Source organism: Methylobacterium ajmalii (assembly GCF_016613415.1).
Lineage (GTDB): Bacteria > Pseudomonadota > Alphaproteobacteria > Rhizobiales > Beijerinckiaceae > Methylobacterium > Methylobacterium ajmalii.
Genome location: NZ_JACWCT010000156.1, coordinates 1 through 54,183, shown reverse-complemented (window position 1 = coordinate 54,183; position 54,183 = coordinate 1). Strand labels below are relative to the sequence as shown.

Genomic DNA, 54,183 nt, shown 5'->3' with positions numbered 1-54,183 from the left:
AGTTGCGCCTCCTTCTCCTCCTGGACGCCGGAGAGCGTCGCGAAGCGCCCCTCCAGCGCCCGCACACCGGCGCAGCGCCGCTCCAGCCCGTGGGCGGCGACGGTCTCCTCGTACCAGGGCACCAGGGCGCGCGCGAAGGTGACGAGGCCGAAGCGCCGGCCGAGCGTGCAGGCGGTGAGCATCGCGGCCTCCGCCAGGCCGATCACCGGATGGTCGAACAGCTCGCGGGCACCCGACAGGCCCGGATCGCCGAAGGCCGCGATGATCGCGGCATCGACCGGGGCTGCCTCGGCCAGCATCTCGAGCGCGATGGCCCCGCCGATCTGCGCCTCCGCCCGGGTCGCGATGTAGGGCACGCCCCGGGGCGCGGTGGCGGTGAGGATCTCGGTGCCGGGCGCGGCGACGGCCGCGGCGGTGGCGCGCATCAGCTCGGTCACGTCACGGCTGGTATTGGGGTTGAGGAGCAGCAGGCGCATCGGGGGTCTTTCGTCGGGCGGCCGGGGATCGGGCGAAGGATCAGGCGGCGGCGGGCCGGGCGAGGCCGGCGAGCAGGGCCGTGCCGGTATGGCCGACATGCTCGGCGAGCAGGCGGCCGGCGCCCGCCGCGTCGCGGGCTTCGAGGGCGTCCAGGATCGCCCGGTGCTCGGCGACCGATTCGTCCCAGCGCGCCCGGCTGTCGAGGGCGCGGCGGCGGGCGATCTCGGCCCGCGCGTGCAGGGCCGCGTGGGCCTCCCGCAACGGCCCGTTGCGGGCGCACGCCACGATCAGGGCGTGGATCCGCTGGTTGAGGGCGAAGTACGGTGCGAGGTCGCCGGCGGCATGATGCACCTCCATCTCGGCCTGGAGCCGACGCAGCCCTGAGAGGTCCGCCGCGGTGGCGCGCAAAGCCGCCAGCTCCGCCGCCGCCCGCTCAATGGCGGCGATCGCCTCGAACAGCTCGCTCACCGCGTCCGGCCGCAGCTCCGCCACGAGCGGCGAGCGGTTGGGGCGCAGCTCCACCAAGCCCTCGACGGCCAGCAGCTTCAGCGCCTCGCGCAACGGCGTGCGCGAGATGCCGAGCGCCGCCGACAGCTCGGTCTCGACCAGCGCGCTCCCTGCCGGCAGGGTGCCGGCGACGATCAGGGCGCGCAGGCGCTCCACCGCCTGATCGTGCAGGCCGCGCCGCGGGCTCAGGGCCTCGGGCTCCAGCAGCACCGGCTTGCGGGGGCGCCCGCGGGGGCGCCGGACCGGATCCATGCGTGTCCTCTCCCTCATCCTCACGGTTCGCGACCATAGCCGCCCCGACCGGCAGCGGGCGCATCAATTCAAGGCAATTCTGCTGTCTGCCTCGTCATTTGGCACGAATTGCATGCAGAGCACCAAAAATGCGTTGCGCCGCCGTCCGGCCCGTCACACCCTGATCCCGCGGCACCCGGAACGCCGCGTTCGAGCGGCCGTCGGGCCCGAGCATCGACGCCGCCGCCCCACCGCGAGGTCTCTCCATGCGCCGTTCCCTCGGCCCCCTGCTGGCCGCCGCCCTGTGGTCCGTTACGCCCGGGTTCCTCGCCCCCGCCTCCGCCCAGGAGGCCCCGGTCAAGGTCGGCTACGCCAAGTGCGCCCATTGCCTGCCGGTCGCGCTGCTGCCGGGGCTCGCCAAGGGCGCGACGATCGAGGCCACCGGCTTCAATTCGGGCAACGACGTGCTCACCGCCCTGATCGCCAAGAGCCTCGACGTCGCGCAGGTGACCTACCTCCACTACGTCACCGCCCTCGACAAAGGCTTCGACATCGTGGCGGTGGCCGGCGAGGTGAATGGCGGCTCGGAATGCCTGTCGTCGAAGGCGCTGAACCTGACGGCCGACGACTGGGCCGGGTTCAAGGCCGCGGTGGAGAAGGCGAAGGCGGCGGGAACCCCGCTCAAGGTCGCGGCGTCCCGCGGCAACGCGCAGGACATCCACATGCGCGGCGCCTTCCTCAAGCAGGGCATCAACCCGAACAAGGACGTGCAGTTCGTCAACATCCCGAACCCGTCCGATCACCTCGCGGCGATGCAGCGGGGCGAGATCGACATGGTCTGCTCGGTCGAGCCCTTCGCCTCGCAGATCCGCATGGCGGGGGCCGCCGCACGTTTCGTGCTGCCCTACGACCAGGCGGCCGGCAACCTGACGAACCTGATCGTCACCCGCTCCGACGTGATCGCCAAGAACCGCGCCGGCGTGCAGGCGGTGGTCGATGCCGACGTGGTCCTGGTCGAGAAGCTGAAGGCCGACAAGGGCGTCTGGGTCGACGTCATCAACCAGAAGACCGGCCTGTCGAAGGAGGTCGCCGCCGCCGCGATCGAGAACGCCGAGCCCGATTACCGCATGCACCGCGCCAAGACCCTGGCGATCGCCGCGATGATGCGGGACCTGAAATACATCGGCCGCGACGTCTCGGCCGACGTGGAGAAGCACATGGACTTCTCGTTCCTCGAGGCCGCCACCAGGAAGACCCGCGATGGCCTCGGCTACTGAGACGGCGCCGCTCGCCCCCGCGACGCCGGCCCCCGCCCGCCGGCTGCCCCGGCGCCTCGTCGCCTTCGCCGAGCGGGCGGCGCTGCCACTCCTCCTCGTCGCCGGCTGGGAGGCGTTTGCCCGCTCCGGCGCCCTGCCGGCGGCGCTCCTGCCGGCCCCGAGCGCCGTGCTGCACGCGCTGGGCGACTGGCTCTTCGGGATCGACGAGAGCACCCAGACCTATTCCGGCCACTGGGTGGCGGACGCGCTGGCGAGCCTGACCCGGGTGGCGGCTGGCTACGCCATAGCGGCGGTCTCGGCGGTTCTGATCGGGGTCGCGATCGGCTGGTGGCGGCTCGTCGAGCGCACCGTCGAGCCGACCCTGCAGATGCTGCGGCCGATCCCGCCGGTCTCGTGGATCCCGCTCGCCATCATCTGGTTCGGCATCGCCGACAAGCCGGCGATCTTCCTGGTCTTTCTCGGCGCGTTCTTCCCCGTCCTGATGAACACCATCCACGGGGTGCGCGGGGTCGACCGCAACCTGATCCGGGCCGGCGCGATGATGGGGGCCTCCGAGCGCCAGCTCCTCACCGACATCGTGCTGCCCGCCGCCCTGCCGTCGATCTTCTCGGGTCTTCGCATCGCCATCGGCTCGGCCTGGATGCTGACGGTGACCGCCGAGATGGTCGCGGTGAAGAGCGGGCTCGGCTACGTGCTGTGGGATTCCTACTACTTCCTGCGCTACGACATCGTGCTTGCCGCGATGATCTCGATCGGGCTGCTCGGATACCTGTCCGATCTCGGCCTCAAGGCGCTGATGGCCTCGGTGCTGCACTGGCAGAAGGGCACGACGGTGCAGGGGCGGTGACCCGCCCCGCTCCTTTCCCGCGGAGAATCCCATGAGCGCGATCGACCTCGCCGACGTCCAGAAAGTCTTTCGCGACCGCGACGGGCGCGACCTCGTGGCGGTGGACCGCACCCGGGCCACGATCGAGGCGGGCGAGTTCGTCTGCCTGCTCGGCCCCTCGGGCTGCGGCAAGTCCACCCTGCTCAACATGATCGCGGGCTTCGAGGCGCCGAGCGCCGGCGAGGTTCGCGTCGCGGGCAGGCGGGTCGAGCGGCCGGGCGCCGACCGCGGCGTGGTCTTTCAGCAGCCGACGCTGATGCCCTGGCTCACGGTGATCGACAACGTCGCCTTCCATCTCAAGCTGAAGGGGATGGGCAAGGCCGAGCGGCACGAGCGGGCCAAGACCTACATCGATCTCGTCGGGCTCACCGGCTTCGAGCGGCACTACCCGGCGGAGCTCTCGGGCGGGATGAGTCAGCGGGTCGGCATCGCCCGGGCGCTCCTGATGAACCCGGCGGTGATCCTGATGGACGAGCCCTTCGCGGCCCTCGACGCCCAGACCAAGATCGAGATGCAGGAGGAGCTGGTCGCGATCTGGCAGCGGGTCGGCGCCACGGTGGTGTTCGTCACCCACTCGGTCGACGAGGCGCTGGTGCTGGCGAGCCGCATCGCCGTGATGAGCCGGCGCCCGGGCCGCATCCGCGAGTTCATCCCCTTCGATCTGCCCCGGCCGCGGGACGTGACGAGCCCGGACTTCAACGACATGAAGCGCCGGGTGCTCGGGATGATCCGCGAGGAATCGACCAGGAAGGCCGCCGCCTGATGATCCGCCTCGGCATGCTCACCCCGTCGTCGAACACCCGGCTCGAACCGGCGACCGCCGACCTCCTGCACGCCGCGCCCGGGATCACGGCGCACTTCTCGCGCTTTCGCGTCACCGAGATCACCCTGTCGGCGGCCGGGCTCGGGCAGTTCGACGAGGCGCCGATCCTGTCGGCCGCCGGGCTCCTCGCCGATGCCAAGGTCGACGCCATCGCCTGGAACGGCACCTCGGCGGCGTGGCTGGGCTTTGCCCGCGACGAGGCCCTGTGCGCCCGGATCACCGACGTCACCGGTATCCCGGCGGCGACCGCCGTGCTGGGCTTTCGCGATGCCTTCACCCGCGCGGGCATCCGCCGGGTCGGCCTCGTCACGCCCTATACCGGCGACGTGCAGGCCAGGATCCAGGCGAACTGGGGGGCGGCCGGGTTCGACTGCACGGCCGAGCGGCATTGCGGCCTGTCCGACAACTTCTCCTTCGCGGAGGTGCCGGTTTCCGAGGTCGCCGCCATGGCGCGGGCCGTGGCCGCCGAGGGCGCGCAAGCCGTGGCGATCGTCTGTACCAACATGGCGGGTGCGGCGATGGTCGAGGAGCTGGAGGCCGAGCTCGGCATCCCGGTCTTCGATTCGATCACCGTCACCCTGTGGGCGGCCTTGCGCGCGGCGGGTGCCGATCCCGGCCGGATTACCGGCCGGGGCGGGCTGTTCCGGCTCTGACGGCGTGTCTGGTCGCTCTATCTCACCCTGGACCTCATCCTGAGGTGTCGGTCGATTGACAATCGAATGACCTCGAAGGAGGTCTCCAGATATCGCTGCGATTCCTGGAGATCTTCTTCGAGACCCCTTTCAGTCGCACCTCAGGATGAGGTCATGGGTGGGATGGAAGTACATATCAGCATCACCCTTGATGCGTCGACGGGCTTTGATCTTCAGCGATCCGCCTTGTCGCCACTGACCGTGAGTTCGAGGTAACGTTGCGTCGTCGGCCGCACGAGGTCGGCCATCTTTTGCGCCATCGCCAGCTCCTCGCGCAGCGACATCTCGAAGGCCGGCAGCCGGGCACCCTGGCCGGCGGCCTCGGCCAGCGTGGTCGGCGCGTCGTAGGCCGCCGCCTCGTCGTTCTCGAAGGCGCGATCGGCGAAGGCATTCTTCAGGATCTCGTCCTGGCCCGGCGCGTGGGCCAAAGCCGCCATGTTGCCGATGAAACCGAGCCCGCCCTCCTTCAGGGCCGAGGGGCTCTACGACATCGCCGCCAGCGCCTCGTCGAGCCGGTCGCGCGTCTCGGCGATGTGGCGGCGCAAGGCCGCGCCCATGTCGGGATCGGCTGTCCGGCCCAACGTCGACCATCTGGGCCGGTTCGGGACAATACTCATACTGTAAAGGAGTATTTTGGGGTCGATGTCGCGCGGAACGCGGGCAGGCAGAGGGCGTTGACCGGCCCCATCGGCGACGGGCCATGCGCGCTCGATCGGCCGACGCTTGAGACGAGGGAGATCCGCATGACCGCTTCCCCGCCCCCCGTGCCGCCGGCCAACCGCTCCGACAAGGGACCGGGCAGCGCCGAGCGCGCCCCGACCGAGACCGGCGCCAAGGACACGGGCCAGACCCGTGATCCGGACAAGATCGGCCAGTCCGGCAACGCGAAGGTGAACACGACCCATCAGGGCCATCAGCAGGACCGCTGAACCGCGAAGGAGTCTCCGCACATGAGCACGTCGACCAAGACCGACGCCGCCGACCGCCATCACGGCGGCCCCGGCAGCAGCCATCAGCGGCCCGACCGGCCGGACCCCACCGCCCAGGCGGGTCCGGCCCCGGGAGAGGCCACCAGCGACAGCCGCTCGCACGTCTCGGGCGGCGGCGGCGAGCGCGACCGGCACCACGCCCACGACCCCGACGGCAAGGGCCGCTCGCCGCGTTCGCACTGAGCGTCGGTACGGCGCGCGGCCCGTGGTGTTTCCCGTGAAACCATCGGCCGCGCCGGGCGCTCCGCTCGGCGCGGCTCACACTGGAGCATTCCAGCGGACCCCGTCGCCGCGCCCCGATCCCGTCACGGCCTCAGCGTGATATCGCCCAGGTCGCGCGGCACGCGGACATCCCTGACGTACCGCGCGCCGCAGGGAGCCGCCACGATGTCCGATCTCGCCCTTTCCCGGTCCGCCACCGGCCTCACCCGTCGCGCCGCCCTGATCGGCGCGGCGCTCGCGACCTGCGCGGTGCGCGGCGCCGCCGCGATGGAGGACGCCGCCGCCCGCCTCGCCCAGCTCGAGCGGCGCGACGGCGGCCGGCTCGGCGTCGAGGTCCGCGACACCGCCACCGGCCGGCGCTTCGGACACCGGGCCGACGAGCGCTTCCCGATGTGCAGCACCTTCAAGGCGATCGCCGCCGCCGCGGTGCTGGCCCGGGCGGACAAGGGCCAGGACGACCTGAACCGGCGCATCTCCTACGGCCGCGACGACCTCCTCAGCTACGCTCCGGTGACGTCGAAGAACGTCGAGACCGGCATGACGCTGGCCGAGCTCTGCGCCGCCGCCGTGGTCTGGAGCGACAACACCGCCGCCAACCTGATGCTGGCCACGATGGGCGGTCCGGCCGGCATCACCGCCTTCGCGCGGGCGCACGGCGACGGCGTCACCCGCCTAGACCGTACCGAGCCGACGCTCAACACCGCGATCGCCGGCGACCCGCGCGACACCACCACCCCGGCGGCGATGGTCGGGCTGCTCGACAACGTCCTGCTCGGCCAGGCCCTCTCGGCGGAATCGCGCGGCAAGCTTGTCGGCTGGATGCACGAGAGCCCGACCGGCCTCAAGCGCGTCCGCGCCGGCCTGCCGGAGGGGTGGCGCACGGCCGACAAGACCGGCACCGGCGACAACGGCACCGCCAACGTGGTGGCCCTGATCCACCGCCCGGACGGTGCGCCGATCCTCGCGGCGGTGTATCTCACCGGATCACCCGCCGAGCCCGCCGCGCGCGACACCCTGCACGCCGAGGTCGGCCGGCTGATCGCCCGGAGCTTCCCGGGCGCCTGATCCGCCCGCGAAGACGCCTCCTGCGAAGACCCGGCCACCGATGTCGAAGACCACCCGCGCCACGCAAGTCCTCGCCCGCGCCGGCATCCCGCACACGGTCCACGCCTACGACTACGACCCGGAGGCGACCCGCATCGGCCTCCAGGCCGCGGAGGCGATGGGCGTGTCGCCCGGCGAGGTGTTCAAGACCCTGATGGCCGCCGTCGACGGCAAGCCGGTCTGCGTGCTGGTGCCCTCCGACCGGGAGGTCTCGCTCAAGAAGCTCGCCGCGGCCTTCGCGGGCAAGTCCGCCGCGATGATGCGCCCGCCCGAGGCCGAGCGGCTGACCGGCTACCATGTCGGCGGCATCAGCCCGCTCGGGCAGAAGCGGGCGGTGCCGACCCTGGTCGACGCCGCCGCCCTCGCGCTCCCCGGGATCTTCGTCAATGGCGGCCAGCGCGGGCTGCAGGTGCGAGTGAGGCCCGACGACCTCGTGCGCGTGCTGCAGGCGCGGACCGAGGCCGTGACCTGACGGAAACGCCCCGTTAACCACGATCCGCCAAGGCTGGTCCCGGATCGCAGGCGGGGACGTGGGATGGGTCACAGTGTGAGGCTCCTGGCGGGCGCGATCGTCCTCGGCCTCGCCGGGCCGGCGGCGGCGGCCGACATGCCCGAGCCGGGCTACTGGCCGGAGCCCCGCCGCGTGCCGGGCCCCGTTCCGGCCCCGCGCTACTTTCCCCGCGGCGACAGCGACGCCTCGCTCGGCACCCGGGGCGATCCCGGCTGCCAGGGCTTCGTGCCCACCAACGCGCCGGGCGATCCCACCTATGTCGGCTCGCCCTTCGGTATCGGCAAGCCGAGCTACTACGGCTTCCCGCCCCCGCGCGGCGTCGACGATCCGTACGGCCGGCGCCTCTCTCGGGGCTGCTGGTAGGTCGCCGGGTCGGGGATCGGCGCCGGGAGTGTCGCCGCCGACTACCTCGCCGGGACCGCGCACGTGGAACGTCGCGACCGGCCTGAACGGAACGACCCCGTCGATGCCGCGCGGCGTCAGGGGGGGCGTCTCCTCGCACAGGGCGGCGGCGTGCACGCCGATCGCGGGATCGCCCTATCCCATTCGTTCGGCGTCGTGCAGTCCGCGATCGGCCGATCGCCTCCCTCCAAGGCTCCCCTGGCGCGGGCTCGTCGCGCCGATTACCGTCGCGCCGGTCCGACCGACAGGAGCCTTCCACGATGACGCCCCCCCCCTCCCCTTCCGCCGTCCTGCGCCTCGGCGACGTCGCCGCCCTGCGGGCGCAGGTGCGGGCCTGGCGGAACGCCGGGGAGACCGTGGCTCTGGTGCCGACCATGGGGGCCCTGCACGAGGGGCACCTCGCCCTGGTGCGGCAGGCGCAGGCGCGCTGCCGGCGGGTCGTGGTCAGCATCTTCGTTAACCCGACGCAGTTCGGCCCCAACGAGGACTTTTCGCGCTATCCCCGCGTGCTCGAGGACGACATCGCGCTCCTCGCCGAGACCGGGGCGGATGCCGCCTACCTGCCCGACGTGGCGACGATGTACCCGCCGGGCTTCGCCACGACCGTGACGGTGGAAGGGCTGACAGACGTCCTGTGCGGCCCGGTGCGGCCGGGGCACTTCGCGGGCGTCGCCACCGTGGTGACGAAGCTGCTGCTCCAGGCCCTGCCCGACGTCGCGCTGTTCGGCGAGAAGGACTTTCAGCAGCTCCAGGTGATCCGGCGCGCGGCGCGCGACCTCGACGTCCCGGTGGCGATCGAGGGCGTGCCGACGGTGCGGGAGGCCGACGGCCTCGCCCTGTCGTCGCGCAACCGCTACCTCTCGGACGAGGAGCGGCGGGCCGCGCCGACGATCCACGCGGTGCTGCAGCGGGTGGCCGCGGCGGTGCGCGGCGGCGCGGCGACGGCGCCCGCCCTGGCGGAGGGCCGGGCCGCGCTCGAGGCGGCGGGATTCGGGCCCGTGCAGTACCTGTCGGTGAACGACGCCGAGAGCTTGGCGCCGCTGGATCGGGTCGCGGGCCCGGCCCGGGTGCTGGTGGCGGCCTATCTCGGCCGCACCCGCCTGATCGACAACGTCGCGGTCTGACGCGACCGCGACGGCGGGCGGGGTCCGGCCCCGCCCGGGACTTTAGTCCCGCACGGGACGTCAGTCCCGCAGCAGGTCGTTGATCGCGGTCTTCGCCCGGGTGCCGGCATCGACGCGCTTGACGATGACGGCGCAGTAGAGCGACGGGCCCGGGGTGCCGTCCGGCAGCGCCTTGCCGGGCTGGGTGCCCGACACCACCACCGAGTAGGGCGGCACCCGGCCGTAGGTCACCTCGCCGGTGGCCCGGTCGATGATCTTGGTCGAGGCGCCGATATAGACGCCCATCGACAGCACGCTGCCCTCGCCGACGATCACGCCCTCGGCCACCTCGGCGCGGGCGCCGATGAAGCAGTTGTCCTCGATGATGACCGGGTTGGCCTGGAGCGGCTCGAGCACGCCGGCGATGCCGGCGCCGCCGGAGATGTGGCAGTGCTTGCCGATCTGGGCGCAGGAGCCGACCGTGGCCCAGGTGTCGATCATCGAGCCCTCGCCGACATGGGCGCCGAGATTGACGAAGGACGGCATCAGCACCACGCCGGGGGCGATGTGGGCGCCCCGGCGCACCACCGCGCCCGGCACCGCCCGGAAGCCCGCGGCGCGGAAGCGCGCGGCGTCCCAGCCCTCGAACTTCGACGGCACCTTGTCCCACCAGCCGCCGCCGCCCGGACCGCCCTCGATCAGCGACATGTCGTTGAGGCGGAAGGAGAGCAGCACCGCCTTCTTGAGCCACTGGTTGACGTGCCAGTCGCCGCCCTCGGCCTTCTCGGCGACCCGGGCCTGACCGGAATCGAGCAGCGCCAGGGCGGCGTCGACCGCCTCGCGCACCGGCCCGCGCGTGTCCGCGCCGACAGCAGCGCGGTCCTCCCAGGCGGCTTCGATGGTCCGGGCGAGATCGGCGTGCGACATGGGAGGCGTCCAGGGCGGGAGGGAAGTCGTGTCGGCGTCCCCTCTATCAAAGCCTCGGGCCCGCTGTCACGCCGGGTCGGCGGCGCGGCTGCCGGCAAAGGTACGGGTCAGCGCGGCGAGCTCGTCGGCGAGCGCGTCGTGGATCACCGCGGCCGCGTCGGGAAACACCTCGAGCACCCGGCGCATGAGCGCCTGGGTGACGACCATCACCTCGACCGGCTCGTCCCCGGCCCGGGCCGTGCTCGGCCGCTCCAGGGGGAGGAACAGGGCGGTCTGCCCGATCAGCGCGGACGGCCCGGCCTCGACCGGCGCGCCGTGGGGCGAGCGCGGCTCCAGCACCACGATGCCGCTCGTCACCACGAACCCGCCATCGGCCGGCGCGCCGCGGGAGAACAGCACGGCGCCGGGCGCCAGCCGGCGGCGCTCGGCCGCGAACGAGATCAGCCGCAGGGCGTCCCGGTCCATCAATCCGAACAGCGGCGCCGCGGCCAGGATCGCGATGTCGTCGTCGAGCGCCAACGGCCCCGCTCTCCCCCTGCCGTGCAACCCCGGCGCGACCGTCCCGCCCCCGGGCGATCCGGCCAAGCTCTAGCCGATCCGGTGCCGCGGCACCATGCGCGCGGACCCCTCTTACGGTGTGCGGCCGCTCGCGCCGAGCCCGGCCGGGCCTCCCCGCGACGCGGGCGTCACGCGACCTGCGCGCTCGTCGCGTCGTCGGCGGGCGCCGCCATCACGCGGTTGCGGCCCCGGCGCTTGGCCTCGTAGAGCGCCGCATCGGCGGCCGCGAAGCACCGGCCGCCGCTCTCGCCCGGGCCGGCCTCGGCGACGCCGAGGCTCACCGTGACGCCGCCGCCCTCGTTGCCGGCATGCGGGATCAGCAGCCGGGCCACCGCCAGGCGGATGCGCTCGGCACGGGCGACCGCCTCGGCGCGCGAGACGCCCGGCAGCAGCACGGCGAACTCCTCGCCGCCGATCCGGCAGGCGATCTCCGCCGGCCCGCGGATCTGGCGCTGCAGCACCCTGGCGACGGCGCGCAGCACCTCGTCGCCGGCGAGATGGCCGTAGGTGTCGTTGTAGACCTTGAACCGGTCGGCATCGAGGAGGACGAGGCTGAACGTCGCCCGGCGCGGCGCCTGCCCCCGTCCCATGTCCTGCTCCTGCGCCCGCGCGAAGGCCTCGTCGAAGTGGCGCCGGTTCGGAAGGCCGGTCAGCCCGTCGGTATGGGCGAGGCGGGCGAGGTCGCGGTTGGCGTCGAGAGCGAGCGTCTCGGCCCGGCTGCGCCGTTCCAGCTCGCGCTGGAGCCGCAGGGTCAGCGCGATCATGCCGCCGCACAGGATCGCCACCAGCACGCCGATCGCGACGGCCTTTGGCCGCCACAGGGCCGTGATCACCTCGGTCGGCACCACCGCCGTGGCCACCAGCGGATGGCGGCCCACCCGGCAATAGGTGAACAGGGCCTCGACCCCGTCCGGGTGGCCGGTCGCGACGAACTGGCCCGCATTGCCCTCGAAGAAGCGCCGGAAATGCGCGAGGAACGACAGGTTCTGGCCGATCATGCTCTCGACGACCGGGCTGCGCACCAGGAGCTCGCCGCTCTCGCGGAAGAACGCGATGCGGCTCTGGTCGCCGATGCTGAGGCGCGCGAACAGGCCGTTGAAGTAGCCGATGTCGATCGTGCCCATCACCACGCCGGCGAAGGCCCCGTCCGCATAGGCCAGGCGCCGGCTGAGCGGGATCACCCAGCGGCCATCCGGCGCCATGCGGAACGGCTTGCCGATATAGAGCCCGACATCCTCCCGCTGCTTGTGGACCAGGAAGAAATCCGCCGAGGGGTAGGCCTGCGCCCGCGGCACGGCGCTCGCGGAATCGGCGAAGGCCTGCCCCTGCGGATTCAGCGCCAGGATCGCGCCCAGGCCGTTGGCCGTGGCGGCCCGGTCGAACAGCGCGAGCTGGCGCAGCTCCGGCGGACTCTCGTCGATCGCCGGGTTCTGCAGGCCGTCGACCACCGCCCGGATCGACAGGTCGTAGAACTCGATGTTGCGGTCGACCATGTGCTCGACCGCCTCGAGCAGGTTCTGCGACACCCGGCCGACCTGCTCCCAGGCGCTGCGACGCATCTGCATGACCGTCAGGCCGGAGGCGGCCCCGATCACCAGGGTGACGGCGACGATCGACCCGGCCAGCATGCGGGACGCGGCGGGACCCCGCCGACGGGCTCGAGGGTGCATCGGCGCTCCGTTGCGCAGTGCCTGCGATACGACCGGTGTATGACCCGAAGTCTAAGATTGGGTTGCGCCCGAGCCTTGCCCGGCCGCCGTTTCGGGCGGTGGCCGGCAGGCCCGGTTTACGGATACGATCGGGCGCGGGATCCGCAGGGAAGGAACGATCATGGGCGGCGAGGCAAGGCCGGAAACGGACGAGGCGGGCGGGGCGCGCAGCGGGGACCGCGTGATGATCCCCCTCTCCCTGCGGGAGGAGATCGCCCGCCGCTACGGCACGCCGGCGGTCGTCGTCGACCTCGACCGGGTCGAGCGCAACATCGCCCGGCTCCAGGCCGCCTGCGACGCGGCCGGCCTCGCCAACCGCCCGCACATCAAGACCCACAAGAGCCCGGTCCTCGCCCGGATGCAGATCGCCGCCGGCGCGCGCGGCATCACCTGCCAGAAGCTCGGCGAGGCCGAGGTGATGGCGGCGGCCGGCATCGACGACATCCTGGTGAGCTACAACCTCGTCGGCCCGCACGCGGTCGGGCGCCTCGGACGCCTCCTGCGCGAGAGCCCGGTCCGGCTCACGGTCGCGGCCGACAACCCGGTGACCGTGGCGGGGCTGGAGGAGGCGGCGCGTGCCGGCGGCCGCACCCTCGACGTGGTGGTGGAGTGCGACACCGGCCGCAAGCGCGCCGGCGTCGAGACCCCGGGCGAGGCGGTGGCGCTCGCCCGCGACATCGCGGCCCGGCCCGGCCTCGCCTTCGCGGGCCTGCTGCTCTATCCCCAGGCCGGCGCCGCCGCCGGGGCCCAGGCCTTCCTCGACGAGGCGAAGGCGGGCCTCGCCGCCCACGGGCTCGAGGCCCGCATCGTCTCGACCGGCGGCACGCCGAACCTGCCGGAACTGGGCGAGATCCGCGGCGCCACCGAGCACCGGGCCGGCACCGTGATCTTCAACGACCGGATGATGATGGAAGCGGGCGTCGCCGGCCTGGAGGAGTGCGCGCTCGCCGTGCTCGCCCGGGTGGTGAGCCGGGCCGGCCCCGAGCGCGGCATCCTGGATGCCGGCTCGAAGACGCTCACCAGCGACACCGGCGGCGGGCTCGACGGATTCGGGCTCCTGCCCGACCATCCGGGCGCCCGCATCCACGCCTTTGCCGAGGAGCACGGCTTCCTCGACCTCTCGGCCTGCACGGACCGCCCGCCGGTCGGGACGCTCGTCGAGGTGGTGCCCAACCACGTCTGCGTCGTCGTCAACATGGTCGACACGCTGGTGACGGTGCGCGGCGGCGCGATCGTCGGGACGCTGCCGGTGGCGGCGCGGGGGCTCATCGCGTCCTGAGCGCCCGCCGACGGCGGCCGCCGGGGCGGCGGCCTACGGCAGCAGCTTGTAGCCGCCGCCCTCCGTCACCAGGATCGAGGCGGTCGCCGGGTTCGGCTCGATCTTCTGGCGCAGGCGGTAGATGTGGGTCTCGAGGGTGTGGGTGGTGACCTGGGCGTTGTAGCCCCACACCTCGGCCAGCAGCGTGTCGCGCCCCACCACCTGCCGGCCGGCGCGGTAGAGGAAGCGCAGGATCGCGGTCTCCTTCTCGGTGAGCTTCAGCTTCGAGCCGCGCTCGCCGACCAGCAGCTTGGCACCCGGCCGGAAGGTGTAGGGGCCGATCTGGAACACCGCGTCCTCGCTCGCCTCATACTGGCGCAGCTGGGCCCGGATGCGGGCGAGCAGCACCGCGAGCTTGAACGGCTTCGTCACGTAGTCGTTGGCGCCGGCATCCAGCCCCTGCACGGTGTCGGCATCCGAGGCCTGGCCGGTCAGCATGATCACCGGGCCGCGAAAGCCGCCATGGCGCATCTGCCGCACCGCCTCGCGCCCGTCGAGGTCGGGCAGGCCGACATCCATCACCACGAGGTCGATCCGCTCGGCGGCGACCCGCTCCATCGCGCCCTGCGCGGTCTCGGCGGTCACCACGTCGAAGGCGTCCGAGAGGGCGAGCTGCTCGGTCAGGGTGTCGCGCAGGGTCGGATCGTCGTCGACGACGAGCAGGCGGTGGGCGTTCGACATCGAACCGGCACTCTCGAACAGGACGGACGGCCGCCGGCCGGGCCCGGCCCTGCCGCCGGCCGGGGGCTGCGGTCCCGAACGGAGCGCAGCCTGGCAGCGTGCGGGGCAGAGTAGCGGAGCGGCAAGCCGCGGCAAGGGCCGGGGTCCCGCCTGTCCACGGCCCCGGTGCTCAGCCCCGCGGCGGCAACGGGCCCTCGGGACGGGGCGGGACCGGGCGCAGGTTGCTCGGCGCGGCGAGCTCCGGGCGCGCGACCGCCACCGGGCAGGCCTGGAGCCAGAGATAGGCCCGCAGCGCCAGCCAGGCATCCTCCAGCGCGCCGTGCCGGGCGCCGGACCGGGCGAGCCCGATGCGGCGGCACACCGCGTCGAGGGCGGCCCGGCCCTTCTCGCCCCGGCGGCGATAGGCCTCCATGGTGCAGTAGACCCTGGGCGCGACCGGCGGCAGCCCTGCCAGCGCCATCTCGCGGTTGAGGAGGCCGAGGTCGAAGGCGGCATTGTGCGCGACGACGAGGTCTGCCCCCGCCAGGACCTGCGCCAGGGCCGGGAGATGCAGCGCCGCCGGATCCTGATGGCGCAGCAGCCAGTCGTCGTAGCCGTGCACCGCCAGCGCCGCTGGATGGCTCGGCCGCCCCGGATCGACGACCAGGTGATGGCAGACGATCTCGGGCCGGCCGGCGGCGAGGGAGGCGGTGGCGAGCGCGACGGCGCCGACGCTCACCATCCGGTCGCCCGCCGAGAGGCCGGTGGCCTCGACGTCGAGGGCGACGAGGCGCGGCGGCAGCCAGCCGAGCCAGTCCGGGACGGGGGATGGGGTCGGCTCCGGCATCGCGTCGAGGAGTTCACCCGGTGATCGTGGATCGGCCCCGCGCGCGACCGGCGCCGGGCGCTCCGTCGCGGCGCTGGAGCCGGCGCGGACGGAGCCTTAAAGAGGAGGACGATGAAGCGCACCACCCTTTCGCACCTGCGGGTCCGCCCGAACCCCCTCGACCGCCGCCGCGGCACCCTGATCGCCGGCCCGGTGCTGATCCCCTGCGCGCTGGGCAAAGGCGGCCAGCGTCAGGTGAAGCGCGAGGGCGACGGCGCCTCGCCCCGCGGCACGTTCCGGCTGCGCGGCGGCTTCTACCGGCCCGACCGGCTCGGGACCCGGCCGCCGACCGCCCTCCCCTTGCGGGCGATCCGCCCCGGCGACGGCTGGTGCGACGACCCGCGCGACCGGCGCTACAACCGGCCGCTCGCCCTGCCAGCCCCGGGCATCAGCGCCGAGGCGATGTGGCGCGACGACGGGCTCTACGACCTCGTGATCGACCTCGATTACAACCGCGGCCCGATCCGCCCCGGGCATGGCAGCGCCATCTTCCTGCACGTCGCCCGGCCGGGCTTCCGGCCGACCGAGGGCTGCGTCGCGCTGCGCCGCCCCGACCTGGTGCGGCTCCTGCGCCGCCTCGGCCCCGGCACACGCCTGACGATCTGAGAAAGATCTTCTCCAATCCTGCGCTGCATTGGACGGGGATCCTCCCCGTCGAACCATGCTGCAAGGCACAACGAAATCTTTAGATTTGGTAACGCTGCCACACTCGCGCACCGCGAGGACATGCGCTAGGGTTCGACTGCCACACAAAAACCGCACGGGACGCAGGGAGAGACGCATGCTCGACGCCTACACCGCGACCGAGATCGTTCGGGCCCGCCAGATCCATGCCGTCGAGGGGCCGCGCGGCACCCTCTGGAACGGCTCCGCCCGCTACCGCGACGGGCTGCCGAACTCCCCCGTGCTGCTGACGGACGAGGACCGCGTCCGTTTCCTGGAGCAGGCGCGGGAAGAGATCCGCTGCCTGCACGCCAATTGACTGCGGTGCGTCAGCCCTGCGTTTCGTCCTCGGCGGCGTCCTCAGCGGCGTCCTTGGGCTGACGCGCTCCGAAGATCGCGCTGCCGACCCGCACGTGGGTCGCCCCCATCTGGATCGCCGCCGGATAGTCGGCGCTCATCCCCATCGACAGGAGCGGCAGGGCGTGGCGGCGGGCGATCGCCGCCAGCAGGCCGAAATGCGCCGAGGGCGGATCCTCCGCCGGGGGAATGCACATCAGGCCAGACACCGTGAGGCCGTGCACGTCCCGGCACTCGGCCAGGAAAGCCTCGACCGCGCCGGGCGCCACGCCGCCCTTCTGCGGCTCCTCGCCGGTATTGACCTGCACCAGCAGGCGCGGATGCCGGCCGCTGCGCCGGATCTCCTTGCCCAGAGCCGCGGCGAGCGAGGTCCGGTCCAGGGTATGGATCACGTCGAACAGCTCGACCGCCTCGCGGGCCTTGTTCGATTGCAGCGGGCCGATCAGGTGCAGCTCGACGTCGGGACAGGACTCGCGCAGGGCCGGCCACTTGGCCTTCGCCTCCTGGACGTAGTTCTCGCCGAAGCAACGCTGCCCGGATTCCAGCGCCGGCCGGATCCCCTCCGGGGGAACCGTCTTCGACACCGCGATCAGGGCGACACCGGCGGGATCGCGCTCGCTGTCCTCGGCCGCCCGGGCGATCGCCGAGCGCACCTCGGCCAGGTTCGACGTGACGGTCTGCGGGTCGATCATGACCGGCGCCTCTCCATTGTTGACCCTCGGGACCAAACCGTGTCCTAGTCCGCCGGCGCCGCGCCGAGCAAGCTCAACCGTTTGCGGCCGTGACGTTTTCCCTTCATCCCTGCCGCCGGTGCTCACGGCGCCGGCGCCGACCGGTCGCAAAGACGCCGCCCATGGCCGAACGTTACAACGCGAAGGATTCCGAGCCCCACTGGCAGCAGGTGTGGGCCGAGCGCGAGATCTTCCGCACCCGCAACGACGATCCTCGTCCGAAATACTACGTCCTCGAGATGTTCCCGTATCCGTCGGGGCGCATCCACATGGGCCACGTCCGCAACTACGCCATGGGCGACGTGGTCGCGCGCTACAAGCGCGCCAAGGGCTTCAACGTCCTGCACCCGATGGGCTGGGACGCCTTCGGCCTGCCGGCCGAGAACGCCGCGATGCAGAACAAGGTCAACCCGCGGGACTGGACCTACGCCAACATCGCCACGATGCGGACGCAGCTCCAGTCGATGGGCCTGTCGCTGGATTGGAGCCGCGAGATCGCGACCTGCGATCCCGAATACTACAAGCACCAGCAGCGGATGTTCCTGGATTTCCTGAAGGCCGGGCTGGTCTCGCGCCGCACCGCCAAGGTGAACTGGGACCCGGTCGACCACACCGTGCTGGCCAACGAGCAGGTGATCGACGGGCGCGGCTGGCGCTCCGGCGCGCTGGTCGAGCAGCGCGAGCTGACCCAGTGGTTCTTCAAGATCACCGATTTCGCCCAGGACCTGGACGACCGGCTCGACACGCTGGAGCGCTGGCCGGAGAAGGTCCGGCTGATGCAGCGCAACTGGATCGGCCGCTCGGAGGGGCTGGAGCTGCGCTTCGCCCTCGAGACGGCGCCCGAGGGCGCGGCCTCCGAGGTGACGGTCTACACCACCCGCCCCGACACGCTGTTCGGCGCGAAGTTCCTGGCGGTCGCCGCCGACCATCCGCTCGCCGCCGCGGTGGCGAGGGACAATCCGGCGCTGCAGGACTTCATCGCCGAGTGCCGGCGCATGGGTACGGCGCAGGCGGCGATCGACACGGCGGAGAAGCTCGGCTTCGACACCGGCCTCAAGGTCCGCCATCCGCTCGACCCGTCCTGGACCCTGCCGGTCTACGTCGCGAATTTCGTGCTGATGGAGTACGGCACCGGCGCGGTGTTCGGCTGTCCGGCGCACGACCAGCGCGACCTCGACTTCGCCAACAAGTACGGCCTGGGCAACACCCCGGTCGTGTGCCCGCCGGACCAGGACCCCGCCGGTTTCACGATCACCGACACCGCCTATGACGGCGACGGCCGGATGATCAACTCGCGCTTTCTCGACGGGATGGATACCGACACGGCGTTCAAGACCGTCGCCGACCGCCTGGAGGCCGAGACCCTCGACGGCGCCTCCGTCGGCAAGCGCCGGGTGCAGTTCCGCCTGCGCGACTGGGGCGTGTCGCGCCAGCGCTACTGGGGCTGCCCGATCCCGGTGATCCACTGCGATGCCTGCGGTGCGGTGCCGGTGCCGGTCGCCGACCTGCCGGTGCAGCTGCCCGAGGAGGTCTCGTTCGACGTGCCGGGCAACCCGCTCGAGCGCGATGCCGCGTGGCGCAACGTGCCGTGCCCGTCCTGCGGCAAGCCGGCCCGGCGCGAGACCGACACGATGGACACCTTCGTCGACTCGTCCTGGTACTTCGCCCGCTTCACCGCGCCGTGGCTGGAGGATGCGCCGACCGACAAGGCGGTGGCCGATCACTGGCTGCCGGTCGACCAGTATATCGGCGGCATCGAGCACGCGATCCTGCACCTGCTCTATTCCCGCTTCTTCATGCGGGCGATGCGCCAGACCGGCTGGGCCGGTGTCGACGAGCCCTTCGCGGGCCTGTTCACGCAAGGCATGGTCGTCCACGAAACCTACCGCGACGAGGCCGGCGCCTGGGTGCAGCCGGTCGATGTCCGGATCGTCAGCGAGGATGGCGCCCGCAAGGCGTTTCACGTGAAAACCGAGGCGCCGGTCTCGATCGGCGCGATCGAGAAGATGTCGAAGTCGAAGAAGAACGTCGTCGACCCCGACGACATCATCGCTTCGTACGGCGCCGACACCGCCCGCTGGTTCATGCTCTCGGACTCGCCGCCGGAGCGCGACGTGATCTGGACCGAGGACGGCGTCCAGGGTGCCTCGCGCTTCGTCCAGCGTGTCTGGCGCATGGTGGGCGAGGTCGCCGAGGGTGGGGCCGAGCCGGCCGGCACCGACAGCCAAGCGGTGCTGAAGGCCGCCCACAAGGCGCTGGCCGCCGTCGGCGAGGACATCGAGCGCCTGCGCTTCAACCGCTGCGTCGCCCATGTCTACGAACTGGCGAACAGCCTGCAGGAGGCGGTCGCGGCCGAGCGCGGCCACGCCCCCTCCCCCGCCCTGCGCGAGGCGACCCTGATCCTGGTGCAGCTCATCGCCCCGATGATGCCGCACCTGGCCGAGGCCTGCTGGACGGCGCTCGGGCAGGACGGCCTAGTGGCCGAGGCGGGCTGGCCGGGGGTCCGCGGCGACCTCCTGGTTGAGGACAGCGTGACGCTGCCGGTCCAGATCAACGGGCGCAAGCGCGCCGACGTGACGGTGCCGCGGGACGCCGACCAGGCCGCGGTGCAGGCCGCCGTGCTGGCGCTCGAGCCAGTGCAGCGCGCGCTCGAGGGCAAGCCGCCCCGCAAGGTGATCGTTGTGCCGCTGCGCATCGTCAACATCGTCGTCTGACCGCGACGACGCTCCGAGCCTCCCGAAGGGCCCGGCGATCCGACGATCGCCGGGCCCTTCGTTCGTCGGCGCCGTCCCCGCTATTCTTTCCCATCGGGGGGCACGGCCCTGCTGTCGCCGCAGAAATTCTTTAGGCTCCACCCCTACCCTGACGGCCCGCGAGGCCGGGATTCGTCGGGGTGCTCCCCGGGAGTGCTCGGCCACTTGGCAGAGCTCCGGCGGGGCGGTAACGGGACGTGTGGCGGCAGGACGAACCTTCATGACAGGCTTCATGGCAGGCAGCACGGTGAAGACGGCGCGGAACCTCACTCTCGTCGCCACCCTGGCGCTCGGCCTCTCGGCCTGCTTCCGCCCGCTCTACGGGCCGACCGCGTCCGGCGCCCCCTTGAGCGCCGTGCTGGCCTCGATCCAGGTCGACCCGGCCAAGACCGCCCAGGGCCAGGAACGCCTCGGCCACTACCTGCGCAGCGAGCTGGTGTTCGACCTCGACGGCTCGGGCCAGCCCTCGGACAAGAAGTACCGCCTGACGCTCACCGCCAGCGAGACGGTGCAGACCCCGATCGTCAGCTCGATCACCGGGCGGGCGGAATCGGCGACCCTGCTCGGTACCGCCGCCTACAAGGTCCAGACGCTGTCGGGCGACCGTACCCTCACCGAGGGCGTGGCCCAGGGCACCGCCACCTACGACCGCTCGTCCCAGCGCTTCGCCAGCCTGCGCGCCGCCCGCGACGCCGAGATCCGGCTCGCCAAGCTCCTCTCCGAGCAGATCAAGACCCGCGTCGCCGCGATCCTGGCGACCCAGCCCTGAGCGCGTCGTGACCGCCGTCAAGGCCGGCGAGGTCGAGGGGCTGCTGCGCCGCGGCCCCGACCCGCGCATCGCCGTGATCCTGGTCTATGGCCCGGATACCGGCCTCGTCGCCGAGCGCGCCCGCCTGCTCGCCGAGAAGGCGGTGGACGATCCCGCCGATCCCTTCGCCCTGGTCAAGCTCGACGGCGACGTGCTGGCGGGCGATCCCGGCCGCCTCGTCGACGAGGCCGCCACGGTCGGGCTGTTCGGCGGCAAGCGGGCGGTCTGGGTGCGCCCCGGCAGCCGCAACTACGCCCCGGCGGTCGAGGCCGCGCTCAAGCAGGAGGGTACCGACACCCGGATCGTGGTGGAGGCCGGCGACCTCGCCAAGTCGGCGCCCCTGCGGGTGGTCTGCGAGCGCTCGCCCCGGGCGCTCGCCATCCCCTGCTACGCCGACGATGCCGGCACGCTCGCCGACCTGATCGACCGGACGCTCCGGGCCGACAACCTGCGCATCACCCGCGACGCCCGCGACCTCCTCGCCGCCGGCCTCGGCGGCGACCGGCGGGCGAGCCTCGGCGAGATCGAGAAACTGGCGCTCTACGCTCGCGGTCAGGGCGAGATCGGGATCGAGGATGTCGAGGCGATCGGCAGCGACGTCTCGGGCTCGATGCTCAACACCCTGGTCGACGCCGCCTTCGCCGGGCGGATCGCCGAGACCGAGCACAGCTATCGCCGCTTCCAGATCGAGGGCATGGATGCCTCGGTGATGCTGGGCGCCGCGCTCCGCCACGCGCTGACGCTGCTCGCCACCCGTCTCGACGGCGAGGGCAAGAGCCCGGGCGCGATGGTGTCGGGCTGGCGAGGCCTGCATTTCCGCCGCCAGCGCATTGTCGAGACGCAGCTCGCACGCTGGAGCCCGGCCTCCTTGCGCAGGGCGGTGACGCTGCTGCAGGACGCGGTGCTGGGCGCCCGCCGAGCCGGCGGCGACTTCTCGCACGCCATCGCGGCCGACCTCTTCCTGCGCCTCGCCAGCGAGGCGGCGCGGCGGGGGTGAAGCCCCCCTCCCCCCTCGTCGCGGCGGCCGATTCGGTCCCGCAACAGCGGATCCCCGTTCCACCCGCCGAAACGAGATCCTCGGCCCGTGGATGAGGCGACGGCCTCTCGCGAAAAAGGCCGGACCGTTCCGGTCCGGCCCTCGCCTCATTCGCCGATCTGCATTTCCAGCCGCCGGCAGAGTCCGTCGAGCTGGTCGAGGCTGGCGTAGCGCAGCCGCACCTCCCCGCCGCCGCCCTTGGCGTCGATCGACACCACGACGCCGAGGGCGTCCTCGAGACGGCGCTCCAGGGCGCGAGTATCGGCGTCCTTCTCGACCGTGGCCTTGCGCGGCCGGCCGGGGCGCGGCCCGGTGCCGGCCTGCTCGCCGGCGGCGAGTGCCTCGACCTCGCGCACCGTCATTCCGTCCTCGATCACCCGGCGGGCGATGCCTTCCGGGTCCTTGACCGACAGGAGCGCACGGGCATGGCCCGCGGTCAGGCTGCCGTCGACGACGTGCTCCTGGACCGAGGGCGGCAGCTGCAGCAGGCGGAGCGTGTTGGCGAGATGGCTGCGGCTCTTGCCGATGATCTCGGCGAGCTCGGTCTGGGTGTAGCGGAACTCGCTCATCAGCCGCTCGTAGCCCGCCGCCTCCTCGATGGCGTTCAGGTCGGCGCGCTGGACGTTCTCTAGGATGGCGAATTCGAGCGAGGTGCGGTCGTCGATCTCGACCGTGACAACCGGCACCTCGTGCAGGCCGGCGCGCTGCGCGGCCCGCCAGCGCCGCTCGCCGGCGACGATCTCGAACGCGTCCGGCAGGTTGGCCAGCGCTCGCACGACGATCGGCTGGATCACCCCGCGGGTGCGGATCGAGGCCGACAGCTCCTCGAGCTCGGTCTCGGCGAAGTGGCGGCGGGGGTTACGCGGGTTCGGCCGCAGGAACTCGATCGGAACCCGCCGCTGCCCGGCCTTCGGCTTCTCCGTGGCGGCCGGGATGTCCTCGCCGAAATCGCCGATCAGCGCCGCGAGACCCCGCCCGAGGCGCGGTCGCGCTCCCTCCTCCGCCATGCCCTTCATCCTCTCAACAACTCCGTTACGTCGATTCAGGCGGCGGCCGGAAGGCGGCCTTCCCGTTGGATGACCTCCGAGGCGAGGCGCAGATAGGCCTGCGACCCCGCGCATTTGAGGTCGTAGAGCAGCACCGGCTTGCCGTGCGACGGCGCCTCGGAAACGCGCACGTTGCGGGGGATCATGGTCTCGTAGACCTTGTCGCCCATGAACTCGCGCACGTCGGCGACGACCTGGGCCGACAGGTTGTTGCGCGGGTCGAACATCGTCAGCACCACGCCCTGGATCGCCAGGCGCGGGTTGAGGGCACCCTTCACCTGCTCGACGGTGCGCAGCAGCTGGCTCAGGCCTTCGAGGGCGAAGAACTCGCATTGCAGCGGCACCAGCACCGCATGCGCCGCGGCGAGCGCGTTGAGGGTGAGCAGGTTGAGGGAGGGCGGGCAGTCGATCAGCACGTAGGTGAAACGCTGGTCCTCCGGCATCTCGCCCCGGTCGAGGGGTTCGAGGGCCCGGCGCAGGCGCTGCGCCCGGTCGGTCGCGCTCGCCATCGCCATCTCGAGACCGAGGAGATCCATGGTCGAGGGAACCAAGGACAGGCGCGGGACGGCGGTAGCCTGCACCGCCTCCGCCAGGGGCGCTTCGCCGGCCAGCACGTCGTAGGTCGACAGGCGCCGCTGGCGCCGGTCGATGCCGAGGCCTGTCGAGGCGTTGCCCTGCGGGTCGAGATCGATGATCAGCACGCGCTCGCCGATCGCCGCGAGCGCCGTGCCGAGATTGATCGCCGTGGTGGTCTTGCCGACGCCGCCCTTCTGGTTGGCAAGCGCGATGATGCGCAGGGGCCGCGCGCTGTCGCCGGCCTGCGCCTCGGGAGATTCCGCGATCATGGGAGAAGGCCGCTCACACTGGAGATGCGGACGATCCTGGCATCAGAATCGGTCCGACTCGGGATCAGATCCGCGGCAAATCTCCACCTTTCCTCGGCCTCGGTCAATTCGGTTAAGACATCACGGCCTTTCGGAAAAAGCCCCGTGGCGCCGTTTTTCAACAGCGGGGCGGTCCAGGCGAGGAGCTGGGACAGCGGCGCCAGCGCCCGGGCGGTGACGATTTGCGTTTCGGTGAACCCGCCGATCACCGTCTCGATCCGCGCGACATGGATCTTGGCCGCTGCGCCGGTGAGCCGCGCGGTCTCCTGCAGGAACGCGCCCTTGCGGCCGTTGCTCTCGACGAGGTCGACGTGGAAGCCCGGCCGATCGCGCCCGGCAATCGCCAGGATCAGGCCCGGGATGCCGGCCCCGCTGCCGAGGTCGAGCCAGCGCGTCGCATCGGGCGCGAGCGCCAGGAGCTGAAGCGAATCGGCGACGTGGCGGGTCCAGACCTCCGCCAGCGTGGAGGGACCGACGAGGTTCTTGATCGATTGCCAGCGGGTGAGCTGGGCGACGTAGAGGTCGAGCGCCTCGGCTGTTTCACGTGAAACGCCGGCTTGGCGCAGGACGGCATCGCGGCCGACTGCGGACGTCTTCATTCAGCCGAAACCTGTAGGGAGGGAGTACGGCGGGCATGCGCCGCCAGCAGGGTCAGCGCCGCCGGGGTCACGCCCTCGATCCGTGCCGCCTGTCCGAGGGTGAGGGGGCGGACCTTGTCGAGCTTCAACCGCAGCTCGTTCGACAGGCCGGCGATACCGCCGTAATCGAGATGGTCCGGCAGGGTCACCGCCTCGTCGCGCCGGAACGCCGCGATATCCGCTTTTTGCCGGTCGAGATAGACCGCGTAGGTCGCGTCGGTACACACCCGCTCGGCGAGGGCAGGGGGGATCGCGGCAAGCTGGGGCCAGACCGCGGCGAGCCGCTCCCACCCGATCTCCGGGTAGGACAGGAGCTGGAAGGCGGACCGGCGGATGCCGTCGCGGTTCAGCACGATGCCGTGGCGCTCGGCCTCGGTCGGGGTCAGGCTGAGATCGTCGAGCATCTGGCGAGCCTGCTCCAAGGCGTCCTGCCGCGCGGCATGGTGGGCGGCCCGCCCCGCCGAAACGCAACCGAGCCCTATGCCACGGCCGGTCAAGCGTTCATCGGCATTGTCGACCCGCAGGCTGAGCCGGTACTCGGAGCGCGAGGTGAACATCCGGTAGGGCTCGCTGACCCCGTGGGTCACGAGGTCGTCGATCATCACGCCGATATACGACTCGGCCCGGTCGAACACCGCGAGGTCGGCCTGGCCCGCCAGACGGGCGGCGTTGAGACCGGCAACCAGCCCCTGGCCGGCCGCCTCCTCGTAGCCAGTGGTGCCGTTGATCTGGCCCGCGAGGAACAGGCCGGCGATGCGGCGCGCCTGGAGCGTCGGGTCGAGCTCGCGCGGATCGACGTAATCGTACTCGATCGCGTAGCCGGGGCGCAGGATCACCGCCCGCTCGCAGCCGGGCAGCAGGCGGACGATGCCGTGCTGCACCTCTTCTGGCAGGGAGGTCGAGATGCCGTTCGGGTAGACTGTCGGGTCGTCGAGGCCTTCCGGCTCGAGGAAGATCTGGTGACCGTCACGGTCGCCGAACCGCACGACCTTGTCCTCGATCGACGGGCAGTAGCGCGGCCCGCGGCTGGTGATGCCGCCGGAATACATCGCCGAGCGGTGCAGGTTGGCGCGGATCAGGTCGTGCGCCGCCTGGCCGGTGCGGGTGACACCACACTCGATCTGGGGCGTCGTGATGCGCGTGGTCAGGGTCGAGAACGGCACCGGCTCGTCGTCGGCGGCCTGCTTGTCGATGCCATGCCAGTCGATCGTGCGGCCGTCGAGGCGCGGCGGTGTCCCGGTCTTGAGGCGGCCCAGCGCGAAGCCGTACCGATCGAGGGTCGCCGACAGGCCGAGCGCCGGCGCCTCGCCGATGCGGCCGGCCGGCATGGTCACCTCGCCGATATGGATCAGGCCACGCAGGAAGGTCCCGGTGGTCAGGACGACGGCGCGGCAGGGGAGGGCACGGCCGTCCGTCAGCACGGCGCCGGCGACTCGTCCGTCGACGACGGTCAGGTCGGCGACCTCGCCCTCGACGATGGTCAGGTTCGGGGTTTCGGGGAGCGCCGCCCGCATCGCCCGGGCGTAGAGCTTGCGGTCGGCCTGGGTGCGGGGCCCGCGTACCGCCGGGCCCTTGCGGCGGTTCAGTAGCCGGAACTGGATACCGGCGCGGTCGGCGACCCGGCCCATCAGCCCGTCGAGGGCATCGACTTCGCGGACGAGGTGACCCTTGCCGAGGCCGCCGATGGCCGGGTTACAGGACATCGCCCCGAGCGTGTCGCGGCGATGGGTTACCAGGGCGGTGCGGGCCCCGTAACGCGCGGCGGCGGCGGCCGCCTCGGCGCCCGCATGCCCACCGCCGACGACGATCACGTCGAAGGAGGAATCATCTCTGTGCATGGGGTGATTAGGGGGCGCCGACCGGCAACGTCAATCATCCTGTCGGCGCCACGCGCGTTTCACGTGAAAACTCCGCGGGACCGGTGGCGAGAAGGCTACTTGCCGATGCAGAACCCGGCAAAGAGCCGGTCCAGCATTTCCTCGACGCCCACCCGACCGGCGACCTCGCCGAGGGCGCGGACCGCGAGGCGCAGATCCTCCGCGACCAGTTCCGCCGGCAGGGTGTCACCGTGAGCTGCCACCCTGTCGAGATGGCGCATGCAGGCTTCGAGTGCGAGACGCTGACGTTCGCGGGTGACCAGGGCGTCGCCGCTTCCGAGCGAGGTCGCGGCTTCACGCTCGATCTCGCTCAGGAGACGATCGACCCCGTCCCCCGTCCGCGCCGAGATCGCAATCTCGCCCTCCATCCGGTCTCCCGGCACGTCTCGCTTGGTCGAAACCACGCGGAAAGGAACCGGAAGGGCAGGGGGCTCGGCTCCGCCCGGCTCGCGCAGCCAGAGGACGAGGTCGGCCTGCTCGATGCGGCGACGACTGCGGGCGACGCCCTCGACCTCGATCGCGTCGCTGGTCTCGCGCAGGCCGGCGGTATCGACCAGCAGCACCGGCAGCCCGCTGAGATCGCAGCGTACCTCGATCGCGTCCCGGGTGGTGCCCGGAACCTCCGAGACGATCGCCACGTCGCGCCGGGCCAGCGCGTTGAGCAGGGTCGACTTGCCGGCATTGGGCGCGCCGGCGAGCACGACCGTAAAACCTTCCCGCAACCGCTCGCCTCGCCGGCCATCGGCGAGGACGGCGCGGATCTCGTCCCGCACCCGCGCGGCCGCGATGCAGCCCGAGGCGGTCAGGGCTTCATCGTCGACATCGCCCTCGTCAGAGAAATCGAGGGCGGCCTCGGTGCCGGCGAGCACATCAAGCAGCGTGTCGCGCCAGCGTTCGACCGCCCGGCCCAGCGCCCCATCGAGCTGGCGCACGGCCTGGCGCCGCTGCGCCTCGGTCTCGGCCTCGATCAGGTCGGCCAGTCCCTCGACGGCGGTAAGGTCCATCCGGCCGTTGAGGAAGGCCCGCCGGGTGAAGGCACCGGGCTCGGCCGGCACCAGGCCCGGCCGTGCGCCGAGGCTGCGCAGAGCCGCCGCACGGACCGCCGGGCCGCCATGCAGGTGCAGCTCGACCATGTCCTCTCCGGTTGCGGTACCGGGGCCGGGCAGCCACGCGACGAGGGCCTGATCGAGGATCTCCCCGGTCTCCGGCTCGCGCAGGGTGCGCAGGGCGAGGCGGCGCGCCGGCGGCAGCGGGGTCCGGATCAGCGCCGCGAGGGCGGGGCCGGCCTGCGGGCCGCTGATCCGCACGACAGCGACGGCGGTACGGCCGTAGCCGGTGGCGGGGGCGAAGATGGTGTCGGGCGCGAGCATCGGGTGATCGGGGGAGGGGGCATCGAAAAGGGTGGCGCCGTGGCTAGCACGATCCGGTCTTGCCGCCGAACGGATCGGGACGGGCGGCGTCTTGCTCACTGCGTCGACAGCCGGAGCACAGTGCCGCCTCCGTGCGGAGCCCGCGATACCGTGGCCTGCCCGGTGCCGGACCCCGGCCAGGCGGAGACGGGTGCACGCAAGCAGGCGTCGAACTCGGGCCCCTCCGGGCGAAGACCTTTGTCGCCGGCCACCCACCCGCCGGGGTGCCACGTGCGGGCATCCGAGCCGCGGGATGCGGTGTCCGGGAGCGGGGCTGGATACGAAAACGGCGCCCCTCTCGGGGCGCCGCGCGCGAGTTTGACGACTGCGACCGAAGGGGCCGGATCAGGTGTTCATCGAGTCGAAGAAGTCGCCGTTGCTCTTGGTCTGGCGCAGCTTGTCGAGCAGGAACTCGATCGCGTCGGTGACGCCCATCGGGTTGAGGATGCGGCGCAGCACGTAGGTCTTCTTGAGCGCGTCCGGCGGGACCAGCAGCTCCTCCTTGCGGGTGCCCGAGCGGGTGATGTCGATCGCCGGGAAGATGCGCTTGTCGGAGACCTTGCGGTCCAGGATGATCTCGGAGTTGCCGGTGCCCTTGAACTCCTCGAAGATCACCTCGTCCATGCGGGAGCCGGTGTCGATCAGCGCGGTGGCAATGATCGAGAGCGAGCCACCCTCCTCGATGTTGCGGGCGGCGCCGAAGAAGCGCTTGGGCCGCTGCAGGGCGTTGGCATCGACACCGCCGGTCAGCACCTTGCCGGAGGACGGCACCACGGTGTTGTAGGCGCGGCCCAGCCGCGTGATCGAGTCGAGCAGGATGACGACGTCGCGGCCATGCTCGACGAGGCGCTTGGCCTTCTCGATCACCATCTCGGCGACCTGGACGTGGCGGGTCGCCGGCTCGTCGAAGGTCGAGGCGATGACCTCACCCTTCACCGAGCGCTGCATGTCGGTGACCTCTTCCGGCCGCTCGTCGATGAGCAGGACGATGAGGTAGCACTCGGGGTGGTTCAGGGTGATCGACTGGGCGATGTTCTGCATCAGCACCGTCTTGCCGGTGCGCGGCGGCGCCACGATCAGGGCGCGCTGGCCCTTGCCGATCGGCGCGACGATGTCGATGATCCGGGGCGAGAAGTCCTTGCGGGTCGGCTCCGCCAGTTCGAGCTTGAAGCGCTGCGTCGGGAACAGCGGCGTCAGGTTGTCGAAATGGACCTTGTGTTTGATCTTGTCCGGGTTCTCGAAGTTGATGGTGTTGACCTTGAGCAGCGCGAAGTAGCGCTCGCCGTCCTTCGGGCCCCGGATCGGCCCCTCGACGGTGTCGCCGGTGCGCAGGCCGAAGCGGCGGATCTGCGTCGGCGAGATGTAGATGTCGTCCGGGCCCGGCAGGTAGTTCGAGTCGGAGGAGCGCAGGAAGCCGAAGCCGTCCTGCAGCACCTCGACGGTGCCGGCACCGATGATCTCGACGTCCTTGGCAGCGAGCTGCTTCAGGATCGCGAACATCAGCTCCTGCTTGCGCATGGTCGAGGCGTTCTCGACCTCGACCTCCTCGGCAAAGGCCAGGAGCTCGGTGGGGGTCTTGGACTTGAGATCCTGCAGCTTCACCTCGCGCATGGCGGGGGCGGCCGGGGTCTCGATCGGGGCGAGCGTGTCTTCGATCATGGGATATCGGGGTGCGAGGCGAAGCTGGGGAGCGTCGTCATGTCGGGACAAGTCCGGCCGCCGCGGGTCGCGGCGTTGAGCGGAAAGCAACGGGGTGGCCGAGGCGGGCACCGGTCGCGAAATCGTCGCCTGATGTGTCCCGGAGGTCGCGCGGAGGAACCGGATCGGTCCTGGATGCGACGTGACAAGACGATGGAGGAGGGAACGACTTTATGTAGCGGCTCCGCGGCACCGACTCAAGTCCCCGCAAGGGAAAAGTGACGCGCCGACGGGACCGACGAAGGGATGAGGCGACCGTCAGCGGCGCCGGAGGCGGATGTAGAGCGCGCCGCCGCCGCCATGGTGGTGGGCGGCCTCCTCGAAGCCGACGACTAGGGGGCGCAGCTCGGGCAGGCGCAGCCAGTGCGGGACGCTGCGGCGCAGGACGCCGCGCTCGGCATAGGGATCGTCGCCGCCACCGCCCTTGCCGGTGACGACCAGCACCACCGCGTGCCCGGAGGCGCGGGAGCGGTGCAGGAAGCCGATCAGCGCCGCATGCGCCTCGGACTGGCGCATGCCGTGCAGGTCGATCGCGGCATCGACGCTGCGCGAACCGCGGCGCAGGCCGGTCCGCACCCGGCGCTCCAGAGGCGCCAGCGGCGGCAGCACCGGCGCGGGCGGCGGAGGCGGGCTCGCGCTCTTCGAGGCCCCCTTGGGGGCAGGTCGCGCCACCTTGGCGGGCCGCACGAATTGCGGCGGCGGAGGCACCGTGGGCGCAGGGGCGGGCGTCGGCACCGATACCGGGGGAGGGGAGGGCGCGACGGGGACGGGCGCCCGCCCGCGCAGCGGCACGATCAGGCGGGAGATCTCGGCCCAGAGCCGGCTCTCCTCGGTGGTGAGGCGGCGGACGCGGCGGGGACGGCGCGGCTCGGTCACGGCGCAGCACCCGGCGCATCCGGCTTCGGCAGCAGCACGACGAAGCGGGCCGGGTCGCGCAGGAGCCCCGCCGTGGCACCGGCCCGGGCGCCGGTGCCGAAATAGAGGTCGCCCCGGGCCGGGCCGACGATGGCCGAGCCGGTATCCTGGGCGATCACGAGGCGGCGCAGCGGGACGCTGCCGCCCTCGGGCTCCGGCAAAGCCCCGTCGAGCCAGAACGGCAACCCGTAGCGCCACAGGGTGGCGTCGACCGCGAGGCTGCGCCCGGCGGTCAGCGGCGCGCCCGCGGCGCCGCGCGGCCCGGTCTCCGGGGCGCCGTCGTCGAGACGGAAGAAGATGTAGGAGGCGTTGCGGCGGATCAGGTCGCGGGCGATCGCCGGGTGGGCCCGCAGCCAGCCGGTCCAGCGCTCGAGCGTCAGGCCCTCGAGGGGCAGATGGCCGCCGGTGACGATCAGCCGGGCGACCGAGGTGTAGGGCCGGCCGTTGCGCCCGTCATAGGCGAGGCGGACCGAGCGGCCGTCGGGCAGGCGGACCCGGCCGGAGCCCTGGACCTGCAGCACCAGGAGGTCGACCGCGTCGCGCAGCCAGACCAGCGGGCGGGTGCGCGGCCCGAGCGCCCCGTCCTCGATCGCCGCCCGGTCGGGATAGGGCGTCAGCGCGTCGCCCTCGCGGCGCGCGGCGCGGAGCGACGGATCGAGACCGGGCCGGGTCTCGCCGGGCTCCAGGGAAACGAGGTCGTCGGGGCGCGCCAGGGCCGGCACGGTGAAGTCCGCCGTCGGCACCGGGGAGCCGTCGAGCTCGGGTTCGAAATAGCCGGTGAGGAAGCCCGCCCGGCGCTCGGCCGGAGTCTCCCGGGCCGGCCGCAGGACCCGGTAGGCGGCGAACCGGCGCAGGAAGAACTCCCGCGCGCCCTCGGAGGGCACGGCCGCGGCGGCGGCGCAGGCCGCCGCGAGGTCCTGGCGCGGCGCGTCGGGGGCGGCCTCGGCGAGGACCGGCGCCTGGGGCTGATCCGGTCTGCAGGTCGCCCGGAACGCCGCGAGCGCCGCCGTCAGGTCGTCGTCGCCAAACCCCGGGAGGGCGTCGAGGGCGACGGGCTCGAGCACGGCGTCGCCGACGCGCAACGGGGCGGCCTCGGCCCGGCCGGCGAGGAGACCGGCGAGAAGCAGCGCTGAGAGGCGGGAACCGGTGCGGAGACCTCTGCCCGAGGGGAACCTGCGAGGGCGGGGTCTGCGAACGCGACCGGGGACGGAACGGTAGGGGCCGACGGCCGGCGGCATGGGCTTGACGGGCTCCGGCCCCGGAAATGTGGCGATGCTGGGTGGGGTCGCGGTGGGCGACGGTCGTTCGATCTTGGCCGATGCCCGGCGGACGATCAAGCCGCCGGAGCGGCGAACCGGTGGGGTGGCGTGGCCCGGCTCCGCGGAGGGAGCCGGGCTTCGGCCTGCTTACTGCCCAGCCTCGGTGGCGACGAGCTGCCAGTTCGGATCGCGGCTGCCGAGCGTGCGGGCGAAGGTCCAGACGTCGGTGACGTCCACCACCTTCTCGGGGCTGCCGTCCACGACCTGGCCCTGCGGGCCCTTCGTGGCGGTGATCAGCTTCGAGAGGTAGCGCACGGTGACCTGGGCGACGCGGTTTCGCACATCGACCCCAACGATCTCGGCCCGGTCGATCGACACGAAGGTGGTCTCGACGGTCTGGCCGGCGCGCTCGCGGCCCTGGATCGCCCGCTCGAACCCGTCCGCGACCTCGCGCGAGAGCAGGGTCTTGAGGGTCTTGCGGTCGCCCTTGGCGAAGGCGGTGACGATCGTCTCGTAGGCGAGCTTGGCGCCGTCGGTGAAGCCGCGGGGATCGAAGCCGGGCTCCTGCTGGATGATCAGGTCGAGGCCGCGGGCGGCGGGCGAGTTCGGCTCGACCACGCCCTTCCAGTTGCGCGGCACCGCCGTCGCCACCGGGGCGGCCGCGGCGCGCTCGGCGCCGGCGCCCGGCAGCCGCACGACGTTGTCGCCCTCGCGCGTGGCGGCCGGCGGCGGCTCCTCGCGGCGGGCCAGCGGGTTGAAGGGCGGCCGCTCGCTCCCGGTCTTCTGTCCGAGGACGGACCGGAGCTTCCAGATCACGAAGACCGCAAGCCCGAGGAAGATGAGGGTCGTAAGGTCGAGGGAATCCTGCATCATCGATCCGTTCATCGATCCGTTCTTGGCGGCCTTACGCGGAGCATTCCTGGCCGTCCCGGCTCAGCGTGCGATACATTCGGCGCGTCGCCGGCTTTGGCACCGGCACCGGGGGATGGCAAGAACCTCGGCCGGGACCTCGGCGAGAGCTTCGGCAAACACCTCGGCAAGTCCCAGAGAACCACGGCAAACCCCCGGCCGGCGCCGCGCGGCGGGCCCATGGAGACGATATGGGGCCGAGGGGCCGTCGTATCCAGGCGGCGCCTCGCGAGGATGTGCCCGTCCACGCGCAAGGTGCCGCAGCGGGCGGGCCGGCCCTCGGCCTGTCGCAGGGTCAATGGGTCGGAGGAGACGATCGGCCGCTCTGCTTGTTCACGCGCTGCGGGCATGATAGCCGCAACCCCGCCGTCGCGCGCGCCGATTTGCGCGCCAGCGTGCGACGGTTCGTCGTTACGTCCAGCCCTCGAAGGAACCCTCCGCCATGGCCGATTCCCCGGTACCGAACGGCAACGGTGGCGCCGCGGCGCAGCCCGACGACCTCACCCCGACCCTGAATGCGCTGGCCCAGTACGCCAAGGACCTCTCCTTCGAGAACCCGAACGCGCCGCGCTCGCTGCAGCCGCAGCAGCAGGGCCCGCAGATCAACATCCAGGTCAACGTCAACGCCAAGCAGCTCGCCGAGGAAGACTTCGAAGTCGACCTGCGCCTCGAGGGCGATGCCAAGATCGGCGCCGAGGTGCTGTTCGCGTTCGAGCTGACCTATTCCGGCATCTTCCGCCTGCGCAACATCCCGCAGGACCAGATGCACCCGGCCGTCATGATCGAGTGCCCGCGGCTGCTGTTCCCGTTCGCCCGCCAGATCATCGCCGACGCGGTGCGCAACGGCGGCTTCCCGCCGCTCTACATCGACCCGATCGACTTCGTCGGCCTCTACCGCCAGAAGGCCGCCGAGGCGCAGGTCCAGGGCGGCACCGCGTAAGCTTCCCCGCGAATGCGGACCGGGGCGTTCACCGCCCCGGTCCGCACGAAAATCCCGATCCGGGACGAAAACGTTTCACGGGAAACGACCGTCCTACTCGGCGAGAACTGGCACCAGGGACGCGACCAGCAGCCCCGCCATGGCGAGGTTGAACAGACGCACCGATCGCCGCGAGCGCAGCAGCCGCGCGGTGCCGACCCCGATCAGCGTCCACAGGGCGACGCACGGGACGGCGACGAGCCCGAACACCAAGGCGAGAACCAGCGTCGCGGCGAGCGACGCGCCGTCGGCATCCGTCGTGTAGGCGGCGAGCGCCCCGGCGGCGATGATCCAGGCCTTCGGGTTGACCCACTGGAACAGGGCCGCCTGCAGGACGCCGAGCGGGCGTCCGGACGTCACAGGGGTCGCCGCCCCGGGCGTCGCCACGGACTCGGTCGCGGGATCGGCGGTCGCGATCTTCCAGGCGAGCCACAGCAGGTAGGCGGCCCCCACCCACTTGAGTACGGCATGGACCCGCGGATCGGCGAGCAGGGGCAGGCCGACGGTGCCGAGCATGATCAGCATCACCGGGAAGCCCGCCGCGATGCCGAGCATGTGCGGCATCGTGCGGGCAAAGCCGTAGGTGGCACCCGAGGCCACCACCATGGTGTTGTTGGGCCCGGGCGTCGCCGACATCGCCACGGCGAAGGCGCTGGTCGAGAGAAGCCAGGTCCAGTCGATCATCGATTCCTCTCCCGCGAACCGGTGCCGACGGCGCGGCCTCGGGGAGAATTCTCGTCCGGTTTTCACGGCTGTACAATCGATGGATGCACGGTTTTCAGGATCGGTCGGCATTCCGGCACCCGAACGATCCCCGGAACCCTGGGGCAGCCGACCGCAGGCCACGGCCTCCGCTCCCTCTGGACTCCCGCACCCGGATCGGGCGATGGGGAGCCCGCGCAGCGCGAGCGGCTGCGAGCGTGGAAAGACGACGGGATGGCGCACTGGCTCTACAAGTCCGAGCCCTCGGTCTGGTCGTGGGACGACCAGGTCGCCGCGGGCGAGGCGGGGACGTACTGGAACGGGGTGCGCAACCACGTCGCCCGCAAGAACCTGGAGGCGATGCGTCTCGGCGAGCAGGGCTTCTTCTACCACTCGAACGAGGGCAAGGCGGTGGTCGGCATCGTCGAGGTGATCCGCACCTACTATCCCGACCATACCGACGAGACCGGCCGCTTCGGGATGGTCGACCTCAAGGCGGTGGTCGCCCTGCCGCAACCCGTCACCCTGGAGGCGATCAAGGCCGAGACGGCGTTGCGCGAGATGGTGCTGGTCAACAACTCGCGCCTCTCGGTGCAGCCGGTCAGCGAGTCGGAGTGGGCGCTGGTGCGCCGCATGGGTGGTCTATGACGGGTCGTCTCTGAATGGGGACCCGCAAGGAGCGTCGCTCTCGGTGGTTCCTGGCCGCTCTCGGGCTCGCCGTCGCCGCAGGCCCGGTAGCGGCGCAGAGGGCCAAGGCTCCGGGGAAGCCCGCACCCGACAAGGCGGCCGTGCCGACGAAGGTCGTAGCCTGCGCCTCGCTCGCCAACCTGCGCATCCTGATGACCGAGACGGCGGGCGATTCTGCGGCGATCAAGGCGCGGCTGGCCGATCCGAAGGCCGACCATCTCGGCTGCGCCCGGTTCGGCCCGGACCGGGTCGAGGGCAACGCCGAGCGGGTTGTGGTCGGCGGCACCGCCTACGATTGCCTGAAGGTCAAGGAATCGAGCCTGTGCCGCTGGGCCCTGTCGGGCGTGCCGGCGGAGGCCCCGTAGAGCAACACCCGATCGCCCTGCAATCGGGTGTTGCTCCAGGTCTTTGGCTTTGCCGCATCCTCCGACGAACCGGTAACCGCTTCGTCGGTAGACGCCTCAGCCGGTCCGGGATCAGACGCTCCAGTACGGCGTCGCCTTGAAGTACTGGTGGACGTGCTCCTCCCAACCGCGGTCGAAGGAGGGGTCGTTGCCCTCCGCCGAGGCCGGAGGGGCGGCGCGCAGCTGCTCCTCGGTGAGGTCGACCACGTAGGCATCCATCTCGGGCGCGAAGCGCAGGGTCGACCACGGGAGGGTGTGGTAACCCTCGCCGATGCCGAGAAAGCCGCCGAAGCTCATCACGGCGTAGACCACCTTGCCGGAGGCCTTCTCGATCATCAGCCGCTCGATGCGGCCGATGCTGTCGCCGTTGGGGCGACGCACCGCGGTGCCCTCGACGCGGTCGCTCGCGATGAGGGCGTTGGTCTGGGTGGTGGTCTGGCTGCCCATGTCGGAACGGTCGCCGATCGTCGGTGCGACGGTGGTCATCGGGCTTGTCCTCCGGTTCGTATCCGCAGCGCGGGTGTCGGGTTGCCCCGGCAACGCCGGCGCGCGGGCGCCTGTTCCGGTGCCGCTGCGGCGAATGGCGGAGCCGGGAGGCGGGTTTCCCGACGCGGAGCGGAGCGCTAGCTTGGCCCCATGCCGATTCGCCGCACCGCCGTCCTGACGGTCCTCCTCACGCTCGCCGCTCCCGCCCTCGCGCAGGATCGCGGCACCCTGCATCCCAAGCCGCTGCCGCCGCTCGCCAACCCGGACGACCCGTCGACGCCGGCCAAGGCCCTGTTCGGGCGCGCGACGACGCCGGCGGCCCTGCCGCCGCAGGCGATCGGCGGCTACGCGCGGGGCTGCGTGGCGGGCGCCGAGGCCCTGCCGATCGACGGCGACACCTGGCAGGTGATGCGCCTGTCCCGCAACCGGAACTGGGGTCACCCGCGGCTCGTCGCGTTCCTGGAGAAGATCGCCGCCGAGGCGCCGCGCAAGGCGGGCTGGCCGGGGCTTCTCGTCGGCGACATGTCCCAGCCCCGGGGCGGGCCGATGCTGACCGGCCATGCCTCGCACCAGCTCGGCCTCGATGCCGACATCTGGCTGACCCCGATGCCGGACCGACGCCTGACCCGGGCCGAGCGCGAGGAGATGTCGGCCACCAACGTGGTTCGGTCCGACCGGCGCGACATCGACCCGAGCGTGTGGCGGCCCGAGCACCTGAGGCTGATCAAGATGGTGTCACGCGAGCCCGAGGTGGCGCGGATCTTCGTCAACCCGGCGATCAAGCTGGCGCTCTGCCGCGAGGCGGGCTCGGACCGGAGCTGGCTCACCAAGGTCCGGCCGATCTACGGCCACAACTACCACTTCCACATCCGGCTGGACTGCCCGGCGGGCGACGCGGCCTGCCACGACCAGGACCCGCCGCCTTCCGGCGACGGCTGCGGCCCCGAGCTCGATTACTGGTTCTCGGACGCGATCCTGAACCCCAAGCCGCGCCCGCCCGGCAAGCCGCGCCCGCCAATGACGCTGGCGGGCCTGCCGGATGCCTGCCGCACGGTGCTGAAGGCGCGCTGAGACGGCGCGTGAGCGAAGCCGAAATCCGCGTTGCGAAGCAACCAATCGGATTTCGTATGACGAGAGGGCAGGACCGGCCGGGAGCCGGTCCTGCCCTCTTTCGAATCACTCGACCTCTTCAGGTCACTCGGCCGCGACGCCGACCCCGACCGGGCAGGACACGCCGGTGCCGCCCAGGCCGCAATAGCCGCCCGGGTTCTTCGCCAGGTACTGCTGGTGGTACTCCTCGGCGAAGTAGAACGGCCCGCCGTCGCGGATCTCCGTGGTGATCGGGCCGAAGCCCCGCGCCTTCAAGGCGCCGCCGTAGGCCTCGCGGGACGCCTCGGCCTCCGCCAGGCGGGTCGCGTCCGACAGGTAGATGCCGGAGCGGTACTGCGTGCCAACGTCGTTGCCCTGGCGCATGCCCTGGGTCGGGTCGTGGCTCTCCCAGAAGGTCTTGAGCAGGCTGGCGAACGGCATCGCGGCCGGATCGTAGGCGACGAGCACGACCTCGTTGTGCCCGGTCATCCCGGAGCACACCTCCTCGTAGGTCGGGTTCGGCGTGGTGCCGGCGGCGTAGCCCACCGCGGTGACGAACACCCCGTCGCCGAGCTGCCAGAACTTGCGCTCCGCGCCCCAGAAGCAGCCGAGGCCGAACACGACGGTCTCGATCCCGGGCGGGTAGGGGCCCTTCAGCGGATGGCCGTTGACGAAGTGGCGGTCGGCCGTCGGCAGGGGGGTCGGCCGGCCCGGCAGGATCTGGTCGGGGGCCGGCATCTCGGCACGCTTGCGGAAGAACAGCATCGGGTCGCTCCGGTCACGGAACGGGGCCTTGCGGCCCCGGAGGCGCTATCGCCTCGTCACGCGATGGATGTGGGATGCCGGGTGCCGTTCCTGAAGAGCGATGCTTGCGCGCAGACCGCTCGACGAGGTCGTTGCGGCGAGCGGACGAGCGGCTGGGAGGAAGAAGTCCCTGGAGGCAGTGCGCGAAGTCCCGGGAGGGCCAGGATCGCGGGACGAGGCCGTCGGACCGTCAGCGAAGGACGGATGCGTCCGACGCGGCGGCAAGATTCTGGGTCGGACCAACGGCCTGCGCGGCCACGCGGGCCGGGGCGTCGGGACCGAAGGCGGTGCTCGGGTCGAAGAACGCGCCACGGGCGGTGATCAGCCCCGCGGCAAGCGCCCAGAACAACACCGCGCCGACGATGCGGCGGGTCCGCCGACGCCGAGGCGCCGCGGTGCAGGCAGCCTCCGACACCGGTCGCAGGTCCAGGCGCTCGCCGAACGGATCGAAGATGGCAGGACGCATGGTAAGACCCGGCGTGGACGGAAGGCTTCCCGGATGGCAGCCTCGAACCACTAGATAGGTCGGTGCATGGGCTCGCAGCAATAGACGCGGTTTTCCATTTTCGATGACGAAAGAGAAGATGTTTATTGCCCGGTCATCCGTATGGAGAAGTTTCGTCTTCGTTCCCATCCAGGCCATCGATCGCCTGCTGCGTCGTGACGCAGCCGACGCGTTCCGTGCGGCCGCAAGCCCCTGCAGACCCTTTCGCGAGCCCGCCGGAGAGGCGTCCGTGTCCCGGTTCGCAGGCCTGACACCGTAGAGGCGATGGTTGCCGGTGCGGCAATCGATAGTGTACAATCAATTGACAAGATCGTGGACCGGCCGGTCCGCGACGCGGCGCATCCGTCGTTCTGGGAATGGTGGCTTTGGACAGCGAGTTTCGAACGCCGGCTGGGCGCGGGGCCGGAGGGCCGCCGCCCGCACGCGTCCCGTCGTCCGGCGCCGCGGCACGGGCCGGCCGCCGATGAGCGCGTCGATCGGCGGGACGGGCCGGCCGGCGGATCCGACCTCCCACGACTTCATGCACCTGATCGAGGCGTTCGGGCTCACCGGCGCCTGGCGCTGGGATTTCGGCACCGGCCGCCAGGTCTGGTCGTCCGGGCTGTACCGCCTGCTCGGGCTGCCGGAGGGCGAGGCGGCGAGCTACGAGCGGCTGCTGGGTCTGGTCCACCCGGCCGACCGCGACGTGCTGGAGGATGCCGCCCAGATCGTCCAGACCGGGATCTTCGGCAGCCACACGGTCCGGCTGATCCGGCCGGACGGGACGGCCCGCACGGTGGTGAGCCGCGGCGAGGTGTTCTTCAGCGCCGAGGGCCGGCCCGTCTCGGTGACCGGCGTGCTGCTCGACGTGACCGACCGCGAGCGCCTGGCCGAGCTGCACCGCCTCGAGCAGCAGCGCCGGGCGAGCCTGGCGCAGCAGGCGCAGGTCTTCATCTATTCCGAGGCGAGCCTGCCGCCGACCGAGTACGGCCCCGATTTCCTGGCGCTCGTCGGCCTCGGCCGCGAGGACGTGCGGGCGAACTGGCTCAGCCCGATCGTGCCGGAGGAATGGGCGCGCTGGGCCGAGGAGCTGCCCCGCCTCGCCGCGGCCGGGCGGACCTTCAGCATCGCCCCGACCTTGCGGCTCGCCGCCGGCGGGCGGGCGCCGTTCCACCTGACGATGGTGCCCCTCCGGGAGGGGGCGGCCGACCAGATGGGCTGGACCATCGTAATCACCCCGCACGATGGCGGGACGGCGGCGACCCCGTGCGGGCCGCTGCCGCGCCAGGTCGAGCAGGCGATCCAGGGCTGCCACCTGCGGGCGGCGCGCGGCTTCCTCGACTGGACCCTCAACGACCTCGCGCGGGCGAGCGGCCTGTCGCTCTCGACCGTCCGGCGCCTCGAGGAGGAATCCGAGGGGCCGACCTCGCGCTCGCGCCCTCACGCCCTTGCCGCCCTGCGCAAGGCCGGGATCGTGTTCACGCTGGTCGAGGGCGGGACGGTGGCGGTGGCCCGATCCGGCGAGGGCGAGGTGGCGCCGCCCGCGGCGTAAGCCGTCACGCGACCCGGTAGACGCTCAGCGCCACATGGTCCGGGGCCCGCGCCCCGGTGGCGAGGAAGAGACTCGTCTGCATCCAGGCGAGGCGCGGGGCCGCGGTCTCGAACCGGGGCGCGGAGCGGAAGTAGATCAGCGCGGGATCGACCGGCTCGCCCCGGCGCAGGCGCTCCAGCGCCTCGGGTGGGCCGAAGCGCAGGCCCGTATTCTCGACGTAGATCCGCGCGCCGTCCTCGGCCTCGATCACGTAGCGGGCATGGAGCTGGGTCAGCCCGTCGCCCGCGATGGTCTGGTAATCGGCCCCGCCGGGCATCACCCGGCCGGCGAGGCCGGGCCCCGAGACGATGCCGCCCGTGATGGCGATGACCCGGCGGCTGCCCGCCACTGTCTCCCCGATCTCGCAGGGTACCGCGACCAGGATGCGGGCGTCGAAGACGTGCTCCAGGGCGGGGGCGGGGATCGTCGTCATGGCCCGGATCACGGCTTGCCCCTCACCAGCGGGCAGTCGCTCTCGGAGAGCGGCCGGAACGCCTCGTCGCCGGAGAGCGTCGCGACCCGCGCCATCACGTCCCACTCGCCCTTCGACTCCTCCGGGCGCTTGACCCGGAAGAGCGAGACCTCGCGGATCACCCGCCCGTCCGGCCGCAGGCGGCCGCCACGGGTCATGACGTCCTCGATCGGCATCGCGCGCATCGCCGCCATGACCGGTGCGGCCGCATCGGTGCCGGCGGTCCTGACGGCTTTCAGGTAGTGCATCACCGCCGAGTAGACGCCCGCCTGGTAGCTGTTCGGCATCGCCTTCTGGCGCGCGTAGAAGCGCTTGGCGAAAGCGCGGGCGGCGTCGTCCTGGTCCCAGTAGAACGCCTCCGCCAGGTACAGGCCGCCGGCGGCCGCGAGCCCGAGCGCGTGGACGTCGACCGCCGTCATGTAGAAGCCGGCGAGCTTCTGACGCCCGCCCAGCACGCCGAACTCGGAGGCCTGCTTGACCGCGTTGATCGCGTCGCCGCCGACGTTGAAGAGCGCGATCACCCCGGCGCCGGAAGCTTGCGCCTGCAGGATCTGCGACGACAGGTCGGGCGAGAGCAGGGGGTGGAAGACCTGGCCCGCCACCTTGCCGCCGCCGCCCGTCACCACCGGCGTCACGTCGGCGACGAAGGACTTTCCGAGCGTGATGTCGGCGACGACGTAGAACCAGGTCTTCTCCCCCGCCTCCACCAGGGGCTTGGCGATGGCGCGGGAGAGGGCATGGGTGTCGATGACCCAGAGCGCGCCGTTCGGCGAGCACTGCGCCCCGGTGATCACCGTCGAGCCCGATCCGGTGATCAGGGCGAGCCGCCCCTTCTCCGTCGCCAGCGCCTGGACGCCCAGCGCCACCGCCGAGTTGCCGAGGTCGGTGATCATGTCGACCCCCTCGACGTCGTACCAGCGGCGAGCGAGCGTGCTCGCCACGTCCGGCTTGCTCTGGTGGTCGGCGGCGACGACCTCGATCGGGCGGCCGAGAACGGTCGGACCGAAATCCTCGACCGCGAGCCGCGCCGCGGTGACGCTGCCGGTGCCGTAATTGCCGGACATCGCGGTCGACATGTCGGCGAGAACGCCGATCTTGACCACATCGCCGGAGATCGCGCCCTCCGCCGCACGGCCTGCGGCGGGCGCGAGGGCGATCAGGCCCGCCAGCAGGGCGGAGCGGAGGGCGCGCATCGTCGTCCCTCCCGTCAGACGGCCTTGAGGCCGAGGATGTCGCGCGCCTCGGCCGGGCTCGCCGGCTCGTGGTTCAGCTCCTTGATGATCCGCACCGTGCGGGCGACGAGCTGCTCGTTGGTGGCGAGCTGGCCGCGGGAATAGTAGTTGTTGTCCTCCAGCCCGACCCGGACGTGGCCGCCGAGCAGGATGGCCTGGGTGGTGGCCGGCAGCTGCGCCGGGCCGATGCCGGAGACGCAGAAGATCGATTGCGGCGGCAGCATCCGGATCATCGCCGCCAGGATGTCGTGGGAGTAGGGCATCGCGCCCTGAAAACCCTTGTCTGCGCCCAGCACCATGTTGATGTAGTAGGGCGGCTTGTCGTAGCCCTTCTCGATCAGCCGGGTCACGTCCTGCAGGATGTGCTGGGGCCCGAAGACCTCCCATTCCGGCTTGATGCCGCGCTCCTGCATGCGCTTGGCCAGGGCCTCGCAGCGGCTCGGCGTGGTGACCACCAGGATCTCGCGGCCGCCATGCACGTCCGCGAAGGTCATGCCGTCGAAGGTCGCCATCTCGGCGCCGGCCTCGCAGCCCTTCAGCCGCTCCTCGAAGCTCGATTCGAACAGCCCGTCGGGGCGCGGCACCAGCATGTCGCCGCTCGAGCCGCCGCCGGTCGAGTTGTTGAGGATGATGTCGCAGCGCTCGCGGATGCGCCGGTTGATGTCGCGGTAGATCTCGGCGTTGCAGGTCGCCTCGTCGTCCGGCCGGCGGGCGTGGAGCGCCGCGATCGCCGCGCCCTCCTTCCAGGACTTGTGCACCGACTCGGCGATCTCGGCCGGCTGGGTCGGCAGGTTGGGGTTCTGCGCCTTCGAGGCCATGCCGCCGGTCGGCGCCACCGTCACGATCACCTTGGTCATGGTGTGCTCCCTTGGTTCGTTGGGGTTGGTTACGGCAGGTCCGGCGCCTCGCGCTTGTGCCGGACGAGGTCGACGAGGAGCCGGTCGCGCTGCGCCACCATCGCGTCCCGGTCGCGCCCGTCGAGCGCCTGTTCGAGGCCCTCGACGAGGGTCGCCTTCAGCTCGGGGGTCAGGCGCGGGTCGCCGAGATCGGCCCACATCGCCTCCATCAAGGGTCCCAGATGGTCGAGGGTGTGGGCGAGCCCCTTGGATCCGCCCGAGAGGTGGTTGAGCAGGCACGGCCCCATCAGGGCCCAGCGCAGGCCCGGGCCGTGGGCGATGGCGGCGTCGATGTCGGCCACCGTGGCGGCGCCGGTGCCGACGAGGTGGAACGCCTCGCGCCAGAGCGCCGCCTGGAGCCGGTTGGCGACGTGGCCGACGAGTTCGCGCCGCAGGCGGATCGGCCGCTTGCCGAGGTTTTGGTAGAACGCCATCGCGGCCGCGACGGCGCCCTCGTCGGTCTTTTCTCCCCCCAGAACCTCGACCAGCGGGACGAGGTGGGGCGGGTTGAAGGGATGGCCGAGCACCACCCGGCCGGGATGGCGGCAGGCGGTCTGGATCGCGCTCGGGGTCAGGCCGGAGGAACTGGTCGCCAGCACCACGTCGGGCGCGGCCGCGGCGTCGAGACGGGCAAAGGTCTCGTGCTTGATCTCCAGGCGCTCGGGACCGTTCTCCTGGACGAAATCGGCGTCGGCGGCGGCTTCCTCCGGACCGGCCACGAAGGTCAGCCGCTCGGGCGAGGCGCCGGGGCTGAGACCGATCTGTTCGAGGATCGGCCAGTGCCGGGCGACCGTCTCGCGAAGAGCGGCTTCGGCGCCGGGAGCCGGATCGGTGGCGACGACGGCGAGCCCGCGGGCGAGGCATTGCGACACCCACGACGCCCCGATGACGCCGGTGCCGATCACCGCCACCCGTCCGATGACCGTGCGGTACGCGCCGGCCTGTCCGCTCGCGTGGTTCATCGCGGCGCCCTCCCTGATCGGATCTGCTGTCGGGGCTTGCCGCCCGATTGACCCGTTGAGATAGTTATATCACATTACAAATCAGGTTTGGCAATCCGGCGCGAACGGCCGGAGCGAGAATCGCAAGGAGCGCCGCATGGGGGAGGACCTGTCGGGCCTCGGCACCGAGTCCCTGGTCGTCACGAGGCGGGACGCCGTGGCGATCGTCACCCTGAACCGCCCGCACAAGCGCAACGCCCTCGACGACGGCATGGTGCTGGGGCTCGAGCGCATCGCCCGGGGGCTGCCCGACGACGTGCGCGCCCTGGTGATCGCGGCGGAAGGCCCGCATTTCTGCGCCGGTCTCGACCTCGCGGAGCTGACCGAGCGCGATGCGCCGGCCGGGATGCTGCATTCGCGGATGTGGCACCGGGCCTTCCACGAGATCGAGTTCGGCCGGGTGCCGGTGGTGGCCGCACTGAAGGGCGCGGTGATCGGCGGCGGGCTCGAACTGGCGCTCTCGGCCCATCTGCGGGTCGCCGAATCGTCCGCCTTCTATGCGCTACCGGAGGGCCAGCGCGGCATCTTCGTCGGCGGCGGCGCCTCGGTGCGGCTGCCGCGGCTGATCGGCGTCTCGCGGATGCGCGACATGATGCTGACCGGCCGCGTCCACGATGCCGAGAGCGGCGAGCGGCTCGGCCTGTCGCACTACGTCGTGGCGCCGGGCGAGGGGCTGGAGCGGGCGATCGCGCTCGCCGCCCGGGCGGCCGAGAACGCGCCGCTCACCAACTACGCCCTGATCCACGCCCTGCCGCGCATCGCCGAGGCCGACCCGGCGACGGGCTATCTCACCGAGGCGCTGATGACCGCGGTGGCGCAGAGCGACGCCGAGGCCAAGCGGCGGCTTTCGGAGTTCTTGGAGGGGCGGGCGAAGAAGGTGCGGGAATGATCCCGATGAGTCGCACCATGTCCTGACACCCTCCACGTCATCCCGGGGCCGCGAAGCGGAACCCGGGATCCATAACCGCTGAGGTTCCAGGACGTAGCGGGGCGCGTTCCGCCTTTTCAGGCACCGTCAGCGGTTATGGATCCCGGGCTCTCGCCTTCGGCGAGCCCCGGGATGACCCTGGGAGGTGGAAACGCAGCGGGTGACAAGTCAAGCGCAGTTCCCCTCTCCCGTGTGGGAGAGGTTTCAGGGGTGAGGGTGGCTCGGGTTCAGGATAAAACACCAAGCGTTAAGCTGCGCAGCCCAACGCTTCAGGATTATTGCTGCACCGTCTCCACCCTGCGCGATCTTTGATCGCCCCTTACCCCTCTCATACTCGGGAGATGGGATCCAGCGACTTATTTTTACTCGCGATCACCAAGACAACACGCCTGACATCATCGTCATGAATTCCAAAGCCCGGCACCAAGACCGGCCACCCCCGGAGGAAACCATGCCACGCCGCCCCATCCGCCGGCTCGCGCCGGCGCTCGCCGCCCTCCTGTCCCTTCTCGCCCCCGCCGCGGCCGCCGAGAGGCCGGTGAAGATCGGCGTCCTCAACGACATGTCGGGCCCCTACGCCGACTACCAGGGCCAGGGCTCGGTCATCGCGGCGCAACTCGCCATCGAGGATTTTTCCAAGCAGGCCGGGCGGCCGGTCGAGCTGGTCTCGGCCGACCACCAGAACAAGACCGATATCGGCGCCTCGATCGCCCGGCGCTGGTTCGACCAGGACGGCGTCGACCTGATCGTCGACGTGCCGAACTCCGCCGTGGCTTTGGCGGTGGCGAACCTGGCGCGGGAGAAGAACAAGGTGTTCATCGGCTCGGGCGCCGGCACCGCCGAGCTCACCGGCAAGCAATGCTCGCCCAACACCGTGCACTGGACCTACGACACCTGGTCGCTCGGCCATGCGCTGGCCAAGGCCCTGGTGCAGCAGGGCGGAAAGTCCTGGTACTTCCTCACCGCCGACTACACCTTCGGCAAGGACCTCGAAGGCTCGGCCGCCGAGGAGGTCAAGGCGATGGGCGGCAGCGTGAAGGGAGGCTCGCGCCATCCGCTCGGCACCTCCGACTTCTCGTCCTTCCTGCTCCAGGCGCAAGCGTCGGGCGCCGACGTGATCGGGCTGGCGAATGCCGGCGACGACACCTCGAACGCCCTCAAGCAGGCGGCGGAATTCGGCATCGCCCCGGGCCAGCGCCTCGCCGGGCTGATCCTCAACATCACCAACATGCCGGCGCTCGGCCTCAAGGCGACGCAGGGCGTCTACATCGTCACGCCGTATTACTGGAACCTCGACGACGGCACCCGGGCCTTCGCGGCGCGCTATGCCGCCCGCCACCCGCGCCACGCCATGCCGAACGACATGCAGGCCGGCGTCTACTCGGCGGTGGAGCACTACCTGAAAAGCCTCGGCACCGTGAAGGACGCGGGCGACGGCCGCAGCGTCGTGGCGGCCATGAAGGCGATGCCGACCGACGATCCGATCTTCGGCAAGGGCCGCATCCGCGAGGACGGCCGCAAGCTCCATCCGATGTACCTGCTCGAGACCAAGACCCCGGCCGAGAGCAAGGGCAGCTGGGACTACTTCAAGCCGGTCCGTACCGTGCCGGCCGAGGAGGCCTGGCGCCCGCTCGCCGAGGGCGGCTGCCCGCTGGTGAAGGGATGAGACGCATGGAGACCCATCGTTTGGAGACGCATCGTTTCACCGCGCGCGACGACGGCAGCCTCGTCGTCACCGCGACGGCGGCGCTGCCGCCCTATCCGGAGCGCCTGACTGCGCACCTGGTGCGCCACGCCGCCGAGGCGCCGGACCGCCCGTTCCTGGTCCGGCGCGGGCAAGGCGGCACCGAGCCCCTGACCTACGGGGCGGCGCTCCGCGCCGTCGAGCGGATCGCCGCGGCGCTGCTCGCCCGAAACCTCTCGGCCGAGCGGCCGGTGATGATCCTGTCCGGCAACGGCTTCGAGCACGCGCTCGTCTCGCTCGCCGCCCTGCATGTCGGCATCGCGGTGGCGCCGGTCTCGCCGGCCTATTCCACCGTATCGCAGGACCATGCCCGCCTGCGGGCGATCGTCGACCTGCTCACCCCCGGCCTCGTCTTCGCGGCGGAGGGGGCGACCTATGCCGCCGCCATCGCGGCGGCGGTGCCGGCGGGCACGGAAGTGGTGATCGGCGACGACGCGGCGATCGGCCGGCCCGCGACGCCGTTCGCGGACCTGATGCAGGCCCACGATCCCGGCTCCGTCGCCGCCGCCCACGCCGCGGTGACGCCCGACACGGTGGCGAAGCTCCTGTTCACCTCCGGCTCCACCGGCGTGCCGAAGGCGGTGGTGAACACCCACCGGATGCTCGCCGCCAACCAGGCGATGCTGCAGGCGCGGTTTCCCGCGCTCACCGCCGAGCCGCCGGTGATGGTCGACTGGCTGCCCTGGCACCACACCTTCGGGGGCAACCACAACTTCAACCTGGTGCTGGCGAATGGCGGCATCCTGCACATCGACGAGGGAAGGCCGACGCCGAGCGGCATCCGCGAGACCGTGCGGGCCCTGCGCGAGGTCGCACCCACTCTCTACCTGACGGTCCCGAAGGGCTTCGAGGCCCTGGTGCCGCACCTGCGCGACGACGAGGCTTTGCGAAGAAACTTCTTTAGCCGGCTCCAGGTCACGTTCTTCGCCGCCGCCGGCCTGCCGCAGCCGGTCTGGGACGCCATCGACGACCTCGCCCGTCGGACCATCGGCCGGACGGTGCCGATGGTGACGGGGCTCGGCGCCACCGAGACCGCGCCGCTCGCCCTCGTCACCGACGACCGCCCGGCCAAGGCCGGCCAGGTCGGCCTGCCGGCTCCCGGTGTCGCGCTGAAGGTCGCTCCTGTCGGCACCAAGCGCGAGGCACGGGTGCGCGGGCCCAACGTCACCCCCGGCTACTGGCGCCGGCCGGACCTCACGGCAGCGGCCTTCGACGACGAGGGATTCTACCGCCTCGGCGACGCGCTCGTGCCGGTCGACCCCGACGATCTCCTCCGCGGCTTCACCTTCGACGGGCGCCTCAACGAGGATTTCAAGCTCACCACCGGGATCTGGGTCAGCGTCGGGCCCCTGCGGGCCGCATTCCTCGACGCGTTCCAGCCGCTGGTGCGCGACGTCGCCATCGCGGGCGAGGCGCGGGACGAGGTCACGGCCCTGGTCTTTCCGGACATCGCCGCCTGCCGGGCCCTCTGCGGCGAGACCGGCGGCGACGAGCGCGTCCTCGCCCACCCGGCCCTGCGCCGCGATTTCGCCCGGCGGCTGACCGCCTTCGCCGCCAGGGCCACCGGCTCGTCGAACCGCATCGCCCGGCTGCTGCTCCTGGCCGAGCCCCCGGCCCTCGACCGCGACGAGGTGACCGACAAGGGCTCGATCAACCAGCGCGGCGTGCTGCGCAACCGGGCCGAGGCGGTCGAGCGCCTCTACGCCGCGCCGCCTTCCCCCGCCATCATCGTCCCGGAGACCGCATGACCCCGCCGCAAGACTCGACGTCCGACCACGAGGGCTTCACCCATGCCCGCACCCTGACGGTGGAGTGGGGCCATTGCGACCCCGCCGGCATCGTGTTCAACCCGCGCTTCTTCGATTTCTTCGACTGGTCGACCGCGATGCTGTGCGAGGCCGCGACGGGCCTGCCGAAGGCCGGGATGCTCGCGCGCTACGACCTCCTCGGCATCCCGCTGGTCGAGACCGGGGCGCGGTTCCTGAAGCCCTCGCGCTACGGCGACCGGGTCGAGATCGTCTCGACGGTGGTGGATGTCGGCCGATCGAGCTTTGCCGTGCGCCACCGCCTTCTCAAGGACGGCGAACTCGCCGTCGAGGGCCGCGAGCGCCGGGTCTGGGCCGGCCGCCACCCCGACGATCCCGCTCGAATGAAGGCGGCGCCGATCCCCGAGGAGCTGGTGCGGCGCTTCCGGGGGGAGTGAGCCTCAGTCGGTCTCCTCCGCCCCCTCGTCGCCGGCCAAATCTCCCACCACCTCCCGCGCCCCCTGCTCCAGGCGGCGCAGGAAGTCGAGGAGCATGGTGCGCTCGTCCGGGTTCAGGAAGGCGGCGATGCGCTCCTCGTGCGCGGCCTCCCGGCGGTGGAGTTCCGCCATCAGGGCCTCGCCGGCCTCCGTCAGGAACAGGGATTGCGAGCGGCGGTCGGTCGGGTCGGGCTCGCGGCGCACCAGGGCGCGGGTCTCCAGCGCGTCGAGGAGCGGGCCGATATTGGCCCGCTTGATGCCGATCGCCGCGCCGACCTGGCTCGGGCGCGCGCCCGGGCTGCCCTCGATCACCGTGAGCACGCCGAGCTGGCTCTGGCGCACGTCGAGGTCGGCAAACAGCTCGACGAAGCTGCGCGACACCGCGACCTGCGCCCGCCGCAGGGTGTAGCCGATCAGGCCTTCGAGACGGGCAAGGCCCGGGGAATCTTCGCTCGGCAACGCTGGACGGGCCCGTGTTCGACCGTGGGACTGGTCCGCCACCTGCCCGCGAACGGGCCCGGGCGCAAGCGGGGTGGCGCGCCCGGACCCCGGCCCCTGGCGATCAGACCGCCGCCCACGCCTCCCGGTCCCACGCCGCCTCGACCTCGAGCGAGCGCGTGTCGCGCTTGCAGGTGGCGAGCGCGGCATCGCGCCCGTCCTCGCGGTAGGTCACGGCGAAGTCGCCCTTGCCCACCTCGCCCTCGATCCGGGGCTCCTCGGCCGAGCCGGCATGGCCGACGTAGCGCAGGCTGGTGGCGTAATGCCCGCTCCAGAAGAACGGCGTCTCGGTGAACGGCGCCGTCTCGCCCAGCAGCGTGCGGGCGACGTGCTGGCCCTGGCGCTGGGCATGGACCCAGTGCTCGACCCGCAAGGGCCGGCCGCTGCGCGGATCCGGATACGACGCGACGTCGCCGATGGCGTAGATGCCGGGCGCCGAGGTGGCGAGATGCGCGTCGACCGCGATGCCGCCGCCGTCGTCCTTTTGCGCGAGCGCCAGCCCGGCCGCCGCCGCGAGGTCGACCCGCGGCGAGACGCCGGTGCCGAGCACCACGAGGTCGGCCTCGATCCGGCTGCCGTCGTCGAGGGTCAGCGCCGTCCCGTCGAAGCCCTCGACCTTGCGGCCGAGCCGGAACGTCACGCCCTTCTCCTCGTGCAGGCCCTGGACGAAGCGGCCGACCGCCTCGCCGAGAACCTTGGCCAGCGGCACGGCATCGGGCGCCACGACCGTGACGCTCTTCTCGCGGGCGATCATCGCGGCGGCGACCTCGAGGCCGATGAAGCTCGCCCCCACCACGGCGACCGAGCGAGCCTTCTCGGCCGCCGCGATCAGGGCGTCGGCGTCCTTGAGGCTGCGCAGGGTGTGGACCTCGGGCCGGTCGAAGCCCGGCAGGTCCGGCTTCAGCGGCGCCGCGCCGGTGGCGATCACCAGGGCGTCGTAGGCCAGCCGCTCGCCGCCGGCCGTCACGATCTCCTCCGCGCCGAGATCGAGCGAGACCACCCGGTCGCGCAGGAGCCGCGGGCCCTCGCCGCCATAGAAGCCGTCCGGGGCGAGCATCGTCTTCTCCCGGGGCGCCTTGCCGGAGAGGTACTGCTTCGAGCAGAAGGTGCGGTCGTAGGGCGGATCGGGATCGTCGCTCACCAGGGTCACGGCGCCACCGTGGCCGGCCCGGGCCAGCCACTCGGCGCAGGCGTGCCCCCCGGCCCCGCCGCCGATGACGACGACCTTGCCGAGCGAACCTTTGGCCGGCTCGGCGCCTTCAGGCCTCGATGCGGCCTCGCGCCGGCCGGTCACGGTGATGCGGCCGTCGCGCTCCTCGGCGCGGTAGCACGGCAGCGGCGCGAAGGCCGGGGCGCCGACCGCCTCGCCGGTCTCCAGGCTGAACCGGGCATGGTGCCAGGGACAGCGGATCTCGCCCTCGGCGACGATCCCCTTGGCGAGCGGCGCGCCGAGATGGGTGCAGCGGGCGCCGATCGCCGTCACCGCGCCGTCGCGGCGCAGGAGCAGCACCTTGTCCTCGCCGAGGGTGCCCTCGATCATCGCGCCCTCGGGCAGGTCGCCCGCCGGGATGCCGCGCGCGAAATCCGGCTTGTCGTCCGTCTTCCCGGTCTTCTCACCGCCCTCGGCCATCGTGCGCTCCCGTCCGTCGCGTCGTTCGTCGGCGGGCAACGCGCGGATGACCTTGCGGTGCCGTCAGGCGATGCCGCGGATGTCGAGGAGCAGGCGCTCGGGCCCGCGCAGGGACGCGCCCGCCCGGTAGGGCGGCGGGTCCTCGACGAGGCGGGGCTCCCGCAGGCGGGCGACCAGCGCGGTCAACGCCGCCTCGGCCTCGATGCGGGCGAGCGGCGCGCCGACGCAGTAATGCAGCGCGCCGCCGAAGCCGAAATGCTGGTTGTCCTCCCGGTCGGGGTCGAACCGGTCGGGGTCGGGGAAGCGGGCCGGGTCGCGGTTGCCGGCGGCGAAGAGCAGCACCAGGGGCACGCCCTCGGGAATGGTGACGTCCCCGACCGGGATCGGCGCCCGGGTGAGCCGGGTGCGGAAATGCACCGGCGGCTCGTAGCGCAGCAACTCTTCGATCACCCGCGGCGCCCGCTCCGGGTCGGCGCGCAGGCGCGCCAGCTCGTCGGGATGGCGCAGGAGCGTCAGCATCCCGTTGGTGATGAGGTTCACGGTGGTCTCGTGGCCGGCGATCAGGAGCAGGATCGCGGTGGCGACGAGGTCCGGGTCGCTCATCCGCCCGGCTTGCGCGTCCTTGGTCGTGGCGAGCCCCGACAGCATGTCGTCGGCGGGCGCCCGGCGCTTCTCGCGGATCAGGTCGCGCATGTAGGCCGCGATGGCGTCGAAGGTCTCGGTGTTGCGGGCCCGCAGGTCCTCGTCGTTGCGGCTCTCGGGCTCGAGCGCGGTGGCGAGCTGCGTCGCCCAGGCGTGGAAGCGCGCCTCGTCCTCCCGCGGCACGCCGAGCATCTCGCAGATCACCGTGACCGGGAGCGGATAGGCGAGGTCGTCGACGAGGTCGAAGCGGGTCGCGCCCGCGCGGGCTCTCAGGCACTCGTCCACCAGCGCCTCGGTGCGCCGCTTCATGCCCCGCACCCGCGCCACCGTGAACTGCCCCATCACCTGGCGGCGCAGGAGGCCGTGGTCGGGCGGATCGCGGAAGATGAAGGGGCGGTGGCGGTCGGTGATCCAGTCCTTGATCGGGTTGACGAAGAAATCCTTGATCGGGTTGCCGGTCGCCGGGTGCTCGGCCGGCGGCAGGTCTTCCGAGCTGACCCGGGGATCGTGCAGGAGGGCGCGGATCGCCGCGTAGCCGCTCGCCACCCAGGTGCCGTCGTCCTGGCGCGCGACGGGCTGCGCCCGCAGGCGGGTGTAGAGCGGGTAGGGATCGGCGCGGTTCTCAGGGTCGCGGACCTGCGCGAACAGGGTGCCGTCGGTGTCGGTCATGCGGAACCTCGGATGGGCCGCGCGTCAGGCGGCCTGCATGGACGGCAGGCCCGGCGGGAACGGCGCCGGGGCGGGCTGGTCGGCGCCGCCGGTGATCGGCGGGAACGGCGCACCCTCCCGGATCGGCGCCTCGTAGGCCGGCAGCCAGCGCCCGGCATTGATCGAGACCGCCGCGATCGTGCGGCCTTCATGGCCGTAGACCGCCAGGAACCGGCCCGTCCCGGGATCGCCCTGGACGATCGCCATCGCGTCGGCCCCCTCGAGCAGCCCGAGGGACTTGATGTTGAGGCCGAACTGGCTCGACCAGAAGGCCGGCAGCTCGGCATAGGCGCCCGCGGCGTCCGGCCCGTCCAGCATGGCGCGGGCGGCGTGCGCCCCTTGCGCGACGGCGTTGCCCCAATGCTCCAGGGCGACCGGACGGCCGCCGTAGAGCGGATGGGGAAAGCGCGCCACGTCGCCGGCGGCGAAGATCGCGTCGTCGGGCCGGCCGGCCTCGTCGAGGGCCCGGCAGGCGCCGTCGCAGGACAATCCGCCCTCGTCCGCCGACAGGCCGCTGCCGGCGAGCCAGCCGGTGTTGCGCACGGCGCCGAGCGCCACCACGACGAGGTCGGCCTCGATCGTGCCGCCCTCGGCCAGATGCGCGCGGCGCACCCGGCCGGCCTCGTCGCCCTCGAGCCGCGCCACGCGGGTGCCCGGGCGCAGATCGACGCCCGATGCCTCCATCCGCCCGGCCATGAACCCGCCGAGCACGCTGCCGAGCGCACGGGCGAGGGGCGCCGGCTCGGGATCGACCACCGTGACCGGAAGCCCGAGGGCGCGAATGCTGGAGGCGACCTCGCCGCCGATGAAGCCGGCGCCGAGGATCAGCACCCGTCCGGGCCGGGCGGCCAGCCCGGCGGCCAACGCCGCCGCATCGTCGCGGCCGCGCAGGGTGTGGACGCCCGCGAGCCGGGCCTCGTCGGCCTGCGGCCAGGGCCGGGCGCGGGCCCCGGTGGCGATCAGCAGCCGGTCGAAGGGCAGGCGCGTGCCGTCGGCGAGAAGGAGTGACCGGCCGGCGCGGTCGAGGCCGGCGGCCGGGGTACCGAGACGCCACTCGGCGTCGAGGGCGCCGACGCCCGGCAGGGTGGTGGCCCCGGCGGCGACCTCGCCGGTGAGGACGTGCTTGGAGAGGGGAGGGCGGTCGTAGGGCAGGTGGGGCTCGTCGCCGACGAGGATCAGGCGGCCGGAAAATCCGCCCCGCCGCAGGGCCTCGGCCCCGCGCAGGCCTGCGAGCGAGGCACCCGCGACGACGATGGTCCCGTCCCTCACGCCGCCCGCTCCGCCGTCTCGTCGTGCTCGACCCGGATGGCCCGGACCGGGCAGGCCTGCACCGCCCGGTCGATGGCGGCCCGCTCGGCCGCCGGCGGCGCCGGATCGTAGGCCAGGATCTCGTCGCCCTGCAGCACGAAGCGCTCCGGCGCCGCGTAGCAGCACTGGGCATAGGCCTGGCACCGATTCAGGTCGACGACGACGCGCATCCACGGCTCCCGGACTGTCCGCTGGAGAGAACCGCAGCCGCACGGCCGGGTTCCGGCGCCGTCCGGGGTGGCAGCACGACGCTGGATCGCGCCGCCGCTCGTCATGTCAAACCGATCGAATCCGATGAAAATGCGGTTTTTATCGACAGATAATCCTTGCCTTTTCGGTCACCGCGAACTTAAGGATAAGAGACCGATTTGCAGTGATTCCCGGGCCTGCGGCATGGACGAGACAGCTAACACACACGATCATATCGTCACGCTGACGGCCGACATCATCTCGGCATATGTCAGCAGCAATCATCTTCAAGGTGCGGAGCTGCCGAAGCTGATCGCCGACGTCTTCGGTGCGCTGAACGAGGTGGCGAAGGGCGGCAAAGCCGCCGCTGAGCCGGCCCATCCCAAGGCGACGCCGGCGGAGATCCGCCGCTCGATCAGCCACGACTTCCTGGTCAGCTTCGAGGATGGAAAGTCTTACAAGACCTTGCGCCGTCACCTGACCCTGCGCGGCCTGACGCCGGAGGCCTACCGCCAGAAGTGGGGCCTGCCGCACGACTACCCGATGACCTCGGCGAGCTACTCCGAGCAGCGCTCGGAGCTCGCCCGCTCGCTGGGCCTCGGCCAGCAGCGCCGCCGCAGCGCCGTGCGGGTCGAAGCGGGGACGGACGACGCGGCCGAAGGCCACGACGCCGAGCCGGCGGACGCGACGGACATCCCGGACGGCGACGCCGACGCCGCCCCCGAGGCGGAGGCTCCGGTCGAGAGCAAGCCCCGCCGCGGCCGCCGCGGCAACGCCTGAGGCGGAGAGCCCGACATCCGGCGGACGCAGCGGCATGCGTCCGCCGGCCTCGGAGACGGCCCGACCGCTCGTCCGCCGAAAGGCCGGAAGCGGATCCCCCCGCGTGGGGACGCCGTTCGGGGCTGCGAGGCGCAACAGAGCAGGCGAGCGGGCGAGACACGGCTTTGTTGGATTCGATGCGGATTCCGGGCCGGTGACCTGCAGCCCGGCGCGGGTCCTTTCCCCGAACGAGCGCAACGTCGGCGGACGGTGACCCGGTCCAGCTGGCGGCCTCGTGCGCCGCAGCCCTCCGTATATCGCGAATTTGCCGGCAAAATATCGGTTCTTCGTCATTCGGGGTTGATAGGGGCTCACAGTAGCCCCGCCTCCAAATCGGCCTCCAGGGTTGATAGCGGCATCCCGTAGTACCGCCAGGGGCCGTA

General features: G+C 72.0%; 57 protein-coding genes (1 of these 57 only partly in view). 26 read left to right on the top strand and 31 right to left on the bottom strand.

Annotated elements, in window-relative coordinates; genetic code table 11:
• Together HPY23_RS27870 and HPY23_RS27865 are read right to left on the bottom strand one after the other, a co-directional pair.
• A protein-coding gene (locus tag HPY23_RS27870) for an aspartate/glutamate racemase family protein (protein WP_091882983.1) crosses the window boundary here: on the bottom strand, positions 1-476 show its 5' portion. The gene continues 268 nt to the left of window position 1, outside the view; 476 of the gene's 744 nt are visible here — the first part of the coding sequence; it begins with the start codon at positions 474-476; its stop codon lies beyond the left edge, outside the window.
• Positions 477-516: 40 nt separating this feature from the next.
• Entirely contained in the window at positions 517-1,236 is a 720-nt protein-coding gene (locus HPY23_RS27865; protein WP_060845344.1) for a GntR family transcriptional regulator, read from the bottom strand.
• Between the two features lie 245 nt (positions 1,237-1,481).
• On the opposite strand from HPY23_RS27865, the gene HPY23_RS27860 reads away from it, so the two are divergent.
• Genes HPY23_RS27860 through HPY23_RS27845 form a run of 4 tightly spaced genes read left to right on the top strand, consistent with a single transcriptional unit; the run spans position 1,482 to position 4,854 of the window.
• Positions 1,482-2,492 carry an ABC transporter substrate-binding protein gene (locus HPY23_RS27860; RefSeq protein WP_091882980.1) on the top strand — a complete coding sequence of 337 codons (1,011 nt, stop codon included), beginning with the start codon at positions 1,482-1,484 and terminating at the stop codon, positions 2,490-2,492.
• Entirely contained in the window at positions 2,476-3,339 is an 864-nt protein-coding gene (locus tag HPY23_RS27855; RefSeq protein WP_091882977.1) for an ABC transporter permease, read from the top strand. Before HPY23_RS27860 ends, HPY23_RS27855 begins: the two co-directional genes overlap by 17 nt.
• Before the next feature lie 31 nt (positions 3,340-3,370).
• Positions 3,371-4,141: an ABC transporter ATP-binding protein gene (locus HPY23_RS27850; protein WP_091882974.1), complete on the top strand. Its 771-nt coding sequence runs from the start codon at positions 3,371-3,373 to the stop codon at positions 4,139-4,141.
• The gene (locus HPY23_RS27845) at positions 4,141-4,854 is read left to right on the top strand and encodes a maleate cis-trans isomerase family protein (protein WP_175539868.1); all 714 of its coding nucleotides are present in this window, start codon (positions 4,141-4,143) and stop codon (positions 4,852-4,854) included. Before HPY23_RS27850 ends, HPY23_RS27845 begins: the two co-directional genes overlap by 1 nt.
• A gap of 212 nt (positions 4,855-5,066) precedes the next feature.
• Here HPY23_RS27845 and HPY23_RS33300 read toward each other — a convergent pair whose 3' ends face one another.
• Positions 5,067-5,363: a DUF892 family protein gene (locus tag HPY23_RS33300; protein WP_268926721.1), complete on the bottom strand. Its 297-nt coding sequence runs from the start codon at positions 5,361-5,363 to the stop codon at positions 5,067-5,069.
• 273 nt (positions 5,364-5,636) lie between these two features.
• Here HPY23_RS33300 and HPY23_RS27835 point away from each other — a divergent pair, with 273 nt between their 5' ends.
• The 6 genes from HPY23_RS27835 to panC all read left to right on the top strand — a co-directional run bounded on the left by HPY23_RS27835 (position 5,637) and on the right by panC (position 9,245).
• A complete protein-coding gene (locus HPY23_RS27835; protein WP_060845339.1) occupies positions 5,637-5,822 on the top strand; it encodes a hypothetical protein in 186 nt (61 codons plus the stop codon).
• Between the two features lie 21 nt (positions 5,823-5,843).
• Positions 5,844-6,065, top strand: a complete 222-nt coding sequence (locus HPY23_RS27830) for a hypothetical protein (protein WP_060845338.1) — start codon at positions 5,844-5,846, stop codon at positions 6,063-6,065.
• 204 nt (positions 6,066-6,269) lie between these two features.
• Positions 6,270-7,169: a class A beta-lactamase gene (bla, locus tag HPY23_RS27825; protein ID WP_060845337.1), complete on the top strand. Its 900-nt coding sequence runs from the start codon at positions 6,270-6,272 to the stop codon at positions 7,167-7,169.
• 40 nt (positions 7,170-7,209) lie between these two features.
• On the top strand, positions 7,210-7,680 hold the full coding sequence (gene ybaK / locus HPY23_RS27820; RefSeq protein WP_091882970.1) for a Cys-tRNA(Pro) deacylase: 471 nt from the start codon (positions 7,210-7,212) through the stop codon (positions 7,678-7,680).
• A gap of 63 nt (positions 7,681-7,743) precedes the next feature.
• A complete protein-coding gene (locus HPY23_RS27815) occupies positions 7,744-8,082 on the top strand; it encodes a hypothetical protein (protein ID WP_091882967.1) in 339 nt (112 codons plus the stop codon).
• 299 nt (positions 8,083-8,381) lie between these two features.
• Positions 8,382-9,245, top strand: a complete 864-nt coding sequence (gene panC, locus HPY23_RS27810; RefSeq protein ID WP_091882964.1) for a pantoate--beta-alanine ligase — start codon at positions 8,382-8,384, stop codon at positions 9,243-9,245.
• 60 nt (positions 9,246-9,305) lie between these two features.
• On the opposite strand, the gene dapD is transcribed toward panC, so the two are convergent.
• The 3 genes from dapD to HPY23_RS27795 form a co-directional block, all read right to left on the bottom strand.
• Positions 9,306-10,151: a 2,3,4,5-tetrahydropyridine-2,6-dicarboxylate N-succinyltransferase gene (dapD, locus tag HPY23_RS27805; protein ID WP_091882961.1), complete on the bottom strand. Its 846-nt coding sequence runs from the start codon at positions 10,149-10,151 to the stop codon at positions 9,306-9,308.
• A gap of 66 nt (positions 10,152-10,217) precedes the next feature.
• The gene (locus HPY23_RS27800; RefSeq protein ID WP_060845332.1) at positions 10,218-10,670 is read right to left on the bottom strand and encodes a Crp/Fnr family transcriptional regulator; all 453 of its coding nucleotides are present in this window, start codon (positions 10,668-10,670) and stop codon (positions 10,218-10,220) included.
• A 167-nt stretch (positions 10,671-10,837) separates the two neighbouring features.
• The gene (locus HPY23_RS27795) at positions 10,838-12,337 is read right to left on the bottom strand and encodes a sensor domain-containing diguanylate cyclase (protein WP_175539867.1); all 1,500 of its coding nucleotides are present in this window, start codon (positions 12,335-12,337) and stop codon (positions 10,838-10,840) included.
• Positions 12,338-12,605: 268 nt separating this feature from the next.
• On the opposite strand from HPY23_RS27795, the gene HPY23_RS27790 reads away from it, so the two are divergent.
• Entirely contained in the window at positions 12,606-13,697 is a 1,092-nt protein-coding gene (locus HPY23_RS27790; RefSeq protein ID WP_418888681.1) for an alanine racemase, read from the top strand.
• A gap of 33 nt (positions 13,698-13,730) precedes the next feature.
• Here the strand turns inward: HPY23_RS27790 and HPY23_RS27785 are convergent, their stop codons facing one another.
• On the bottom strand, positions 13,731-14,417 hold the full coding sequence (locus tag HPY23_RS27785; RefSeq protein WP_060845330.1) for a response regulator transcription factor: 687 nt from the start codon (positions 14,415-14,417) through the stop codon (positions 13,731-13,733).
• A 169-nt stretch (positions 14,418-14,586) separates the two neighbouring features.
• Positions 14,587-15,243: a 3'-5' exonuclease gene (locus HPY23_RS27780; protein WP_091882955.1), complete on the bottom strand. Its 657-nt coding sequence runs from the start codon at positions 15,241-15,243 to the stop codon at positions 14,587-14,589.
• Positions 15,244-15,354: 111 nt separating this feature from the next.
• Here HPY23_RS27780 and HPY23_RS27775 point away from each other — a divergent pair, with 111 nt between their 5' ends.
• Positions 15,355-15,888 (top strand): L,D-transpeptidase family protein, encoded by a 534-nt coding sequence (locus HPY23_RS27775; RefSeq protein ID WP_060845328.1) that lies wholly within the window; start codon positions 15,355-15,357, stop codon positions 15,886-15,888.
• Positions 15,889-16,063: 175 nt separating this feature from the next.
• Positions 16,064-16,264 carry a hypothetical protein gene (locus tag HPY23_RS27770; protein WP_048427522.1) on the top strand — a complete coding sequence of 67 codons (201 nt, stop codon included), beginning with the start codon at positions 16,064-16,066 and terminating at the stop codon, positions 16,262-16,264.
• Positions 16,265-16,274: 10 nt separating this feature from the next.
• On the opposite strand, the gene HPY23_RS27765 is transcribed toward HPY23_RS27770, so the two are convergent.
• Positions 16,275-16,994, bottom strand: coding sequence for a YggS family pyridoxal phosphate-dependent enzyme (locus tag HPY23_RS27765; RefSeq protein ID WP_091882952.1), 720 nt, complete (start codon positions 16,992-16,994; stop codon positions 16,275-16,277).
• Between the two features lie 161 nt (positions 16,995-17,155).
• Between HPY23_RS27765 and leuS the strand changes: the two genes are divergently transcribed.
• From leuS to holA, 3 genes are all read left to right on the top strand, one after another.
• Positions 17,156-19,747: a leucine--tRNA ligase gene (leuS, locus tag HPY23_RS27760; protein WP_091882950.1), complete on the top strand. Its 2,592-nt coding sequence runs from the start codon at positions 17,156-17,158 to the stop codon at positions 19,745-19,747.
• A gap of 271 nt (positions 19,748-20,018) precedes the next feature.
• Positions 20,019-20,555, top strand: a complete 537-nt coding sequence (locus HPY23_RS27755) for an LPS assembly lipoprotein LptE (protein WP_060849138.1) — start codon at positions 20,019-20,021, stop codon at positions 20,553-20,555.
• Positions 20,556-20,562: 7 nt separating this feature from the next.
• Positions 20,563-21,591 (top strand): DNA polymerase III subunit delta, encoded by a 1,029-nt coding sequence (gene holA, locus HPY23_RS27750; protein ID WP_200602085.1) that lies wholly within the window; start codon positions 20,563-20,565, stop codon positions 21,589-21,591.
• 146 nt (positions 21,592-21,737) lie between these two features.
• On the opposite strand, the gene HPY23_RS27745 is transcribed toward holA, so the two are convergent.
• The 9 genes from HPY23_RS27745 to HPY23_RS27705 all read right to left on the bottom strand — a co-directional run bounded on the left by HPY23_RS27745 (position 21,738) and on the right by HPY23_RS27705 (position 32,226).
• Entirely contained in the window at positions 21,738-22,637 is a 900-nt protein-coding gene (locus HPY23_RS27745) for a ParB/RepB/Spo0J family partition protein (RefSeq protein WP_091882944.1), read from the bottom strand.
• 35 nt (positions 22,638-22,672) lie between these two features.
• Positions 22,673-23,521, bottom strand: a complete 849-nt coding sequence (locus HPY23_RS27740; RefSeq protein WP_091882941.1) for a ParA family protein — start codon at positions 23,519-23,521, stop codon at positions 22,673-22,675.
• Positions 23,518-24,159 (bottom strand): 16S rRNA (guanine(527)-N(7))-methyltransferase RsmG, encoded by a 642-nt coding sequence (gene rsmG, locus HPY23_RS27735; protein WP_091882939.1) that lies wholly within the window; start codon positions 24,157-24,159, stop codon positions 23,518-23,520. The genes HPY23_RS27740 and rsmG overlap by 4 nt, the downstream gene beginning before the upstream one ends.
• Entirely contained in the window at positions 24,156-26,036 is a 1,881-nt protein-coding gene (mnmG, locus tag HPY23_RS27730; protein ID WP_091882936.1) for a tRNA uridine-5-carboxymethylaminomethyl(34) synthesis enzyme MnmG, read from the bottom strand. Before mnmG ends, rsmG begins: the two co-directional genes overlap by 4 nt.
• Positions 26,037-26,131: 95 nt before the next feature.
• On the bottom strand, positions 26,132-27,445 hold the full coding sequence (gene mnmE / locus HPY23_RS27725) for a tRNA uridine-5-carboxymethylaminomethyl(34) synthesis GTPase MnmE (protein ID WP_091882933.1): 1,314 nt from the start codon (positions 27,443-27,445) through the stop codon (positions 26,132-26,134).
• A 384-nt stretch (positions 27,446-27,829) separates the two neighbouring features.
• Positions 27,830-29,143 carry a transcription termination factor Rho gene (gene rho / locus HPY23_RS27720; RefSeq protein ID WP_048461698.1) on the bottom strand — a complete coding sequence of 438 codons (1,314 nt, stop codon included), beginning with the start codon at positions 29,141-29,143 and terminating at the stop codon, positions 27,830-27,832.
• A 297-nt stretch (positions 29,144-29,440) separates the two neighbouring features.
• On the bottom strand, positions 29,441-30,058 hold the full coding sequence (locus HPY23_RS27715) for a Smr/MutS family protein (protein ID WP_060845319.1): 618 nt from the start codon (positions 30,056-30,058) through the stop codon (positions 29,441-29,443).
• Positions 30,055-31,179 carry a murein transglycosylase A gene (gene mltA, locus HPY23_RS27710; RefSeq protein ID WP_418888680.1) on the bottom strand — a complete coding sequence of 375 codons (1,125 nt, stop codon included), beginning with the start codon at positions 31,177-31,179 and terminating at the stop codon, positions 30,055-30,057. The genes HPY23_RS27715 and mltA overlap by 4 nt, the downstream gene beginning before the upstream one ends.
• Positions 31,180-31,503: 324 nt before the next feature.
• Positions 31,504-32,226, bottom strand: coding sequence for a Tim44/TimA family putative adaptor protein (locus HPY23_RS27705; RefSeq protein ID WP_175539874.1), 723 nt, complete (start codon positions 32,224-32,226; stop codon positions 31,504-31,506).
• A 481-nt stretch (positions 32,227-32,707) separates the two neighbouring features.
• Between HPY23_RS27705 and secB the strand changes: the two genes are divergently transcribed.
• Complete coding sequence (secB, locus tag HPY23_RS27700; protein ID WP_060845317.1) at positions 32,708-33,205, top strand: protein-export chaperone SecB; 498 nt, start codon at positions 32,708-32,710, stop codon at positions 33,203-33,205.
• 93 nt (positions 33,206-33,298) lie between these two features.
• Here the strand turns inward: secB and HPY23_RS27695 are convergent, their stop codons facing one another.
• Positions 33,299-33,928, bottom strand: coding sequence for a LysE family translocator (locus HPY23_RS27695; protein WP_091882927.1), 630 nt, complete (start codon positions 33,926-33,928; stop codon positions 33,299-33,301).
• 252 nt (positions 33,929-34,180) lie between these two features.
• Between HPY23_RS27695 and HPY23_RS27690 the strand changes: the two genes are divergently transcribed.
• Together HPY23_RS27690 and HPY23_RS27685 are read left to right on the top strand one after the other, a co-directional pair.
• The gene (locus HPY23_RS27690) at positions 34,181-34,594 is read left to right on the top strand and encodes an EVE domain-containing protein (protein ID WP_060845316.1); all 414 of its coding nucleotides are present in this window, start codon (positions 34,181-34,183) and stop codon (positions 34,592-34,594) included.
• Between the two features lie 140 nt (positions 34,595-34,734).
• Entirely contained in the window at positions 34,735-34,998 is a 264-nt protein-coding gene (locus HPY23_RS27685; protein WP_236012951.1) for a hypothetical protein, read from the top strand.
• 111 nt (positions 34,999-35,109) lie between these two features.
• Here the strand turns inward: HPY23_RS27685 and HPY23_RS27680 are convergent, their stop codons facing one another.
• Positions 35,110-35,484, bottom strand: a complete 375-nt coding sequence (locus HPY23_RS27680) for a PRC-barrel domain-containing protein (RefSeq protein ID WP_060849135.1) — start codon at positions 35,482-35,484, stop codon at positions 35,110-35,112.
• A gap of 189 nt (positions 35,485-35,673) precedes the next feature.
• Between HPY23_RS27680 and mepA the strand changes: the two genes are divergently transcribed.
• Positions 35,674-36,594: a penicillin-insensitive murein endopeptidase gene (gene mepA / locus HPY23_RS27675; RefSeq protein ID WP_091882924.1), complete on the top strand. Its 921-nt coding sequence runs from the start codon at positions 35,674-35,676 to the stop codon at positions 36,592-36,594.
• A gap of 123 nt (positions 36,595-36,717) precedes the next feature.
• On the opposite strand, the gene msrA is transcribed toward mepA, so the two are convergent.
• Both msrA and HPY23_RS27665 read right to left on the bottom strand, forming a co-directional pair.
• Complete coding sequence (gene msrA / locus HPY23_RS27670; protein WP_060845313.1) at positions 36,718-37,377, bottom strand: peptide-methionine (S)-S-oxide reductase MsrA; 660 nt, start codon at positions 37,375-37,377, stop codon at positions 36,718-36,720.
• Positions 37,378-37,606: 229 nt separating this feature from the next.
• On the bottom strand, positions 37,607-38,050 hold the full coding sequence (locus HPY23_RS27665; protein ID WP_139234885.1) for a hypothetical protein: 444 nt from the start codon (positions 38,048-38,050) through the stop codon (positions 37,607-37,609).
• A gap of 334 nt (positions 38,051-38,384) precedes the next feature.
• Between HPY23_RS27665 and HPY23_RS27660 the strand changes: the two genes are divergently transcribed.
• Positions 38,385-39,452, top strand: a complete 1,068-nt coding sequence (locus HPY23_RS27660; protein ID WP_060845311.1) for a PAS domain-containing protein — start codon at positions 38,385-38,387, stop codon at positions 39,450-39,452.
• A gap of 4 nt (positions 39,453-39,456) precedes the next feature.
• Here the strand turns inward: HPY23_RS27660 and HPY23_RS27655 are convergent, their stop codons facing one another.
• The 4 genes from HPY23_RS27655 to HPY23_RS27640 are packed head-to-tail and all read right to left on the bottom strand — an operon-like array spanning position 39,457 to position 43,053.
• Positions 39,457-39,924 carry a DUF3237 domain-containing protein gene (locus HPY23_RS27655; RefSeq protein ID WP_060849134.1) on the bottom strand — a complete coding sequence of 156 codons (468 nt, stop codon included), beginning with the start codon at positions 39,922-39,924 and terminating at the stop codon, positions 39,457-39,459.
• An 8-nt stretch (positions 39,925-39,932) separates the two neighbouring features.
• Positions 39,933-41,156 (bottom strand): ABC transporter substrate-binding protein, encoded by a 1,224-nt coding sequence (locus tag HPY23_RS27650; protein ID WP_091882918.1) that lies wholly within the window; start codon positions 41,154-41,156, stop codon positions 39,933-39,935.
• 14 nt (positions 41,157-41,170) lie between these two features.
• Positions 41,171-42,052, bottom strand: a complete 882-nt coding sequence (locus HPY23_RS27645; RefSeq protein WP_060845309.1) for a beta-keto acid cleavage family enzyme — start codon at positions 42,050-42,052, stop codon at positions 41,171-41,173.
• A 29-nt stretch (positions 42,053-42,081) separates the two neighbouring features.
• Positions 42,082-43,053, bottom strand: a complete 972-nt coding sequence (locus tag HPY23_RS27640) for a 3-hydroxyacyl-CoA dehydrogenase NAD-binding domain-containing protein (RefSeq protein ID WP_091882915.1) — start codon at positions 43,051-43,053, stop codon at positions 42,082-42,084.
• A 136-nt stretch (positions 43,054-43,189) separates the two neighbouring features.
• Between HPY23_RS27640 and HPY23_RS27635 the strand changes: the two genes are divergently transcribed.
• The 4 genes from HPY23_RS27635 (at position 43,190) to HPY23_RS27620 (ending at position 47,967) form a co-directional block, all read left to right on the top strand.
• Positions 43,190-43,981 carry a crotonase/enoyl-CoA hydratase family protein gene (locus HPY23_RS27635; protein WP_060845307.1) on the top strand — a complete coding sequence of 264 codons (792 nt, stop codon included), beginning with the start codon at positions 43,190-43,192 and terminating at the stop codon, positions 43,979-43,981.
• 490 nt (positions 43,982-44,471) lie between these two features.
• Positions 44,472-45,686 (top strand): ABC transporter substrate-binding protein, encoded by a 1,215-nt coding sequence (locus HPY23_RS27630; protein WP_091882912.1) that lies wholly within the window; start codon positions 44,472-44,474, stop codon positions 45,684-45,686.
• Between the two features lie 5 nt (positions 45,687-45,691).
• Positions 45,692-47,512, top strand: coding sequence for a feruloyl-CoA synthase (locus HPY23_RS27625; protein ID WP_200602086.1), 1,821 nt, complete (start codon positions 45,692-45,694; stop codon positions 47,510-47,512).
• Positions 47,509-47,967, top strand: coding sequence for an acyl-CoA thioesterase (locus HPY23_RS27620; protein ID WP_091882906.1), 459 nt, complete (start codon positions 47,509-47,511; stop codon positions 47,965-47,967). The genes HPY23_RS27625 and HPY23_RS27620 overlap by 4 nt, the downstream gene beginning before the upstream one ends.
• A 3-nt stretch (positions 47,968-47,970) precedes the next feature.
• Here the strand turns inward: HPY23_RS27620 and HPY23_RS27615 are convergent, their stop codons facing one another.
• From HPY23_RS27615 to HPY23_RS27595, 5 genes are all read right to left on the bottom strand, one after another.
• Positions 47,971-48,465 carry a MarR family winged helix-turn-helix transcriptional regulator gene (locus HPY23_RS27615; RefSeq protein ID WP_175539866.1) on the bottom strand — a complete coding sequence of 165 codons (495 nt, stop codon included), beginning with the start codon at positions 48,463-48,465 and terminating at the stop codon, positions 47,971-47,973.
• A gap of 103 nt (positions 48,466-48,568) precedes the next feature.
• Positions 48,569-50,134 carry an FAD-dependent oxidoreductase gene (locus HPY23_RS27610; protein ID WP_091882900.1) on the bottom strand — a complete coding sequence of 522 codons (1,566 nt, stop codon included), beginning with the start codon at positions 50,132-50,134 and terminating at the stop codon, positions 48,569-48,571.
• Positions 50,135-50,197: 63 nt separating this feature from the next.
• A complete protein-coding gene (locus HPY23_RS27605) occupies positions 50,198-51,445 on the bottom strand; it encodes a cytochrome P450 (protein WP_060845301.1) in 1,248 nt (415 codons plus the stop codon).
• A gap of 24 nt (positions 51,446-51,469) precedes the next feature.
• Positions 51,470-52,753, bottom strand: a complete 1,284-nt coding sequence (locus HPY23_RS27600; protein WP_091882897.1) for an NAD(P)/FAD-dependent oxidoreductase — start codon at positions 52,751-52,753, stop codon at positions 51,470-51,472.
• Positions 52,750-52,962, bottom strand: coding sequence for a ferredoxin (locus HPY23_RS27595; protein WP_060845299.1), 213 nt, complete (start codon positions 52,960-52,962; stop codon positions 52,750-52,752). Before HPY23_RS27595 ends, HPY23_RS27600 begins: the two co-directional genes overlap by 4 nt.
• Before the next feature lie 223 nt (positions 52,963-53,185).
• Here HPY23_RS27595 and HPY23_RS27590 point away from each other — a divergent pair, with 223 nt between their 5' ends.
• Positions 53,186-53,761: a Ros/MucR family transcriptional regulator gene (locus HPY23_RS27590; protein ID WP_091882894.1), complete on the top strand. Its 576-nt coding sequence runs from the start codon at positions 53,186-53,188 to the stop codon at positions 53,759-53,761.
• The last annotated feature ends 422 nt before the right edge of the window (positions 53,762-54,183 follow it).

What these genes read in the sequence shown, in the direction of transcription:
- ybaK (WP_091882970.1), top strand. Translation starts at nt 7,210, where the DNA reads ATGTCGAAGACCACCCGCGCCACGCAAGTCCTCGCCCGCGCCGGCATC.
- mepA (WP_091882924.1), top strand. Translation starts at nt 35,674, where the DNA reads ATGCCGATTCGCCGCACCGCCGTCCTGACGGTCCTCCTCACGCTCGCC.
- HPY23_RS27830 (WP_060845338.1), top strand. Translation starts at nt 5,844, where the DNA reads ATGAGCACGTCGACCAAGACCGACGCCGCCGACCGCCATCACGGCGGC.
- HPY23_RS27765 (WP_091882952.1), bottom strand. Translation starts at nt 16,994, where the DNA reads ATGATCGACCCGCAGACCGTCACGTCGAACCTGGCCGAGGTGCGCTCG.
- HPY23_RS27785 (WP_060845330.1), bottom strand. Translation starts at nt 14,417, where the DNA reads ATGTCGAACGCCCACCGCCTGCTCGTCGTCGACGACGATCCGACCCTG.
- dapD (WP_091882961.1), bottom strand. Translation starts at nt 10,151, where the DNA reads ATGTCGCACGCCGATCTCGCCCGGACCATCGAAGCCGCCTGGGAGGAC.
- HPY23_RS27665 (WP_139234885.1), bottom strand. Translation starts at nt 38,050, where the DNA reads ATGGGAACGAAGACGAAACTTCTCCATACGGATGACCGGGCAATAAAC.
- mnmE (WP_091882933.1), bottom strand. Translation starts at nt 27,445, where the DNA reads ATGCTCGCGCCCGACACCATCTTCGCCCCCGCCACCGGCTACGGCCGT.
- HPY23_RS27865 (WP_060845344.1), bottom strand. Translation starts at nt 1,236, where the DNA reads ATGGATCCGGTCCGGCGCCCCCGCGGGCGCCCCCGCAAGCCGGTGCTG.
- HPY23_RS27630 (WP_091882912.1), top strand. Translation starts at nt 44,472, where the DNA reads ATGCCACGCCGCCCCATCCGCCGGCTCGCGCCGGCGCTCGCCGCCCTC.
- HPY23_RS27845 (WP_175539868.1), top strand. Translation starts at nt 4,141, where the DNA reads ATGATCCGCCTCGGCATGCTCACCCCGTCGTCGAACACCCGGCTCGAA.
- secB (WP_060845317.1), top strand. Translation starts at nt 32,708, where the DNA reads ATGGCCGATTCCCCGGTACCGAACGGCAACGGTGGCGCCGCGGCGCAG.
- msrA (WP_060845313.1), bottom strand. Translation starts at nt 37,377, where the DNA reads ATGCTGTTCTTCCGCAAGCGTGCCGAGATGCCGGCCCCCGACCAGATC.
- HPY23_RS27590 (WP_091882894.1), top strand. Translation starts at nt 53,186, where the DNA reads ATGGACGAGACAGCTAACACACACGATCATATCGTCACGCTGACGGCC.
- leuS (WP_091882950.1), top strand. Translation starts at nt 17,156, where the DNA reads ATGGCCGAACGTTACAACGCGAAGGATTCCGAGCCCCACTGGCAGCAG.
- HPY23_RS27795 (WP_175539867.1), bottom strand. Translation starts at nt 12,337, where the DNA reads ATGCTGGCCGGGTCGATCGTCGCCGTCACCCTGGTGATCGGGGCCGCC.
- HPY23_RS27645 (WP_060845309.1), bottom strand. Translation starts at nt 42,052, where the DNA reads ATGACCAAGGTGATCGTGACGGTGGCGCCGACCGGCGGCATGGCCTCG.
- HPY23_RS27835 (WP_060845339.1), top strand. Translation starts at nt 5,637, where the DNA reads ATGACCGCTTCCCCGCCCCCCGTGCCGCCGGCCAACCGCTCCGACAAG.
- HPY23_RS27660 (WP_060845311.1), top strand. Translation starts at nt 38,385, where the DNA reads ATGAGCGCGTCGATCGGCGGGACGGGCCGGCCGGCGGATCCGACCTCC.
- HPY23_RS27755 (WP_060849138.1), top strand. Translation starts at nt 20,019, where the DNA reads ATGGCAGGCAGCACGGTGAAGACGGCGCGGAACCTCACTCTCGTCGCC.
- HPY23_RS27680 (WP_060849135.1), bottom strand. Translation starts at nt 35,484, where the DNA reads ATGGGCAGCCAGACCACCACCCAGACCAACGCCCTCATCGCGAGCGAC.
- HPY23_RS27690 (WP_060845316.1), top strand. Translation starts at nt 34,181, where the DNA reads ATGGCGCACTGGCTCTACAAGTCCGAGCCCTCGGTCTGGTCGTGGGAC.
- HPY23_RS27605 (WP_060845301.1), bottom strand. Translation starts at nt 51,445, where the DNA reads ATGACCGACACCGACGGCACCCTGTTCGCGCAGGTCCGCGACCCTGAG.
- HPY23_RS27740 (WP_091882941.1), bottom strand. Translation starts at nt 23,521, where the DNA reads ATGATCGCGGAATCTCCCGAGGCGCAGGCCGGCGACAGCGCGCGGCCC.
- HPY23_RS27655 (WP_060849134.1), bottom strand. Translation starts at nt 39,924, where the DNA reads ATGACGACGATCCCCGCCCCCGCCCTGGAGCACGTCTTCGACGCCCGC.
- HPY23_RS27650 (WP_091882918.1), bottom strand. Translation starts at nt 41,156, where the DNA reads ATGCGCGCCCTCCGCTCCGCCCTGCTGGCGGGCCTGATCGCCCTCGCG.
- HPY23_RS27780 (WP_091882955.1), bottom strand. Translation starts at nt 15,243, where the DNA reads ATGCCGGAGCCGACCCCATCCCCCGTCCCGGACTGGCTCGGCTGGCTG.
- HPY23_RS27860 (WP_091882980.1), top strand. Translation starts at nt 1,482, where the DNA reads ATGCGCCGTTCCCTCGGCCCCCTGCTGGCCGCCGCCCTGTGGTCCGTT.
- rho (WP_048461698.1), bottom strand. Translation starts at nt 29,143, where the DNA reads ATGATCGAAGACACGCTCGCCCCGATCGAGACCCCGGCCGCCCCCGCC.
- HPY23_RS27620 (WP_091882906.1), top strand. Translation starts at nt 47,509, where the DNA reads ATGACCCCGCCGCAAGACTCGACGTCCGACCACGAGGGCTTCACCCAT.
- HPY23_RS27695 (WP_091882927.1), bottom strand. Translation starts at nt 33,928, where the DNA reads ATGATCGACTGGACCTGGCTTCTCTCGACCAGCGCCTTCGCCGTGGCG.
- HPY23_RS27610 (WP_091882900.1), bottom strand. Translation starts at nt 50,134, where the DNA reads ATGGCCGAGGGCGGTGAGAAGACCGGGAAGACGGACGACAAGCCGGAT.
- HPY23_RS27850 (WP_091882974.1), top strand. Translation starts at nt 3,371, where the DNA reads ATGAGCGCGATCGACCTCGCCGACGTCCAGAAAGTCTTTCGCGACCGC.
- panC (WP_091882964.1), top strand. Translation starts at nt 8,382, where the DNA reads ATGACGCCCCCCCCCTCCCCTTCCGCCGTCCTGCGCCTCGGCGACGTC.
- HPY23_RS27775 (WP_060845328.1), top strand. Translation starts at nt 15,355, where the DNA reads ATGAAGCGCACCACCCTTTCGCACCTGCGGGTCCGCCCGAACCCCCTC.
- HPY23_RS27855 (WP_091882977.1), top strand. Translation starts at nt 2,476, where the DNA reads ATGGCCTCGGCTACTGAGACGGCGCCGCTCGCCCCCGCGACGCCGGCC.
- rsmG (WP_091882939.1), bottom strand. Translation starts at nt 24,159, where the DNA reads ATGAAGACGTCCGCAGTCGGCCGCGATGCCGTCCTGCGCCAAGCCGGC.
- HPY23_RS27640 (WP_091882915.1), bottom strand. Translation starts at nt 43,053, where the DNA reads ATGAACCACGCGAGCGGACAGGCCGGCGCGTACCGCACGGTCATCGGA.
- mnmG (WP_091882936.1), bottom strand. Translation starts at nt 26,036, where the DNA reads ATGCACAGAGATGATTCCTCCTTCGACGTGATCGTCGTCGGCGGTGGG.
- bla (WP_060845337.1), top strand. Translation starts at nt 6,270, where the DNA reads ATGTCCGATCTCGCCCTTTCCCGGTCCGCCACCGGCCTCACCCGTCGC.
- HPY23_RS27635 (WP_060845307.1), top strand. Translation starts at nt 43,190, where the DNA reads ATGGGGGAGGACCTGTCGGGCCTCGGCACCGAGTCCCTGGTCGTCACG.
- HPY23_RS27770 (WP_048427522.1), top strand. Translation starts at nt 16,064, where the DNA reads ATGCTCGACGCCTACACCGCGACCGAGATCGTTCGGGCCCGCCAGATC.
- HPY23_RS27815 (WP_091882967.1), top strand. Translation starts at nt 7,744, where the DNA reads ATGGGTCACAGTGTGAGGCTCCTGGCGGGCGCGATCGTCCTCGGCCTC.
- HPY23_RS27595 (WP_060845299.1), bottom strand. Translation starts at nt 52,962, where the DNA reads ATGCGCGTCGTCGTCGACCTGAATCGGTGCCAGGCCTATGCCCAGTGC.
- HPY23_RS27625 (WP_200602086.1), top strand. Translation starts at nt 45,692, where the DNA reads ATGGAGACCCATCGTTTGGAGACGCATCGTTTCACCGCGCGCGACGAC.
- HPY23_RS27705 (WP_175539874.1), bottom strand. Translation starts at nt 32,226, where the DNA reads ATGCAGGATTCCCTCGACCTTACGACCCTCATCTTCCTCGGGCTTGCG.
- HPY23_RS27745 (WP_091882944.1), bottom strand. Translation starts at nt 22,637, where the DNA reads ATGGCGGAGGAGGGAGCGCGACCGCGCCTCGGGCGGGGTCTCGCGGCG.